Annotated in this window: 49 protein-coding genes (1 of these 49 only partly in view); 24 read left to right on the plus strand and 25 right to left on the minus strand. The window is 35.9% G+C overall.

The genetic code is table 11. The features are described from left to right. The first annotated feature begins 267 nt into the window (after positions 1-267). From ilvG to ilvA, 5 genes are all read left to right on the plus strand, one after another. Positions 268-1944 carry an acetolactate synthase 2 catalytic subunit gene (ilvG, locus tag GA0061081_RS04145; RefSeq protein ID WP_091347349.1) on the plus strand — a complete coding sequence of 559 codons (1677 nt, stop codon included), beginning with the start codon at positions 268-270 and terminating at the stop codon, positions 1942-1944. 3 nt (positions 1945-1947) lie between these two features. Then, positions 1948-2178, plus strand: coding sequence for an acetolactate synthase 2 small subunit (gene ilvM, locus GA0061081_RS04150; protein WP_091347351.1), 231 nt, complete (start codon positions 1948-1950; stop codon positions 2176-2178). A gap of 95 nt (positions 2179-2273) precedes the next feature. Next, a complete protein-coding gene (locus GA0061081_RS04155) occupies positions 2274-3203 on the plus strand; it encodes a branched-chain amino acid transaminase (RefSeq protein WP_091347353.1) in 930 nt (309 codons plus the stop codon). 119 nt (positions 3204-3322) lie between these two features. Continuing rightward, entirely contained in the window at positions 3323-5173 is a 1851-nt protein-coding gene (gene ilvD / locus GA0061081_RS04160; protein ID WP_091347354.1) for a dihydroxy-acid dehydratase, read from the plus strand. Position 5174: 1 nt separating this feature from the next. After that, positions 5175-6719 (plus strand): threonine ammonia-lyase, biosynthetic, encoded by a 1545-nt coding sequence (ilvA, locus tag GA0061081_RS04165; RefSeq protein ID WP_245176378.1) that lies wholly within the window; start codon positions 5175-5177, stop codon positions 6717-6719. An 870-nt stretch (positions 6720-7589) separates the two neighbouring features. On the opposite strand, the gene GA0061081_RS04170 is transcribed toward ilvA, so the two are convergent. Beyond that, positions 7590-7994 (minus strand): helix-turn-helix domain-containing protein, encoded by a 405-nt coding sequence (locus GA0061081_RS04170; protein ID WP_091347358.1) that lies wholly within the window; start codon positions 7992-7994, stop codon positions 7590-7592. A 144-nt stretch (positions 7995-8138) separates the two neighbouring features. After that, the gene (radC, locus tag GA0061081_RS04175; RefSeq protein ID WP_091347360.1) at positions 8139-8612 is read right to left on the minus strand and encodes a RadC family protein; all 474 of its coding nucleotides are present in this window, start codon (positions 8610-8612) and stop codon (positions 8139-8141) included. 89 nt (positions 8613-8701) lie between these two features. Here radC and GA0061081_RS04180 point away from each other — a divergent pair, with 89 nt between their 5' ends. The 5 genes from GA0061081_RS04180 to GA0061081_RS04200 all read left to right on the plus strand — a co-directional run bounded on the left by GA0061081_RS04180 (position 8702) and on the right by GA0061081_RS04200 (position 11999). Continuing rightward, positions 8702-9670: a helix-turn-helix transcriptional regulator gene (locus GA0061081_RS04180; protein ID WP_167349297.1), complete on the plus strand. Its 969-nt coding sequence runs from the start codon at positions 8702-8704 to the stop codon at positions 9668-9670. A gap of 211 nt (positions 9671-9881) precedes the next feature. After that, positions 9882-10190, plus strand: a complete 309-nt coding sequence (locus tag GA0061081_RS04185; RefSeq protein WP_091347363.1) for a hypothetical protein — start codon at positions 9882-9884, stop codon at positions 10188-10190. A 22-nt stretch (positions 10191-10212) separates the two neighbouring features. After that, entirely contained in the window at positions 10213-10539 is a 327-nt protein-coding gene (locus GA0061081_RS04190) for a hypothetical protein (protein WP_091347365.1), read from the plus strand. Positions 10540-10602: 63 nt separating this feature from the next. Further along, positions 10603-11292, plus strand: coding sequence for a hypothetical protein (locus GA0061081_RS04195; protein WP_091347367.1), 690 nt, complete (start codon positions 10603-10605; stop codon positions 11290-11292). Between the two features lie 98 nt (positions 11293-11390). Beyond that, the gene (locus GA0061081_RS04200; RefSeq protein ID WP_091347369.1) at positions 11391-11999 is read left to right on the plus strand and encodes a hypothetical protein; all 609 of its coding nucleotides are present in this window, start codon (positions 11391-11393) and stop codon (positions 11997-11999) included. A 260-nt stretch (positions 12000-12259) separates the two neighbouring features. On the opposite strand, the gene GA0061081_RS04205 is transcribed toward GA0061081_RS04200, so the two are convergent. Continuing rightward, positions 12260-12721 carry a hypothetical protein gene (locus GA0061081_RS04205; protein ID WP_141683331.1) on the minus strand — a complete coding sequence of 154 codons (462 nt, stop codon included), beginning with the start codon at positions 12719-12721 and terminating at the stop codon, positions 12260-12262. Positions 12722-13320: 599 nt separating this feature from the next. Between GA0061081_RS04205 and mutS the strand changes: the two genes are divergently transcribed. Beyond that, positions 13321-15879: a DNA mismatch repair protein MutS gene (gene mutS / locus GA0061081_RS04210; protein ID WP_091347373.1), complete on the plus strand. Its 2559-nt coding sequence runs from the start codon at positions 13321-13323 to the stop codon at positions 15877-15879. A 107-nt stretch (positions 15880-15986) separates the two neighbouring features. Here the strand turns inward: mutS and dld are convergent, their stop codons facing one another. The 3 genes from dld to GA0061081_RS04225 all read right to left on the minus strand — a co-directional run bounded on the left by dld (position 15987) and on the right by GA0061081_RS04225 (position 21599). Further along, complete coding sequence (gene dld, locus GA0061081_RS04215; RefSeq protein ID WP_091347375.1) at positions 15987-17684, minus strand: D-lactate dehydrogenase; 1698 nt, start codon at positions 17682-17684, stop codon at positions 15987-15989. Positions 17685-17866: 182 nt separating this feature from the next. Then, positions 17867-18841 (minus strand): 23S rRNA (adenine(1618)-N(6))-methyltransferase RlmF, encoded by a 975-nt coding sequence (gene rlmF / locus GA0061081_RS04220; protein WP_091347377.1) that lies wholly within the window; start codon positions 18839-18841, stop codon positions 17867-17869. A 1129-nt stretch (positions 18842-19970) separates the two neighbouring features. Then, on the minus strand, positions 19971-21599 hold the full coding sequence (locus tag GA0061081_RS04225; RefSeq protein WP_141683332.1) for a hypothetical protein: 1629 nt from the start codon (positions 21597-21599) through the stop codon (positions 19971-19973). A gap of 348 nt (positions 21600-21947) precedes the next feature. Between GA0061081_RS04225 and GA0061081_RS04230 the strand changes: the two genes are divergently transcribed. The 3 genes from GA0061081_RS04230 (at position 21948) to mscM (ending at position 26938) form a co-directional block, all read left to right on the plus strand. Next, positions 21948-23360, plus strand: coding sequence for a sodium:proton antiporter (locus tag GA0061081_RS04230; protein WP_091347381.1), 1413 nt, complete (start codon positions 21948-21950; stop codon positions 23358-23360). 106 nt (positions 23361-23466) lie between these two features. Beyond that, a complete protein-coding gene (asd, locus tag GA0061081_RS04235) occupies positions 23467-24315 on the plus strand; it encodes an archaetidylserine decarboxylase (RefSeq protein ID WP_091347383.1) in 849 nt (282 codons plus the stop codon). Positions 24316-24325: 10 nt separating this feature from the next. Further along, positions 24326-26938 carry a miniconductance mechanosensitive channel MscM gene (gene mscM / locus GA0061081_RS04240; protein ID WP_209435358.1) on the plus strand — a complete coding sequence of 871 codons (2613 nt, stop codon included), beginning with the start codon at positions 24326-24328 and terminating at the stop codon, positions 26936-26938. Here mscM and GA0061081_RS04245 read toward each other — a convergent pair. Further along, positions 26935-27465 carry a DedA family protein gene (locus GA0061081_RS04245; protein WP_091347388.1) on the minus strand — a complete coding sequence of 177 codons (531 nt, stop codon included), beginning with the start codon at positions 27463-27465 and terminating at the stop codon, positions 26935-26937. The genes mscM and GA0061081_RS04245 overlap by 4 nt on opposite strands. A gap of 181 nt (positions 27466-27646) precedes the next feature. Here GA0061081_RS04245 and fdhD point away from each other — a divergent pair, with 181 nt between their 5' ends. From fdhD to GA0061081_RS04270, 5 genes are all read left to right on the plus strand, one after another. Further along, entirely contained in the window at positions 27647-28453 is an 807-nt protein-coding gene (gene fdhD, locus GA0061081_RS04250) for a formate dehydrogenase accessory sulfurtransferase FdhD (protein ID WP_091347390.1), read from the plus strand. A 286-nt stretch (positions 28454-28739) separates the two neighbouring features. After that, positions 28740-29558, plus strand: coding sequence for a purine-nucleoside phosphorylase (locus tag GA0061081_RS04255; protein ID WP_091347393.1), 819 nt, complete (start codon positions 28740-28742; stop codon positions 29556-29558). A gap of 57 nt (positions 29559-29615) precedes the next feature. Further along, positions 29616-30854 carry a nucleoside permease gene (locus GA0061081_RS04260; RefSeq protein WP_091347396.1) on the plus strand — a complete coding sequence of 413 codons (1239 nt, stop codon included), beginning with the start codon at positions 29616-29618 and terminating at the stop codon, positions 30852-30854. Between the two features lie 181 nt (positions 30855-31035). Beyond that, positions 31036-31971 carry an EamA family transporter gene (locus GA0061081_RS04265; protein ID WP_091347398.1) on the plus strand — a complete coding sequence of 312 codons (936 nt, stop codon included), beginning with the start codon at positions 31036-31038 and terminating at the stop codon, positions 31969-31971. Positions 31972-32727: 756 nt separating this feature from the next. After that, positions 32728-33201 (plus strand): hypothetical protein, encoded by a 474-nt coding sequence (locus tag GA0061081_RS04270; protein ID WP_091347400.1) that lies wholly within the window; start codon positions 32728-32730, stop codon positions 33199-33201. Between the two features lie 304 nt (positions 33202-33505). Here GA0061081_RS04270 and GA0061081_RS04275 read toward each other — a convergent pair whose 3' ends face one another. From GA0061081_RS04275 to GA0061081_RS04320, 10 genes are all read right to left on the minus strand, one after another. Further along, a complete protein-coding gene (locus tag GA0061081_RS04275; RefSeq protein ID WP_141683333.1) occupies positions 33506-34795 on the minus strand; it encodes a hypothetical protein in 1290 nt (429 codons plus the stop codon). Positions 34796-35845: 1050 nt separating this feature from the next. Further along, entirely contained in the window at positions 35846-37126 is a 1281-nt protein-coding gene (gene amtB, locus GA0061081_RS04280; RefSeq protein ID WP_091347404.1) for an ammonium transporter AmtB, read from the minus strand. 21 nt (positions 37127-37147) lie between these two features. Then, positions 37148-37486, minus strand: a complete 339-nt coding sequence (gene glnK / locus GA0061081_RS04285) for a P-II family nitrogen regulator (RefSeq protein ID WP_091347406.1) — start codon at positions 37484-37486, stop codon at positions 37148-37150. 267 nt (positions 37487-37753) lie between these two features. Then, entirely contained in the window at positions 37754-39241 is a 1488-nt protein-coding gene (gene dgt / locus GA0061081_RS04290; protein WP_091347409.1) for a dGTPase, read from the minus strand. Between the two features lie 48 nt (positions 39242-39289). Continuing rightward, positions 39290-40360: a 5-(carboxyamino)imidazole ribonucleotide synthase gene (purK, locus tag GA0061081_RS04295; protein WP_091347412.1), complete on the minus strand. Its 1071-nt coding sequence runs from the start codon at positions 40358-40360 to the stop codon at positions 39290-39292. A gap of 1 nt (position 40361) precedes the next feature. Further along, complete coding sequence (gene purE / locus GA0061081_RS04300) at positions 40362-40862, minus strand: 5-(carboxyamino)imidazole ribonucleotide mutase (RefSeq protein ID WP_091347414.1); 501 nt, start codon at positions 40860-40862, stop codon at positions 40362-40364. Between the two features lie 177 nt (positions 40863-41039). Continuing rightward, a complete protein-coding gene (locus GA0061081_RS04305) occupies positions 41040-41390 on the minus strand; it encodes a RidA family protein (RefSeq protein WP_091347416.1) in 351 nt (116 codons plus the stop codon). A gap of 25 nt (positions 41391-41415) precedes the next feature. Further along, positions 41416-43419: an excinuclease ABC subunit UvrB gene (gene uvrB, locus GA0061081_RS04310; RefSeq protein WP_091347418.1), complete on the minus strand. Its 2004-nt coding sequence runs from the start codon at positions 43417-43419 to the stop codon at positions 41416-41418. 390 nt (positions 43420-43809) lie between these two features. Then, the gene (gene modF / locus GA0061081_RS04315) at positions 43810-45273 is read right to left on the minus strand and encodes a molybdate ABC transporter ATP-binding protein ModF (protein ID WP_091347420.1); all 1464 of its coding nucleotides are present in this window, start codon (positions 45271-45273) and stop codon (positions 43810-43812) included. 15 nt (positions 45274-45288) lie between these two features. Next, positions 45289-46077 carry a TOBE domain-containing protein gene (locus tag GA0061081_RS04320; RefSeq protein WP_091347422.1) on the minus strand — a complete coding sequence of 263 codons (789 nt, stop codon included), beginning with the start codon at positions 46075-46077 and terminating at the stop codon, positions 45289-45291. 270 nt (positions 46078-46347) lie between these two features. On the opposite strand from GA0061081_RS04320, the gene modA reads away from it, so the two are divergent. Genes modA through modC form a run of 3 tightly spaced genes read left to right on the plus strand, consistent with a single transcriptional unit; the run spans position 46348 to position 48504 of the window. Further along, positions 46348-47100: a molybdate ABC transporter substrate-binding protein gene (modA, locus tag GA0061081_RS04325; protein WP_091347423.1), complete on the plus strand. Its 753-nt coding sequence runs from the start codon at positions 46348-46350 to the stop codon at positions 47098-47100. 28 nt (positions 47101-47128) lie between these two features. After that, positions 47129-47818, plus strand: a complete 690-nt coding sequence (modB, locus tag GA0061081_RS04330) for a molybdate ABC transporter permease subunit (protein WP_091347425.1) — start codon at positions 47129-47131, stop codon at positions 47816-47818. Positions 47819-47823: 5 nt separating this feature from the next. Then, complete coding sequence (modC, locus tag GA0061081_RS04335; RefSeq protein WP_091347427.1) at positions 47824-48504, plus strand: molybdenum ABC transporter ATP-binding protein; 681 nt, start codon at positions 47824-47826, stop codon at positions 48502-48504. Here modC and GA0061081_RS04340 read toward each other — a convergent pair. The 4 genes from GA0061081_RS04340 to GA0061081_RS04355 all read right to left on the minus strand — a co-directional run bounded on the left by GA0061081_RS04340 (position 48483) and on the right by GA0061081_RS04355 (position 51385). Continuing rightward, on the minus strand, positions 48483-49232 hold the full coding sequence (locus tag GA0061081_RS04340; protein ID WP_091347429.1) for a UDP-2,3-diacylglucosamine diphosphatase: 750 nt from the start codon (positions 49230-49232) through the stop codon (positions 48483-48485). The genes modC and GA0061081_RS04340 overlap by 22 nt on opposite strands. Continuing rightward, entirely contained in the window at positions 49225-49716 is a 492-nt protein-coding gene (ppiB, locus tag GA0061081_RS04345; protein ID WP_091347431.1) for a peptidylprolyl isomerase B, read from the minus strand. The genes GA0061081_RS04340 and ppiB overlap by 8 nt, the downstream gene beginning before the upstream one ends. Positions 49717-49780: 64 nt before the next feature. Further along, the gene (gene folD, locus GA0061081_RS04350) at positions 49781-50632 is read right to left on the minus strand and encodes a bifunctional methylenetetrahydrofolate dehydrogenase/methenyltetrahydrofolate cyclohydrolase FolD (protein WP_091347433.1); all 852 of its coding nucleotides are present in this window, start codon (positions 50630-50632) and stop codon (positions 49781-49783) included. A 63-nt stretch (positions 50633-50695) separates the two neighbouring features. After that, a complete protein-coding gene (locus GA0061081_RS04355; RefSeq protein ID WP_167349298.1) occupies positions 50696-51385 on the minus strand; it encodes a DUF2884 family protein in 690 nt (229 codons plus the stop codon). A 394-nt stretch (positions 51386-51779) separates the two neighbouring features. Between GA0061081_RS04355 and GA0061081_RS04360 the strand changes: the two genes are divergently transcribed. Continuing rightward, a complete protein-coding gene (locus GA0061081_RS04360; RefSeq protein WP_091347437.1) occupies positions 51780-52043 on the plus strand; it encodes a GrxA family glutaredoxin in 264 nt (87 codons plus the stop codon). A 70-nt stretch (positions 52044-52113) separates the two neighbouring features. Here the strand turns inward: GA0061081_RS04360 and tsaB are convergent, their stop codons facing one another. The 4 genes from tsaB to GA0061081_RS04380 form a co-directional block, all read right to left on the minus strand. After that, positions 52114-52794: a tRNA (adenosine(37)-N6)-threonylcarbamoyltransferase complex dimerization subunit type 1 TsaB gene (tsaB, locus tag GA0061081_RS04365; protein WP_091347439.1), complete on the minus strand. Its 681-nt coding sequence runs from the start codon at positions 52792-52794 to the stop codon at positions 52114-52116. A 31-nt stretch (positions 52795-52825) separates the two neighbouring features. Beyond that, entirely contained in the window at positions 52826-54730 is a 1905-nt protein-coding gene (gene yoaA / locus GA0061081_RS04370; protein WP_091347440.1) for a DNA repair helicase YoaA, read from the minus strand. A gap of 294 nt (positions 54731-55024) precedes the next feature. Next, positions 55025-55999 carry a glycosyltransferase family 8 protein gene (locus tag GA0061081_RS04375; protein ID WP_091347442.1) on the minus strand — a complete coding sequence of 325 codons (975 nt, stop codon included), beginning with the start codon at positions 55997-55999 and terminating at the stop codon, positions 55025-55027. A gap of 11 nt (positions 56000-56010) precedes the next feature. Next, positions 56011-56988 (minus strand): glycosyltransferase family 8 protein, encoded by a 978-nt coding sequence (locus GA0061081_RS04380; protein WP_167349299.1) that lies wholly within the window; start codon positions 56986-56988, stop codon positions 56011-56013. Positions 56989-57134: 146 nt separating this feature from the next. Between GA0061081_RS04380 and GA0061081_RS04385 the strand changes: the two genes are divergently transcribed. Then, positions 57135-57671: the 5' portion of a glycosyltransferase family 8 protein gene (locus tag GA0061081_RS04385; RefSeq protein ID WP_091347445.1), read on the plus strand. It continues 414 nt past the right edge of the window; the window shows 537 of its 951 coding nt (coding positions 1-537); the start codon lies at positions 57135-57137; its stop codon lies beyond the right edge, outside the window.

Genomic DNA, 57671 nt, shown 5'->3' on the forward strand with positions numbered 1-57671 from the left:
AAAAAACTGTTGCACTTTTTTTTAAAACGAGTATTTTGTTAACAATAATTTTTAAAAATAACAGAAAATTTAACCATATAATAACATTATGAAGTTTTCACTCAAAATCGTCCTCATCAACATTATTGTCAGCGTGGTCATTATTCCAACGCGGGGGCGTTTTTGAATTAAAAATATGTTCATACATAACTCAAAAACCCCCGCTCCCAAAAAGCGGGGGTTTTTTTATGAACAATTAATGGGCAAAAAGGAACAAGTGAGGTATCAATGTTAGGAACACAGTGGATAGTAAAAACCTTAAAGGAAAAAGGCATTACCACCGTTTTTGGATATCCCGGCGGACAAATTATGCCTCTATACGATGCGCTTTATGATAGCGGCATCGAGCATGTACTATGCCGACATGAACAAGGTGCGGCTATGGCGGCAATTGGCTATGCCCGCTCAACCGGAAAAACCGGCGTTTGTATTGCAACATCTGGCCCTGGTGCAACTAACATCATTACAGGTCTTGCCGATGCCTTAATTGATTCAGTACCAATTGTTGCTATAACAGGCCAAGTACCCACTAAACTTATTGGCACTGACGCCTTTCAAGAAGTGGACGTATTAGGATTATCACTAGCCTGCACCAAACACAGCTACTTAATTGACGATGCCAAAGACTTACCCAACACCTTAGAGCAGGCATTTAACTTAGCCAGTGCTGGCAGGCCGGGACCAATATTGATTGATGTACCCAAAGATATACAGCTTGCGAATTTAGACTACCAACATTATTTATCGCCATCCTTATCAAAAATAACTCAAGATAACACCCAATTATATCCAATCCTGCCTGATGATATAAACCAAGCCAAACAAATGATCACCCAAGCCCAAAAACCAATACTTTACATTGGTGGTGGTGTTGGGCTTTCTGGTGCAATAGCTGAACTGAGAGACTTCATGGCATTAACACACATCCCAAGTGTATCAACACTAAAAGGGCTTGGTGTGGCTGACCTTAATAACCCCTACTATTTAGGATTAATTGGTATGCATGGTGCCAAAGCGGCTAATTTAGCGGTACAAGAATGCGATTTATTAATCGCCCTAGGGGTACGCTTTGATGACAGAGTAACAGGCAACCTTAACGAATTTGCACGACATGCAAAAGTATTACACATTGATATCGACCAAGCCGAAATCAACAAATTACGCCAAACCCATTTAGGATTGCAAGGAGACATAAAGCAAGTCTTACCGCTTCTAAACCAAACCGTATCAATAAAAGCATGGCACCAAAGAATTAATGAATTAAAAGCATTGCATCCAACCCGTTACGATCACCCGGGCGAGGCTATCTATGCGCCAGCATTATTAAAAAAACTATCGGAACGTAAATCGACCGACACCATTATCACAACTGATGTTGGACAGCACCAAATGTGGACAGCCCAGCATATGCGCTTTACTCACCCACAAAACTTCATTACATCGAGTGGGCTTGGTACTATGGGATTTGGTTTACCTGCCGCTGTTGGTGCGCAAATGGCAAGACCAAATGACTGCGTTATTTGCATATCGGGCGATGGTTCTTTTATGATGAACGTTCAAGAATTAACCACCATCAAACGCAAACAACTCCCAATAAAAATAGTATTAATTGATAACCAACGACTAGGCATGGTTCGCCAATGGCAAGAGCTATTTTTTAACGAAAGATACAGCGAAACAAATCTATCTGATAACCCTGATTTTTTAATGTTAGCCAAAGCGTTTGACATACCGGGGCAAAGCATCAGCAAAAAGTCACAAATTGACACGGCGCTTGATAACCTATTTAACTCAACGGGCCCTTACCTGTTACATGTCTGCATAGATGAATTAGAAAACGTATGGCCACTAGTACCGCCCGGCGCTGCCAATGAAAACATGTTAGATAAAAGTGGTAAGGAGTAAATAATGAATGAACAAACGCAATATCAATTGACTATAAAAGCGCATGATAATTTAGGAACGCTAGAACGAATATTACGCGTAATCCGTCATCGTGGTGGGAATATCAAATCAATGCAAATGCAAACAATCGAAAACAACACATTGATAATGACACTAAAATTAACCACCGAAAGAACGCTTTCGACATTACAAAATCAAGTCGCAAAATTAGAAGATGTCATTGCGATTGAATAATAAAAAATTAAAAACAACTTATTATTTAATAACAAGTTAAAAAATACTTAAAGCAAAATAGATGCTTATCAAATAAAAATTAAGAGGAAAACAAAATGGGTTCTACAGCAAAATCGGATTATATTTGGTTTAATGGCGAAATGGTTCCATGGGCAGATGCCAAAGTACACGTCATGTCACACGCCTTACATTATGGCACATCGGTATTTGAAGGTGTCCGTTGTTATGACACACACAAAGGGCCGGCTATTTTTCGCCACAAAGAACATGCTCAACGATTATTAAACTCAGCCAAGATTTATCGTTTTCCTGTACCTTATTCGCTTGAAGAGATCATGGAAGCGACTCGCCAAACTATCAAAAAAAATAATTTAAAAAGTGCTTATATCCGTCCATTAGTTTTTGTTGGTGATGTTGGCATGGGAGTAAATCCTCCTGCTGGTTATCAAACCGATGTCATGATTGCCGCATTCCCATGGGGTGCTTATCTAGGCGAAGAGGCCTTAGACCAAGGTATTGATGCAATGGTCTCATCATGGCACCGTGTTGCATCCAACACCATTCCTGCAGCGGCTAAAGCAGGTGGTAACTATTTATCATCATTATTAATTGGTTCTGAAGCACGAGCCAATGGTTTCCAAGAAGGTATTGCGTTAGATGTACATGGTCACCTATCTGAAGGTGCTGGCGAAAACCTATTTATCATTAAAGACGGTATCTTATACACGCCAGTTCTTTCATCTTCTGCGCTACCTGGCATCACACGTGATGCAGTATTAACGCTAGCGCGCGACATTGGCATTGAAGTACGCGAACAAACACTATCTCGTGAATCACTTTATTTAGCTGACGAAGTCTTTATGACAGGCACTGCGGCCGAAATCACGCCAGTACGTAGTGTTGACCGTATTCAAATTGGCATTGGTCGCTGTGGTCCAATCACCAAACAAATCCAACAAACATTCTTTGGCTTATTTAATGGCAAAACCGAAGATAAATATGGTTGGTTAGATCCAGTTAAATAAAAAAATCACTCCCACTAACTAGCTTAGTGGGGATTTGTTTTAAACATCAAATTAACTATACCGATTTATTTTCGAGACAAAACTAAATCGTTTACATAATAAAAACTTGGGAGCAAGAAATGCCTAAATATCGTTCAGCAACGTCAGTCGAAGGTCGAAATATGGCTGGAGCTCGTGCATTATGGCGTGCAACTGGCGTCAAAAATGAAGACTTTGGTAAACCCATCATTGCGGTGGTCAACTCATTTACCCAATTCGTACCTGGGCATGTCCATCTAAAAGACATTGGTCAACTTGTCGCCAAACAAATTGAAGCATCAGGTGGTATTGCCAAAGAATTTAACACCATCGCCGTTGATGACGGCATCGCCATGGGGCATGGTGGTATGCTGTACTCATTACCATCGCGTGAACTTATTGCTGATTCTGTTGAATATATGGTTAATGCGCATTGTGCTGACGCCATGATCTGCATCTCAAACTGCGACAAAATCACCCCCGGCATGTTAATGGCCTCGCTTCGTTTAAATATCCCAACCATATTTGTATCTGGTGGCCCAATGGAAGCAGGCAAAACCAAACTTTCCGATCAAATTATTAAATTAGATCTGGTCGATGCCATGATCCAAAGTGCTAACCCCAATGTTAGTGACGAAGATAGCAAAGCAATTGAAGAATCAGCTTGCCCAACTTGTGGATCTTGCTCAGGCATGTTTACCGCCAATTCCATGAACTGCTTAACGGAGGCATTAGGGCTTTCACTACCGGGCAATGGCTCATTAGTTGCTACCCACAAACAACGTGAACAACTCTTTTTACAAGCGGCAAAACGTATTGTTGAAATTACCAAACGCTATTACGAGCATGATGACGAATCTTACCTACCGCGCGCTATCGCAACCAAAGCCGCTTATGAAAACGCCATGTCATTAGATATCGCCATGGGGGGATCGACCAACACTGTTTTACATCTGCTAGCAACAGCCCAAGAAGGCGAAATCGACTTCACCATGTCAGATATCGACAGACTATCACGCAAAGTTCCACACCTATGCAAAGTGGCACCAAGTACAGCCCAATACCATATGGAAGATGTACACCGCGCAGGTGGGGTTGTCTCAATCATGTCTGAATTAGACAAAGCTGGCCTACTCAACCGTAACGTTCACAACGTACTAGGCTTATCGTTGCAAGAAACTTTTGCCCAATACGATATCACCCAAACCAGCAACGAAGCGGTCAAAAAAATGTATCGCAGTGGACCTGCTGGCATTCGCACAACCAAGGCGTTCTCGCAAGATTGCTATTGGGATTCACTTGACGATGACCGTGTAAATGGTTGTATTCGCGATAAAGCTCACGCCTATAGTCAAGACGGCGGGCTTGCAACGCTCTATGGCAATATTGCACAAGATGGCGCAATAGTTAAAACCGCAGGCGTTGCTGCTGAAAATTTAATTTTCCAAGGACCTGCCAAAGTATTTGAAAGCCAAGAAGATGCTGTTGATGCCATCTTAGGAGGCAAAGTGGTAGCTGGCGATGTAGTTGTCATTATTTACGAAGGTCCAAAAGGCGGCCCCGGTATGCAAGAAATGCTCTACCCAACAAGCTACCTAAAATCAATGGGGCTTGGCAAAGCCTGCGCACTGATTACCGATGGCAGATTTTCGGGTGGCTCTTCAGGCTTATCTATTGGCCATATCTCACCAGAAGCTGCAAATGGTGGTGTAATTGGTCTTGTACGTGATGGAGATATTATTGATATTGACATTCCAAATCGCAAATTATCATTAAAAGTCCCAGAAGACGAACTTGAACGCCGCCGAGTAGCCGAACTTGCCCGTGGCGACAAAGCTTTTACCCCTCATAATCGCGATCGCTATGTCTCTTATGCACTAAAAGCTTACGCAAGTTTAGCAACAAGTGCAGATAAAGGTGCCGTTCGTGATAAAAGCAAACTAGGTGGTTAACGTGAAACAACAAAATAACAAGCTTACTGGTGCTGATTACTTAAAAGCAACACTCTGTAGCGCCGTATACGACGTGGCCGAAGTCACCCCGCTTGAAAAGATGGAAAAAATCTCAACACGATTAAACAACCAAATTTTTGTCAAGCGCGAAGACCGTCAACTCGTCCACAGTTTCAAAATCCGTGGTGCACAAGCCATGATAGCCAGCTTAAGTGAAGAAGAACGCAAATGTGGCGTTATTGCCGCATCGGCTGGCAACCATGCGCAAGGAGTGGCTTTTTCGGCTACAAAATTAGGAATCAGTTCTTTAATCGTCATGCCACTAACAACTGCCGATATCAAAGTTGAAGCAGTCAAAAGCTTTGGTGGCGAAGTACTCCTTTATGGCGCCAATTTTGACGAAGCCAAAGCCAAAGCCATGGAACTTGCAAAAGAGCAAAAACGCATCTTTATTCCACCGTTTGATCACCCACTGGTAATTGCTGGGCAAGGTAGTATTGCCATGGAATTATTACAACAAAATGCCAAACTTGATCGTATTTTTGTACCCGTGGGCGGGGGTGGCCTTGCTGCGGGTGTTGCAGTATTAATTAAACAAATCATGCCATCAATTAAAGTTATTGCAGTCGAACCTAAAGACTCCGCTTGCTTAAAAGCCGCATTAGATGCAGGTCATCCTGTTGATTTAGAGCGTGTCGGACTCTTTGCCGAAGGCGTGGCTGTCAAAAGAATTGGTGATGAAACATTCAGACTTTGCCAACAATATATTGATGATATTATTACCGTCGATAGCGACGAAATTTGCGCCGCAGTAAAAGACCTGTTTGACGACGTCCGTGCAATCGCCGAACCATCTGGCGCTGTTGCACTAGCAGGGCTAAAAAAATACGTAGAACAGTACAACATCAGTGGCGAAAACCTTGCTCACATATTATCGGGAGCGAACTTAAATTTCCACAACTTACGCTATGTATCAGAACGTTGCGAACTTGGCGAAAAACGCGAAGCACTCTTAGCCGTCACAATCCCAGAAAAGAAAGGTAGCTTCTTAAAATTCTGCCAACTTCTTGGTGGGCGCTCAGTGACTGAATTTAATTACCGCTATCATGACGAAAAGTCTGCTTACATCTTTGTCGGTATCAAAATAGCACAAAGCAACGAAAAAGATGACATCATGCAAGAGCTTACTGCTGCAGGTTACCCAGTTGTCGATCTAACCGAAGACGAAATGGCAAAACTGCATGTACGCTACATGATTGGCGGCAAACCATGCAAACCACTACAAGAGCAAGTGTACAGCTTTGAATTCCCAGAATCACAAGGCGCTTTGCTTAAATTTTTACAAACATTAGGCACTAATTGGAATATTTCAATGTTCCATTATCGTAGCCATGGCACCGATTATGGTCGAGTGCTTGCCGCGTTTGAAATTAGTGAAAATAGTAATAGTGAATTTGATGAACATTTGACCGAACTGGGTTATGGTTTTCATAATGAAACACAAAATCCATCGCTTCAATTGTTTTTGACAAATCAAGGGAAGTGATATTGTGTTTTTGTAAGGCAGTTTTTGTTAAAAAAACAGCCAGAAAAAACTTTAATAAAATCAATACCTTTTCTGACCGATTTTGGCAGAAAATCAGGCCTTTTTTGTTTTGGTGAATAGAATAAATGGAGTGCGGTGGTTTCGGACGTTTTGACCTTGGGTGGACAAAATAGCTATCGTGACCACGTCCGAGTCAGGGAATTAAAGCGAATTCCCTGACAACCCACGCTTTGGCTGCAGAATGTGGCCTGCGGCACTACTCGTATCATCCTGATACTCGCCTCTACGAGGCCATCTTCGCTGTGCTCAGATGTTCAAATTTGTTCCAGACAAATTTGTCCGACGCCGGCGCTCGGTCTTAACGCACCGTTTGTGATGCGTTCCCGACGCAAACATCCCTGTTTGGCGTGCTGACCTCACTCTGTTGTCGGCACATTCTAACGCCGGAATAGGACAAATAACATAATCATCGTTTTTGGGATGGGTTATTGTGTTTTTATAAGGCGGTTTTTGTTAAAAAACAGATAGAAAAAACTTCAATAAAATCAATACCTTTACTGACCAATTTTTGGGCGGAAAATCAGGCCTTTTTTGCTTTGGTGAATAGAATAAATTAAGTGCGGTGGTTTCGGACGTTTTGACCTTTGTTGATTAAGTGTTTGGAATGATTTAAGACATAAGTTTGCTTGTGCTAATGTGCTTAAAATTATAGCACATTACGTTTCGCCTGCCGATTACGATTATGTTTTATTTATCTTTTTTATGATTGCTTACTCATACAACAAATGAAAACTTACTATAAAAGCACCAAGACTATAGCCTATTGAATAATTAGGCGCTAGTTTTTTTGTTTCATTATATTATTTAGGTTTATTTTAAGGTATCTAAAAATAGTATAAATGCTCGTTTTTGTTCGATTGATAATTGTCGCCAGTGTTGCAATAAGCGGACATCAAGATCATTATGTTGTTTGTCGGTATATTTCGTTTCATAACTTTGTTGCTGTTCACCTATTTTATTATTTAATACCGAACCATTAAGATAGGTATCAAAATCAATAAAAAACCAACTTATTGGTGTTTTTAGGTGTTCTGCAATTTTAACAAAATGATCGAAGTTGATTTTATTTTCACCTCTTTCATAACGCGCTAATTGTTGTGGAGATAAGTTAATTTTTTCGGAAAGTTGAGCAACGGTCAAATCCATTTCTTTACGACGCAGTTGTATTCGTTTACCGACTATTTTATCTGTATTTGACGCTGCAAGTTTTACCATGCTGGAAATATCTAATATAAAAAATCATGATTATCATTGTCTGAGATTAAAATAATAATTAAATACCTTTTTAGGATTAAAAAAACAAATAAATTCCATTAATGGATTTTTTGATGTTTTAATCGTCAGATAGTCAGCTAAATATCAATTAAACAGATTCATCAAGTTATATTTTGTATTTTCCTTTAGTGAAATAACGTTATCTTTAGCAACAATCAAATGATCTAATACGATAACATCAATAAACGCTAATGCATTTTTAATTTTAGCGGTTACTGAGATATCCAATAAACTAGGCTCTTTATCGCCACTTGGATGATTATGAACCAAAATGATGGCCATTGCTTGGTGATATAATACCTGCTTTATAATTTCTCGAGGGTAAACGCTTGACTCATTAATAGTGCCACGAAATAGCTCCTCTAATGCAATAATTCTATTTTGACTATCTAAATACAAAACACAAAAAGCCTCGTAATCGTATAATCCTAAATGAAATATAAAATAATCCTTAACATGATCTATTGTGGATATCTTTTTCCCTACTTGTATATATTTTTTCATGACTTTTTTTGCTTGATTAATTATAGCTAAGTCTTTTTGATTGATTATCATCATAAATATCTACTTTGTTATTATTATTGTTTATCTTAATATAAAATAACGACAGATTTTGTCATATTTAATAAATGTGTAGGGAAATAAAAATGTACGAAAAATCATGGGATTTATTTGATCTTGCTTTCGAATTGCAAAATAGTGCTGAAGGATTATCGTTAGATGAGATCCAACGGCGTTATAACGTTTCACTACGAACAGCACAACGTATGTGTGCTGGATTGCGTGATTATTTTCCAAATATGGAAGAGTATTCAACAAATGGGCGCTGCAAGCGATGGCGGATTTCATCTCAACAGATGAATGCGCTTTTTACTTTTTCCCCGCAAGAGCTTTCAGCCTTGCAGGCTAGTGTGAATTTTTTAGAACAACATAATTTACACGAGCAAGCTAAATCACTGGTTAGTTTAGAAACGAAAATTAAGAATTTATTACAATCTCAAAAACGTAAAAGAAACCTTGAAGATGAAACAGAAGCGTTATTGAAAATTGAAGGATTAGCCTTTCGTCCTGGTCCTCAGTTTCATTTAGATGCAGAAATACTCAATGCATTACGAAACGCTTTGCTTAATAAAAAACAAATAAAAATAAAGTACTACAACAAAAATAGTGGAAAATATAGCCATAACACTTTAGAGCCTTACGGAATTTTATATAGTGAACGAAATCATTACCTTTTAGCAAGACACAGCGATAACTATTATGGACAACAGATCCATCATTTTATTTTGCATAATATAGAACAGATTAATATTTTAGAACTTAGTTATAAGCTCCCCGATTCATTTAATTTAACTGATTACTGTCAAGATATGTTCGGTGTCTTTAAAGAGAAGCCTTTTGATGTGGAGTGGCGTTTTAGTCCTGAAGTGGCAAAAGAAGTTAAACATTATGTCTTCCACCCAACTCAAACTATGATCGAAAATAAAGATAAATCAATAACCATTAAATTTAAAGCTGGCGGCGCCCTTGAAATGTCTTGGTATTTATATATGTGGGGCGATATGGTGGAAGTCATTAAACCCGTTGATTTTTGGGATTGGTTTGATGAAGAGTAGCGAAAATAAACTAAACAAATACATCACGTAATAGTAAAAATTATTCTTTTCTATGTCAGATCTTGACACATATCATTATTAATATAATCAAACTAGTTATTAACAATAAATTCCATTAATAGATTTTAAATTTAATTTAAATCCAATTATGGACTTTAAAAAATAACTAGTCTACAATTAAATTTTTAACATTCATAAAAAGGAAAAAACGATGAAGAAATTACTATATATCTCAATATTAGGTTTTTTTTTAACAGGTTGTGGGGATGGTATGCCACCTAGCTGTGATAGCAAAGATGCAAAAAAACTATTGAATGAAATAATAACAAAACAAGGTGGTGGTCAATTTTCTTTTATTAACATTAGCGATCAATTAACGCTTAACGAAGATAAAGAACAAAAGAGATACTTATGCCAAGCAAACGTTTCTTTTGGTGGTAATGGATCATTTCCTGTTAAATATTCTGTATTTTTAGACAAAAAAAATAAAAACTATTTTTTTGTTAAAATTGTTAACTAACTAATTAAAAAGGAAATATAGCATGTCATTACTAGATAAAATAAAAGAACAACAAAATAAAAGCATTTCTTCACACATTAAATATATTAAAGGTGAATATGGGCTTGCAAAAACATTTTGGCTGTTTTGGTTCCTTCCTATCGTTGTAATTACAATCGTTGATAAGTTTATACGTTCAAGTTCAGGACTATTTAGTAGCAATATTATGATTATCATTTGGTCAATAACCACGTTATTTGCTGTCTATAATACAACCAATGAAAATAATAAAAATATATGGAAAATCATATCATTAATATTTATAAGTTTAACAGTCATCACTCGAATATTTACAATTTTTATTAGATGATTATTAATAAGATCCTAAGTAGGATCTTATTAATTGACTAAATATCAAGCTGAAAGGAATAATATGAAAAATAACGTACGTCATTTATTAGTTTTTTGTTGGCTAATTTTTACCACTCTTACCGTTTGTGCCGATAACACCCCCTATTCATCGGCCAAAACACCTTTATACAAAAACCTGTATTACAATATGCCTAAAAATGAAGTAATGCAGCAATATAACACTGAACAAGATCCAGACAATCAAAATCAGCTGATAAGTTACAACCAAAGCTTTCTCGGTTTTCAATGGACAATGATACTTATTTTTAACCAAAATAATCTTTTAGAATCTGTTTACCTTGAAACAGATTCTGATGCCAACGGTAATAAACTATGGACATTACTGGCTGCGATAGGCAAAAACTTTTCTATTGTTTATGGTACACATGATTCCAACAGTATTGACTTTGTATCTATCATAAAAGAAAAAGGTCAAAATGCCACTCAGAAAGCTTTTGAGGATTTTTGGCTAGATGCTATTTCTCATTCTACATCGTTAAATATTATTGCTATCGACAATGATTCTGTGCAAGGTGTTCTTGGAAAAGTCAATAATTATATGTCATTACTTCACCGAATGCCTGATACAGCAAGACAAGCCGAACTCGTTGTTGTGTCAGATGAAGATGATAATATCTGTTTAGGTGTAAATTTTACATTACCTAAAAAACAACTTATAAACGTTCAAAATCAATCAAATGAAGATTTTTAATATCCTTTTCTAATCCACACATATTTATAGAAATATTAAAAATAACTTTTATAAGCTAAAAAATAAAAATATATTTAATGATATAAGGTGTATTTAAAATGAGAAAAGTCTTCGCAACAATATTTACATTGTTAATATTAATCTTGCCAATTTCAAGTTTTGCAATCACACAACAAAACACATCTAAACCTAACTACTTATTATGGTTTATTTCAATTGTTGTCCTACTTATAATTGCTGCCTATGGTATTTATAAAAGCAACAAACGCGAAATTACAGTTTTTGCTAACTATACCGATGTTGGATTTGTGATAGCATCAGTACTAGTACCCGTCATTTTTTTAGCCACTATGCATTGGTTGAATGTACCACCAGACATAACGCTATACGTTTGTATTGCAGCATTTGCCATATTCTTAGTTGCTATCGCCAAAGCAACGTTTTTATATAATAACAATATTCAAGATTTTATATTGGCTTTCTATACAAAGATGTTTATTCCTTTTATCGCAATAACTTGTATTATTATCGCTTTAATAATTTCTATAACTTTAAAAAGAGAAAAATATGAAAGAAGAACCAGACATTCGCAAAGAGTAACTGACACAGCATTAGCGGGATTTACATCAGCTTTTTTAATCGTAAGCTTAGTATTACATAACGATAAATTTGTATCTATTTCAGATTATTTATCGGGAAAAAAATAAGAATAAAGCACTAACCTCTAATCCTTTAGGTTAACATTAACACTTCTAAGATAAACAATTTTAATAGGCCATTGTACTTAACAAAATAGTTTTGCTAAGTAGGCTAAATAAAGAATATATATATATTATTTTTATGAAAAGTTTAATCTATGGGATTTGCTTCTTTATTAATGACAATACAGTAATTAATCACATAATCTGTTTGGTTACTTAAGCTATCTGGTTTTATCTAATATTTGCAATATTATTAACTCATCTAATTAATATTCTAATTCACGAATAAATGTACTCCTTTTTACTCCATCATCAGTCATACAATAACCACTTGTCCAATCACCATATTCATTATGTTTTAAATAAACACATTTAAAATCACTAGGTGTGAAGTTCTCTACTTTTCTATCTGATTGCCAGATATTCATGTCTGTTTTTGGAAAACTATTTATTTTAGATTTATCATCTGTAATAACAGAAGTCTTTGTAGTGCTTTCTAATACTTCCCCATATTGATTATAAGAAATATCACCTTGGTATGAAATAGATACTAGTTGTTCATTATTTTCATCTAAAATGGCAGTAATATAATTATTACTATCTAACTCAATCGACGCATCTATGCCTGAGTAGTGAATTGTTTTTTTACGATAGTCGATATTCACATTTTGTGACTTATCATTAATCAATACTTTTTCAATTAAACCATCTGAATTTGATTCAATCATTGTATAAACTATTGTATTAGTATCTAATAAACTCATTATGATTTTTTGTTTTGTAATTGGTTGTTTATTAGGTATTAACATCGGATATAAAATCCAATTATACGTATTTGTAATTAATGTGTTTCGTTTAACCTTAATTTCAGCATGAGGACTGAAAGAAATAGATACTAATAAACTAAATATTAATTTTTTCATCATCATTTATTTTTCCGCGTTACAAATTTTTCTAATTCATTATCGTCGTAAAAACATTTCATAATAGTCGACTTTAACGACTTAAAATAATTTATTGTAGTTCGTTTTACTATCAATCCTCAATTTTCATTTGTATCTGTTAAACGCTATCATTTTTCATATTTTTAATATTAACTAAAAACCTCTTATTATTATTCCCATATGGGAGCGCTCGTTTCTTTGCATTATATATAATGATACAATCATAAATAATAGTAAAATATATCTAATATAATAATTTTTTTTCAAAAAAAATTTATTACAATTACAAATGCATTTAATAATAAAACTTGATACTTTTTGAAATAACCTGTAACAACAAAAACATAACCATATGAATTTTAAATGTAAAAAGAAATACCACCATGACTAATAAAGACAATTTTACCAACCACACCCCAATGATGCAGCAGTATTTAAAACTTAAAGCTGAAAATCCTGATATTTTGCTTTTTTATCGCATGGGTGATTTTTATGAGATGTTTTATGATGATGCCAAGCGTGCCTCGCAGCTTTTAGATATTTCGCTCACAAAGCGTGGCTCGTCAAATGGTGAACCGATTCCTATGGCGGGTGTACCGTACCATGCGGTTGAAAGTTATTTAGCCAAGTTAATATCGCTAGGTGAGTCGGTGGCTATTTGTGAACAAATTGGCGATCCGGCAACGAGCAAAGGACCTGTTGAGCGCAAAGTTGTGCGTATTGTCACGCCGGGCACGGTCAGTGATGAATCATTGTTAGAAGATCGCAAAGATAATTTACTTGCTTCAATCTGGCAACATAAAAATCATTATGGTTACGCCACGCTTGATATTAGTTCTGGTCGCTTTTATGTGTTTGAATGTGATAGTTTCGAAGCAATGCAAGCTGAATTACAACGCACCAATCCTGTTGAATTGCTATATCCAGAAGAATTTCAATCCATGCCATTAATTGAACATCGCCATGGTCTGCGCCGTCGTCCACAATGGGACTTTGATCTTGAAACGGCAAAACAACAGCTTAATTTGCAATTTGGCACTAACGATTTAGTTGGATTTGGTGTAGAAGCGTGCAATTATGCTCTTTGTGCGGCCGGTTGCTTATTGCAATATGTTAAAGATACCCAGCGCACCGCACTACCCCATATACGTTCAATAATCAAACAATCAGCATATGACTTTGTGGTATTAGATGCCGCAACACGCCATAACTTAGAAATAACCGAAAACTTATCGGGCGGTACATCTAATACTGTTGCTGACGTGCTAGATAAAACGCAAACCGCTATGGGCAGTCGAATGCTTAAGCGCTGGCTGCATTCTCCCATTCGCGATATTAAGATTTTGCAAAACCGCCAAGATGCCATTGCCGAATTACAACATCATATTGATGACGCATTACCGTTATTAAAACAAATGGGCGATCTTGAACGTGTTTTAGCAAGATTGGCACTACACACGGCTCGCCCACGGGATTTTGCGCGTTTGCGTGATGCTTATAACTTGTTGCCACAGTTACATCTTTTATTAGGACAATTTAATTCACCTTATTTACAGGCTTTACGTGCCAACATTAATCAATTTGATCATATTGCAACATTATTAAATAACGCAATTGTTGAAGTGCCACCGGCGATTATTCGTGATGGTGGCGTGATTGCAACAGGTTATCATAGCGAATTAGACGAACTGCGTAATCTGGCCGATGGCGCAACCAATTACCTTGAACAACTTGAAATAAGAGAGCGAGAAACACTCGGCATTGATACATTAAAAGTCGGATTTAATGCCGTTCACGGCTATTACATCCAAATTAGTCGTGGACAAAGCCACCTTGCACCGATTCATTATACAAGACGTCAAACACTGAAAAATGTAGAGCGTTATATTATTCCAGAACTGAAAGAGTACGAAGATAAAGTACTTACTTCAAAAGGTCGAGCATTAACGCTTGAAAAACACCTTTACGAACAACTGTTTGATCTATTAATGCCCGACTTAGCTGATATGCAAACCAGCGCAGAAGCGATTGCGGAACTTGACGTTTTAACTAATCTTGCCGAGCGAGCATTAACACTCAATTATCAACGTCCAACATTGTCAACACAAGCAGGTATTGAGATCCAAGACGGACGTCATGTTGTCATTGAACAAGTGCTACAAACGCCGTTTATTCGCAATTCGCTGCACCTTTCACCAACAAGACGAATGCTGATTATTACAGGTCCTAATATGGGCGGAAAGAGTACCTACATGCGCCAAGCCGCATTGATTGTATTGCTTGCTTACATTGGTAGCTTTGTCCCTGCATCAAAAGCAGTAATTGGACCTGTTGATCGCATTTTTACGCGCATTGGTGCTTCTGATGATTTGGCGTCTGGTCGTTCCACTTTTATGGTCGAAATGACCGAAACGGCCAACATTATGCACAATGCAACAAAACAGAGCCTAGTATTAATGGATGAAATTGGTCGAGGAACCTCAACTTACGATGGGCTTTCGCTTGCTTGGGCCTGTGCCGAAAATCTTGCCAATGAAATCCAATCAATGACACTATTTGCCACCCACTACTTTGAACTAACGCAACTCCCCGAGCATATGCAAGGCGTTTATAACGTCCATTTTGATGCCATTGAACATGACAACACGGTCGCTTTTATCCACGAAGTTTCTGAAGGTGCCGCTAGCAAAAGTTTCGGAATTGCCGTGGCAGGGCTTGCTGGCGTGCCTAAAACGATTTTGAAACGAGCTAAACAAAAATTAAAAGAGTTAGAAGTTATCTCAAAACAATCGGCTAACAGCAGCATCGATAAATCACAACTCTCTTTTATAAACGAACCAGAACCTTCAGAAGTTGAAGAAGCGTTAAAACAGATCGACCCTGACGCGTTAACACCAAAACAAGCCTTAGAAATTTTATATCAATTAAAAAAGTTGGTGTGATTTAAATAGCCACTAATTGTTCTATTGCGATATTATTCTAAAAAAACCGCTAGATGTGATTTCTAGCGGTTGGTTTTAATTATTAATAGCATCTAGAATTTAAAAAATTAAGCCCAATTTTTCTTCTTAGATGTTTTACCTATGCCCGGATTAAGACTGTTTGTAGGATCAAGCTCTTGATAGAATTTTTTCAAATCCTCATTGGCATGATACAAATGCCCCACATTGTGCTCGGCTGGATATTGCGCACCACGCTGATCAAGCAATGCTAAAATCTCCTCCTTAACTTTATCGCAATCTACCCCTTTTTTAGCAATATAATCTTGATGAAACACATAACAGAAAAAATGCCCATAATACATTTTGTAAATAAAGTTTTGATCGATGTTTTCTGGCAGTGTTTCAAACCAATCGGTATCATTACGCCTTAGTGCAATATCTAATGCAACAATGTTTTCTACTGTTTTGCTATGTACATTTCGGTAAGACGTTGCGGCACCAGCGGCTGCAAAACGGTGTAACATAGCCGCTTCGGCCTCTTTTTCATTACACAAAAAATAATTACCATTTTTATTTTGAAAATAGTCTTTCAAAAAAGCTTCAGCTTCAGCAATCCCGTCATCTGCCATCTTTAAAATAAGATGATGTTCATAACGATCACGATAATCACGCAACGACTTTGGTAAATGATTAGGTAAAAATTTGCAAGCAAATATAGAAAACCGATCCGAAAAGTTTTTAGGGAAGAATGGAATTTTCGCCGTAACACGATCAACCCAATTTTTAAAAACAAACATGCGCGGCATCATATCGGTACCTAACTTCTTAATAGCTAAAAAGGTCGGTTTTCCATAAACCGCAGCAATATCAAACGCCACACGATGTATATATTCACCCGACACAGGCAACGTTTTAAACTGCCCTAAAATATGGCGACGAATACCATTTAGTTCATTAATATCATTGGTACCGATATAAAATACTGCCGATTTTTGCTCAAGTGGAAAAGTATCAAGACGCACCGCAAAAACCATCAAGCGCCCTGCACTACCTGATGCTTCATAATGACGAGCGGGATCAGCATTAAATCGTGCAGGCGTATCAGCATCAATTTCACGAACATGATCACAATAATGATGATCATGCCCTAAACCAGCATCACGTTTAATATCCTTATCGGTATAGGTATGATTTTGTAGGTTCTGTAAAATCGTTTCTGGATCATCCCCCAGTTCAATCCCTAAATGATTCACTAAGCGCAACTGCCCTTGCTGGTCTAATTGCGCAAACACTGCCATTTGTGTATACGCAGGCCCACGCTGAATAAGTGCGCCACCAGAATTATTACAGACCCCTCCCATCACAGAAGCGCCAATGCAAGATGAACCAATGACCGAATGAGGTCCACGATGATATTTTTTTAACTCTTTTTCTAACCTAAATAATGTACTACCCGGCAAACAAACAACCTGCTCACCATTTTCAATCACCTTAATACCATCTAATCGACGAGTACTGACAATCACAATGGGACGATCATAATCATTACCATCTGGGGTAGATCCCCCTGTTAAGCCCGTATTGGCTGATTGTGTGATAACAATCACGTCCGCTTCAACACACGCTTTTAATACCTGCCACTGCTCGACTAACGTCCCGGGTAAGACAACGGCCAATGCATCACCCTCACCAAAACGAATACCTTGACGATAAGGTAACGTACGGTTAGGGTTCGTTAAAGTATATTTATGTCCAACAATACCTTGTAGCTGCTCAATGAGTTGAGCTGTTTGATTACTTTTCATATCGGTATTTCCTATGCATATTGAAGATTGGGTTGTGTTAATAATGGTTATTAAATAACCACCCATCTTAACCAAAAGCAATACAATAAGCTATCGGTATTTTATTAGAATAAACTAAACGTATTTAAGCTACTTTTTACAACAAAATCTGCCCAACTTGAATAACAAAAAAGTGGACTAATTTATTGTGCTTGCTCTCCCTTTTGGGCATTTTTTAACAAAATTTGTTGGCGCTCATGTTGATCAAAAAAAGTCCACGCGACAAATCTGCTAATTTTTTGCCCTTGTGCCATGGGAATAATATGGCTTTGAACGACATTGGCTTGTTTCAACTTTTTGTTGATTAACGATAAAGTCTCTTTTTTCGACACTAATGACGTAAACCACAGGCATTGGGTTTTATATTCAATACTTTCGCGAATCATATTAGCAATAAAAGCGGCCTCGCCCCCTTTGCACCATAACTCAGCATGTTGCCCACCAAAGTTAAGTATGGTTTTTGGGTTTGAATGCGTTAATTTACCTAACTTCTTCAGTTTGGTTTGTGCACTTGCCTGCGCATCTTGTTCCGAAGCATGGAAAGGTGGATTACATAGCGTTAACGCATAAAATTCGTTAGGCTTAATAATATGCTTAAAAATGGCTTGACTATCTTTTTGTAATCGACACTGCACGGTGTTTTTTAGTAACGCATTGGCTTGTATTATTAACGAGGTAACCTTGATAGCCGCTGGATTGATATCGCTTCCCACAAACGACCAACCATATTCAGCACAACCAATAATGGGGTAAATCACATTGGCACCAACGCCAATATCTAAAACGCGAATTTGCTTACCTGTCGGAATGCTATTTTGATTATCTTGTGCCAATAAATCGGCTAAATAGTGAATATAATCCGCTCGACCGGGAATGGGCGGACATAAGTAACCATCTGGAATATCCCAATAATTCATTTGGTAATCATTAAATAACAACGCTTTATTTAACATTTTAACCGCCAGCGGATCGGCAAAATCGATCGATACATTGCCATATGGATTCGGCTTTACATATTGAGACAATTCTGGAAGTCTATTGATGAGTTTTGCAAAATCATAACCGTTTCGATGTTTGTTTCGGCAATGTAATTGGGGCTTTTTTAATGAGGTTTGCACGGTTGTCCTATTTTATTCAAAATCAAATAATCGCTATTATAACGGCTTAACTGCAATATACGAAAACTGAACCTATAAGTTGATCAGAATTGTCATGGTGGGGGTAAAATAAAGTTTTTTTATTTTGGTGGATATGATTATGGATTAGGTGCAGGGGGTTCGGACGTTTTGACTTTTGATGAATAAAATAGCTACAGCGACCACGTCCGAGTCAGGGAAATAAAGTGAATTCCCTTTGCAATCCTGCGCTTGGCTGCAGAATTTGGCCTTCGGCTGCCTGATGCCGGAATAGGACAAACAACATAACCATCGTTTTTGAGAAGGGTTATTGTGTTTTTATAAGGCGGTTTTTGTTAAAAAACAACCGAAAAACTTTAATAAAATCAGTACCTTTTCTGACCGTTTTTTTTGGTAATTAAATGGCTGTTATTAAAGTGCTTTATTCGTGGTTTTGTTGATTTGTTGTATGCTGACGCTTTGCTTAGGTTGTGTAAGTGATTGATTTAGCTTAAAAACAGCAAAATAAAAACTTCAATAAAATCAATACCTTTCCTGACCGATTTTTACTATGTTATTTTTATAGATTACCGTGTGTTTTTTTTAACTTTGTTTTTAGGGCCAAGTCAGTTGGTGTTTTTTGATATAACTAAAATCAAAAACCATTCGCACTCCAGTCGGGAAGTTGCAACCTAAGATGCGTATGTCGCTGATTTAGCCGTATCCCCTTACTTTATTACTTTTATCAGCAAGCTTGCGTGACAATTTCAGGTAAAAAGCTTGGATGATGAATAAGTGCTGTGCCAGTAGTGCTCATTTTACTGGTAGGCATATTATGCCTAGCATTTAATAGATGCCATCAGTTGAATTAACACCACTGTATTAAAGTACACAACAAACACTTATCCTTACCACCAACTGCTTGGTTATTCTTATTTATTTCCCCCTGCCCCCACGCCAGCCACGCTTTTAGTGTGGGTGGTGGGGGCGCCGATTGTGGCTTCGCCGCCACAGTGCAACTCTAAGGGAAAATGCCCCAACTTACGCGGGGGCTTTATTCTTTGTTAGATTATCCTCTATCTGCACCATAACCGCCCCCGCGGCCTAAGGATTAAGGACTAAGATATAAAAGCTAAGGTGCGATGCAAACAGTGTAAATGCTGAGGCTGCTGAGATTGTAGCGGTCGACATTGCCGTAGAACGAGTTGACAGTGAAGGCATGGCTACCTGATACGTCGCTTGTCCAGTAGGTGCCGCCGAATAAGCCCGTATCATAGTAGCTGGACATGCGGCCCCACTCCGCGAAAAAACCAGCACCTATGTGACGCATGTAACGATTAACAGATGAACTAGGCGTGCCGCTATCTATACCATTTACACAAGGGAATGAAGAAGATATACCACACTTCGCGTTAGTTAAATCACTTACCCGTGCCAAACGATAACCCAAACTTCTACACCAAGATATTTGGTTAGACTGTGTATCCCGTTTATCACCCCGATTGACAAACCACTGCTTTAACACAAATCCATACCTCATCTCATTACCTGCACTATCCCTACCCACCAATTCAAAGGTCTGTGGCAAAGACAACGGAGTAAGCGGACTAGGATTATTTGAATTTATCTGAGTATCATCAGCCCTAGGACCGCTTAATGTTACCTTACCCCAACTATCGACTGTAGCTGTTATTCCACCACGAGAAACAGAAGACCACGTAAACCGACGTCCATCTACTCCTTCTGGCATCTCTAACTCAAAATACAACCCATCAGCACCCGTTGTAGGAAAATTTCGGTCGTAAGAGGATGAATCATTAGACTGAGTTAAAAAACCCTTATGAAAATCCCATATGTTAGCTGGGCCGGCGGAATCTCCTGAGCCATAAGAAGTAATCGGCCTTGCGTGACTCACAAAGTAACAAACACCAGAACTACTGTCATACGGATTGATATAATATGTCACCGTCTGACCGCTAAAATCAGTCCTATTAGGAACCCCGTACCGTGTTTGTAAATATCCCCCTGTACTTCTTAAGGTTACCCTATAAGGAGCCTTACATTTATCTAATGCATCACTACGACTTACTGTATTACCATTATTATCCGTAAATGATACCGATATATTCCCCGATGCGGTAACGCCATTTGTACCCTGACCATCCCCATCATCATCACGCCAATAATTATACCTAGTGATTAAATCACTTATACTCACTGAACTAACCGATGATGGGACTATCATATCTATATCATCCAAAGTACTTCCTGCATAAGGTAATCTTATTGGATTTGATACACTTGATGTATTAGTAGACGGCGTGATGACTTGGCCATCCTGCAACTTAATAGACAACAAACTATCCGTTGATGTGGCCCTTGTTTGGCCACCATCAAACGTTAAATACGGGGCACTACCCACGATATATTTTGATGTATAAGCCGTTAATGCCACAGAACACTCTGCATATGACAACAATAACAACGCGAAGAACAACGACAATCTAGGTAATCTAAATAATCTTAGTAAGCTTGGTAATTTAGATAACCTAAATAAACTAGGTAACTTAAGTAAGATAAAGAAATTAGAAAAGTTAAGTAAGCTAAGTAAAAAACTTAACCCCGACGATCTCGCCAAGCGCGATGAGCTCGATAACCTCGGTGATGAAAATAAGAACTGTGTCTGATTTCGACTACGGTGAAATTGAAAAAGATTTAGGGCGTAGGTTTGGCAGGCCATGTGCCATGTGCCATGTGCCATAAATGGTAACGCATTTCGATCATCCTGTCAAGTAAATTTTTGTTTTATTTACACTTTTTATAACTAACTGCTCAACTAACGAGCTTTCCCTTGCTTTGAAAGCTCCTAAATTATAGTCGCTTGATTAATAATGCGCTAGTTTTTCCGTTAAAAATTTGTAAAGTTTTGTTAAAGATTGAGTCAACCTACGTTGGCGGGCTTTTGGGGAAATAATTTTGGGGGGGATTTTATATTATTAATATTCCGTGACAATATTATTCCCAATCCTTACTAAGAATCTTAGAATTCGATAAACTTCAAACACTTTGTTATAATTTGCGTCACTTTAAAATCAAAATACCAACCTTAATGAAAACCCTCTATTCCTTTATCATTTTAACACTAGTACCTTTTGACCTTTTTGCTGTCGATTTTAGCGGTGATGATTTATCAATTTGTTGGGGGATCCCTTTTGTGGGGATTTTGCTTTCTATTGCGTTATTGCCATTATTTTTGCCGCGATTATGGCACCATCATTATGGCAAAATAACAATGTGTTGGACGATGCTTTTTTTGCTGTTTGCCTTATGCTTTTTTGGTTTGCAAACAACAATTCATCTTACCGTTCATGCAATAATAGCGGAATACATCCCTTTTATTTTATTACTGCTAGCACTGTTTACTGTTTCGGGGGGGATTTTAATTAAAAGCGATGTGCTTAGTACGCCTAAACTCAACGTTGGTTTGTTGGCAATAGGAACTTTGTTAGCGTCAATCATGGGTACAACTGGCGCTGCTATGTTAATGATTCGACCGATAATTAGAGCTAATCGTGATCGAAATTACGCTGTACATACGATTGTCTTTTTTATCTTTTTAGTGGCGAATATTGGTGGTGGACTAACACCACTAGGTGATCCACCTTTATTTATTGGTTTTTTAAAAGGTGTTAATTTTGGGTGGACGGTTAAGCATATGCTATTGCCAGTTTTGCTTAGTTCAATTTTGTTATTAGCAATTTATTATAAGATTGATTGCCACTACTTTCGCATCCAATATGACAATTCACTTGCGCTAACTTCGACTCCCAAAGCTAGCACTATTAAGGTTTATGGTGTAAAAAACTTTCTTTTATTGCTGGTAATTATCACTTGTGTACTGATGTCAGGCATTTGGCGCTCATCGGTTGACATTGAGATTTTGGGTTCGCATATAACTTTACCCAATTTAATTCGTGATATTATGTTTATTATAATTACTCTCATTTCAATATTAATTACGCCCAAACAAGTACGCGCAGGTAACGAATTTAATTGGGAACCTATTATCGAAGTAGCCAAGCTGTTTATGGGAATTTTTATCACCATTGTGCCCGTGCTAGCCATTTTGCGTGCTGGTAACGATGGCGCTTTAGCACCTTTGCTATCACTAGTTACCACAGATCAAGGCGATCCCATTAATAGCATGTATTTTTGGTTATCTGGATTGTTGTCAGGTTTTTTAGATAATGCGCCAACTTATTTGGTGTTTTTCAATCTAGCTTCGGGCGATACCAATACTTTGATGACCGCATTAGAAAAGACCTTGCTTGCTATCTCAATGGGTTCGGTTTTTATGGGTGCACTTAGCTATATCGGCAATGCTCCTAATTTTATGGTCAAAAGTATTGCTACTCAAAACAAAATCAATATGCCAAGCTTTTTTGGCTATATGAAATGGTCAATATGTATTTTAATTCCGGTATTTATTATTGATGATTTGGTATTTTTTGTGTTTTTTTAATTTATTTGGTTATAAATATTATATATTATTGATTTTATGAGTTTTACACTTTGTGTATAAATCTTGGTATAATGCAACGTTTCTACCGTAATTTTGAGAGTTATATATGTTAAATCAGTTAAAAGCAATTATTCAGTATCTTCTTCCTAAACAGCTATTAACCGTTATTTTTGGTTGGCTAGCAAAAAAACAGTTGGGAAAAGTGACTACATGGATGATTATGGGCTTTTGTAAACTGTATAAAGTGGATTTGAGTGAAGCAAAAATTAACGATGTTAAAGCGTTTAAAACCTTTAATGATTTTTTTTCTCGTGAATTAAACGAGGATGCACGGCCTGTAGATGCTGGCGATAGTGTAGTTGTGATGCCAGCTGATGGGGTGATTAGTCAGTTTGGTACTATTCAAGATACTCAGTTATTACAGGCTAAAGGGCATTTTTATTCTTTAGAATCACTACTTGCTTGTCATCCTGATATGATCAAGTTTTTTAAAAATGGTTTATATGCCACAACTTACTTATCACCTAAAAATTATCACCGTTTTCATATGCCTTGCGATGGTATTTTGCGTGAGATGATTTATGTTCCAGGTTCGCTATTTTCAGTCAATAAAGCAACAACTGAAAGCATTCCGAATATTTTTGCGCGTAATGAGCGTGTGATTTGCTTATTTGAAACAGAATTGGGGCCAATGGCACAAATTTTAGTTGGTGCAACCATTGTTGGTAGCATTGAAGTACCATGGGAAGGCATTATCACTCCTCCACGTGAAGGTATCATGAAACGCTGGACTTATGACAATGAGATAAAATTAACTAAAGGGCAAGATATGGGGTGCTTTAAATTAGGTTCGACCGTAATTACTTTATTTGCGTCAAATGCAATTGAGTTTGATAGTCACCTTAAAGTGGGTAATATTGCTCGCATGGGTCAAAAATTAGCCGATAGGATATAGCTTTATGTGGATGCGTGGTGTTTTTTGCTTTGTTGCTGTGTTGTTTTCTTCAATGACTTTCGCCGAAGAATCTACACCAATCATTAATAATGAAGATGATCTGTCTCAAATCGTTCATCAGTTGAGCGATAAGAATGATGAACTCCGGCAAAATATGGAGTTACAAAAGAATCATTTAACCAGTATTGTTAATGAGCAAAACAATATCACCACACAGATTTCACACGTGCAAAATACGCTGGCAACACTTGATGAGCAAGGTGAGTGGTTAAGTTTTTCAACCGCTCTGGGCGAGACTCTGCGCCAACAGTTATTGCGCTTACCCGAAAAGCCTAAATCACAAGCCCTTGATGCCGAAATTGCTGAAGAAAAAGCCCAACAACTTAATTATAATAATATTTTAATTTCTTTAGATGATTACCCTATTTTAACCAGTCCACTTAATACTCTTAAAGAAGCTACACAATATCGTCGTTTGCTTCGTGAGCAGACTGAGTTACTTAAGACTCTTATATCCGGTAGTGATACCACTATTTTAGAACTTACTAAATTAAAAATTGCCAATAAGCAGTTAACAAATGCCATTGATGAAGTGAATGACGCCGCACATAGGTATTTCTTTTGGGTAGCAGATGTGAATCCTATCTCATTGAGTTATCCACTCGATTTAGCTAAAGATGTTATTTATGTAATTTTTTCAATCGATACCCTTTCGCAACTTTATAATGCGAGTATTGAAGTACTTAGCGCGCCCAAACCGCTATTTTTAATCATTTTGTCGTTACTATTTGTGTTTACGCATTTTAAAATGCGCACCAAATATAATACCTTTTTAACTAAATCCGCTAACCGCGTGGGTAAAGTTACGCAAGATAGTTATTCTTTAACCCTAAAAGTAGTGATCTGTTCATTAATTATGGCGTTACCGGTGCCAATTTTGTGGGCAGTGTTTGGTTATGCGTTGCAAATTAATTGGGATTATCCTGTTGCCTATGCATTAGGTTATGGTGTAAATGCGGCGGCGCCTATTTTGTGGGTGTTTATTATTTCAGCGCATTTTGCATCATCTAATGGGCTGTTTATTAGTCATTTTGGTTGGTCTGAACGTAGCGTGCGCTCAGCAATGAAATATTATCAGCTTTCGATTTGGCTTGTGATTCCATTAGTGATGATAGTGATGAGCTTTGACGAGTATAATAATCGCCAATTTGCCGCCACAATTGGTCGTACAGCGTTTATTTTTCTCTGTTTTGCTTTAGTATTTATGACTAACGCCATTCATCGCGCTGGAGTGCCTCTTTATATTGATAAAAAAGGTTCGGGCGATAATTTATTAAGTCATATTTTATGGTTTATCTTATTAAGTGCACCATGGCTCGCCATTATTGCTGCTTGTTTGGGCTATTTATCAACGGCACAAGTGTTATTAGGTCGCCTTGAAGCATCGGTTATTATCTGGTTTGCGCTGTTAGTTATTTATTTTATGATTCGGCGTTGGATGTGGATCCAAAAGCGCCGTATTGAATTTGAACGCACCAAGCAACGCCGTTTAGAACGTATGCAGCGGGCAAAATCACAGGAAGAAGATATTAATTCGCTTAACGACAGTGTCGATGAACCAGTTATCGATTTAGATGCCATTAGTGCCCAATCCTTACATCTTGTCAGATCGATTATTATGATGATTGCACTCATTAGTATGATTTTACTATGGTCTGAGCTACATTCAGCTTTTGCTTTCATGAATAACATTAAGTTGTGGGGAACCAGCGCTATTGTTAATGGCACCGAAATAGAACAATACATTACTCTTGGTGCAGTATGTATTGCCATTTTAGTGATGACAATTACCGTGCAACTCGTCAAAAATTTACCTGCTTTGTTGGAGTTAGGCATTTTACAGCATTTAGATTTGACCCCAGGAACAGGTTATGCGATTTCGACGGTTTCAAAATATATTATTTTGATGATAGGTTGTATGATTGCGTTTTCGTTTATTGGTATTGACTGGTCAAAAATTCAATGGTTAATTGCCGCACTGGGTGTAGGGTTAGGTTTCGGTTTGCAAGAAATTTTTGCTAATTTTATTTCAGGTTTAATTATTTTATTTGAAAAACCGGTGCGAATTGGCGATACCGTGACAATTCGTGATTTGACAGGCAATATCACCAAGATTAATACTCGAGCAATTACTATTGTTGATTGGGATCGTAAAGAAATCGTGATGCCAAATAAGGCTTTTATTACTGAACAATTAGTAAACTGGTCTTTGTCGGATTCAATAACACGTATTGTGTTAACTATACCCGCAACAATTGATGCCGATAGCGAATTGGTAATTAAGCTTTTACTACAGGCTTCGGATGAATGTGAATATGTACTTAAAGATCCTGAGCCTCAAGTGTATTTAGTTGATATTCAAGAAGGGATTCAGTTGTTTGAATTACGTGTTTTTGCTGCTGAGATGGGACACAGAATGCAACTGCGTAGTACAATTCATCAATTGATACTTGATGCTTATCGTTGTCATAATTTAACACTACCATTCCCGCCATTACAAACTAATTTAGAGGCTTTAGGTCGCAAAAGTGGGCGCCGTAGTTATACCGTTGGTACCCTTTAACCAAATAGTGTTTCTAACCATGGCACGCCAAAAGCACCGGGTGCAAGCAGTGCAAACGCCCAAATAGGTGCAGAAGCAATATTGGCTACATTAAATTTGATGGCGGGCATGTGCATTGTACCTGCTATCAATGGCACTATTGCGCGTAATGGTCCAAAAAATCGCCCAATAAACACCCCTAATGTTCCATAATTATCAAAGAATCGCTCGGCTCGATAAACCAACTTAGGGTGTTTATTTAGCGGCCATGAAGCAATTACTTGTTGATGATAGTGTTTACCTAACCAATAAGATAGCAAATCCCCAAAAACAGCCCCAATAGACGCAGAAATAAATACTGGTACAAACGATATTGTACCACTGCCAACTAGAGCTCCTACCCCTAACAAAATAGCCGTTGCAGGAACAAAAAGCGATATGACAGCCAAAGATTCACCAAACGATAATAGAAATATAATCGGCAGAGTCCAAACTTGATGATGCTCTATAAATTGCATAATTGTCAATGTGATTTCATGTAACGACATAAGTTTAGTTTGTAAATTATTAATTGATTATAGTTAGCTATTTTACCATAATGCTAGATACTTAGGGCTAAGCACACACCACTTATTGATAGAATCTTACAAAGCGTTAACGTTTTTTAGGTTTATCAATGTTTGAATTTGTGCTTATAGTAAACATAATCCAATTAATAAGAGACAAATCATGGCGATCGGTATTGAATCCATTCTTGTACGCAAATTTAAAGGCAGTGAATTGCAAAATGCTCAAGTGGATGTACTAGCTATTGAAAAACCCGTTGCGTTAATTTATAACGGAATTTCGCATGTTGTGATGATGGCTACCCCAAAAGATTTGCACTATTTTGCAATTGGATTTTCGTTAACTGAAAATATTATTCAATCGGTGAATGATATTTATGGCATTGATGTTATTGATACTCCCAAAGGCATAGAAGTCCAGATTGAACTTTCGTCGCGACGCTTTAGTGAACTGAAAGAAAAACGTCGTAATTTAACAGGACGCACAGGTTGTGGTCTCTGTGGTACTGAACAGATAGATCAAGTTTGCCAAGCCATTCCCACTTTGCCACGAATAAATCAAATTAAGTTAGCGGATTTTAGTGACAGCTTAAATGCCTTATCGCAAGTTCAACAAGTGGGTCAACAAACGGGTTGCACTCATGCAGCTGTGTGGCTAGATTTGAAAGGACAGTTTATGGCGGGATTTGAAGATATCGGCCGGCATGTCGCATTAGATAAACTGCTTGGTTTTAGAGCTATGCAATTGCCAAATAATCCTCAATATCAACATGGTGTGGTATTAGTATCAAGCCGCGCTAGCTACGAAATGGTGCAAAAAACGGCCAAATGTGGGGTGGAGTTTTTGTTAGCGGTTTCGGCAGCAACCTCAATGGCCGTTGATTTGGCTAAACAGTGCCATTTAACTTTATTGGGATTTTTTAGAGGCAATAAAGGGGTAATCTATTCAGGCGATGATCGCTTAGCTTAATGGCAATTTTAGGATTAACCCATATTAATTGGCCAAATTAATTTTCAACTTAATAAATTGAATAATAAAAATAAAAAACTCGTTATTTAATTCATTTTAAGATATCGCAATTCGTATCTTTCTTTATTAAGAGAAAATCTTCATAATATACATCACATAGCAGAAATTACTTTTTTTAATTATTTTATAAGTTTATTGTCTAACTGAACTAATTAATCGGTTAAAACTGTTTATTTATTCATCCTGTTTTACTTTGTAACATTTAATTTTTTGAAAGGATACTATCATGCATCAAACTTCCGATATTCAACAAGCCGTTAACTATATTCAAAAACACACGGACAAAAAACCAACTATTGGGATTATTCTAGGTTCAGGCTTAGGGCCTTTTGCCGATACACTTGAAGATGCGGTTCATATCCCTTATGACACAATTCCACATTTTGCCAAATCAGCAGCTGTAGGCCATGCCAATGAATTAGTTATTGGCAAATGTGGTGATAAAACCGTCGTGGCAATGAAAGGACGCTTTCACTATTATGAAGGATTTTCATTAGATCAAGTTACTTTTCCTGTTCGTGTGATGAAAATGCTTGGCGTTGAAAAATTAATCATTACCAATGCATGTGGTGCAGTCAATACCAGTTTTAAACCGGGTGATTTAATGCTCATTACTGATCACATCAATCTTACTGCAAATAACCCGCTCATTGGACCAAATAATCCTGATTTAGGTGTGCGTTTTTTAGATGTGAGTGAACTTTATAACAAGCAATTGCGTTCAACCGTAATGGATGTAGCTAAAGAACTTAATATTAACTTACAACAAGGTGTTTATGCTTGGTGGACAGGTCCAACTTATGAAACACCTGCTGAAATTAGAATGATTCGCGTGTTAGGTGCCGATGCAGTGGGTATGTCAACCGTACCGGAAGCAATTATAGCGCACCATTCAGGCATTAAAACTATTGGTATTTCGTGCTTAACCAATATGGCTTGTGGCATTTTAGATCAACCATTAGGGCACGAAGAAGTCATTGAAACAGCTGAACGCGTTAAAACAACCTTTTTACAACTCATAACAAAAACGATTGAACGCTTTTAAGTGATACTTTTATATTTGATTTTCTATAAAAAGTTCACTTTATTTTAGGAATAAACAATGAACATAAAAAATAGATTAAAAATAATGATGTTTTTCCAATATTTTATTTGGGGAAGTTGGCTAACTACTTTTGGTGCTTATCTATTTAATACATTACACTTTTCAGGTATTGAAGTATCGATGATTTTTAGTACTAAAGGTTTAGCCGCATTAATTACACCATTTATTATTGGCATCATTGCCGATAAATTTTTACAAGCTAAATACCTTTATCTATTTTGCCATTCTGTTTGTGCTATTGCGCTTTTTTATGCCGCATCGGTCACTGATCCAGCCATTTTATTTTGGGTGATGTTAGGTAATGCGTTAGCATTTATGCCAACTATTTCCTTATCTAACTCAATTAGTTATCACTGTTTAGATAAGGCAAACTTAGATACTGTCGCTGTTTTTCCTAAAATACGAGTATTTGGTACAGTAGGCTTTATCATCGCTATGTGGACTGTTAGTTTATGCAAATTCGAGTTGAGCAATGCTCAGCTTTATGTTGCCTGCGCTGCTTCGGTTTTACTTGTGATTTATAGTGCAACATTACCCAATATTGCTGTATCTAAAAGTCAAAAACAGACTTGGATTTCTTATTTAGGGCTAGATGCTTTTGTGTTATTCAAAAAACCGGTCATGGCGGTATTTTTTCTTTTTGCTATGTTACTTGGTGCAATATTACAAATTACCAATACTTTCGGTAGCACTTTCTTACATGATTTTGCTAAAATTCCAGAGTTTAAAGATAGTTTGATTGTGCAATACCCTGCTATCTTATTATCTGTTTCGCAAATGGCTGAAGTCGCTTTTATCTTGACTATCCCATTTTTTCTCAAAAAATTTGGCATCAAAAAAGTCATAATGATAAGCTTAATTGCTTGGACACTTAGATTTGGTTTGTTTGCATTTGGCGATCCAACACCTTTTGGATTTGTGCTATTAATGCTTTCAATGATTGTCTATGGGTGCGCATTTGACTTCTTTAATATTTCAGGATCTATTTTTATTGAAAAAGAGGTCAACGCTGATATTCGTGCTAGTGCTCAAGGGCTGTTTATGACAATGTCCAATGGTATTGGCGCTTATTTTGGTTCGATTTTAAGTGGTGTTGTGGTTAATATGTGTACACACGAGGGGACTAAAGATTGGCAAACAATTTGGTTAATTTTTGCATCTTATGCGCTCGTAATTGGTGTTGTTTTTTATTATTCATTTAATTATGAACATACTAAAAACCAATCTGATATCTAACCATTTATCTATTCAGATTAATGAATTTTAAAATATTATTTATCATGTTATTTTAATTCATTTTTTAATTTAATTTATTAAAAATCCGCTGGGGGGATTGAAAAACAATCGCCCCTGAGGGTTTTTATTGTTTTTTGTTTTTTATTTTTTACAATATTTTTTAGTTTGATGAGATTTAAATATGCAATATAAATTTTTGGGTGGTTTTCTGGTTTTTTTAGGAGCATGTAGTTTTGGCGTGCTCTCCTCTATTGTGAAAACTGCGTATAAAGCCGGCTATTCCTTAGGTGAAGTGACGGGTATCCAATGTTTTTTGGGAATGTTAATGCTGTGGAGTATTCACTTTATCGTTAAAACAATACACAAACCCAAACATTCAACACTAACTAATACATCATCAGCAACAACGAGCGCAAAAAAAATGCAATCAACAAAAAAATGGAAAGTTTGTGCCGTTGGTCTTTTTCCTGGCTTGGTAGGCATCTGTTATTACCAATGTGTACAACTAGTGCCAGCGTCAATTGCCATTATTTTATTAATGCAATATTTGTGGATTAGCGTCATTATTGATTTTGTTATTTTTAAAAACAAACCTAGCATAATTCAGCTAGTAGCCGTTATTGTAATTATTTTGGGTAGTAGCTTAGCCGCAGGTGTATTTAATCAAGATATTAACTTAAATTTGACAGGTTGTTTTTTTGGTTTTTTAGCAGCGCTGATGTATTCGCTGTTTATCAGCACTAGCAGCAATATTGGTAATGAGCTACCTAAACTCGAAAAAAGTGCGTTGATGATTACTGGCGCATGTATTATTACGTTTTTAATTTTTCCACCTTTGTTTTTCTTCAAACTTGATATTAGCGATAAGCTATACCAATTAGGATTTTTATTAGCGTTACTTGGAACTGTACTGCCTCCTTTTTTATTTTCAGTGGGGATCCCTAGAATCGGAATTTCATTAAGTGCTATATTATCAGCAGCAGAACTACCTGTCGCAGTGACTTGTTCATATTTTTATTTGCAAGAATCGGTCCATTTTAATCAATGGATTGGGGTCGGTATTATTCTATTGGCAATTGCTTTGCCGAACTTAATGCATATCAAAAAATACGACTGATTTTAGGTTATTGGGCAGGGCAAAAATCCTGCCTGTTAATTTGCTAATATGAGCAAATTACAAAATAATAAAATAAAAATACCGAAAGGTATTGAAAATCGAGTCAATCATCACTATATCTATAACCTGATTATCAAGCTTACTAATATTGCTCGTTTAATCAAAATAAGGAATTTGATTAGCCATCTTGCGTTTAATAGCTTTAATAGTCAAATAGGTTAAAATTTATTATGGTAGATTTTTCACCGCTATGGCGTATTTGTTGGTAACATTTTAAAAATATATCTTAAACCAAAAGGTTAAATCTAGCAAAATTATTGAACTCTCCAAAATAAAATTTGTCTTATAAGGGAGTGGCTTTTGTTAAATGGTATTCATTGACTGCTTTAAATATCCAGCCATTCGTTTATTGAGATATTTTATTCTAGTATAAGTGTTTTGTCGTATTGATCACACTTCGTAATTAGCCTTTAAATAAGGCTTACAAGTAAATAAGACTATTTGTTTCAGTCTAACCGTTTTCCCGATAGTAGCAGTTTCTAATGGTGTTTTATTTGTTAAGCTTTTGTGCTTTTAAATTTAAATTCATTAATTTAAATATCTAATAGTAAAGATCATTAAATATTTGAAATTTTGTTTATTTTTATATTTAAGCATTATGTTAACCTGAAATATTTTACATAAAAAGTAACAATCGATTTTCGTTATTGAATGATCTTGTTACCTTTTTATCCTAATTAAAAAGGAAGTTACAGAATGAAGACATATAAAAAACCTTTATTTACCTTAGTACATAGTAATGATTCAATACCTGAGCATAGAACACTAGCTTATTTAGATCCAACATTAAATTATTATACTGATCATATTGATGAGATTATTGCTTTGCGTGTTAAGGAACTTAAATTACATCATTCTGAATATAGAGAGTATCACGATGGCAATAGGGTCAATAAAGGTGAGTTTTCTTTTGTTTTTCACGAAATATTTGAATCAGAACATCATAAAAAACAAATTGGCATGCTCAAAGATGACCTCGCCATTGCTAAAGAGTCAAATAAAATAAAGGAATTACTAAATACTCGGATAAAAGAAATCGCTAATGTTTATCCTGAATTACAATTTAATTTTAATGATATGCAATTTTTACCGACTAAAGTAAAAGAGTACCTTTTTGCTCCACCTTTAATCTTAACTGAAGATAATGCCATTATGCTTTGGGATGATTAAATTGAACAACAACAAAAATTTATATCTCAAAAGTAATGACAAACATCACAGTATTAATTGAATTTGGAATCTATACTTGGATGCTAGATATCAATAGAGCTTAAGGAGATATTATAGTTATCAACAATAGTTGGCCTTTCATAATGACCCTCCAAGGGGGCAATGGTAGTATTTTTGCATGAAAAGCACATTACCTACCAATGTTGCCAACTCGGTTGCCCTCTCATGCTGGGGCAACCTGTCTTTGTCTATTTAATTTAAATATATATGATCTTTCTGAGGTTTAAGGATTAAACACTAAAATTTAAGGATAGACACACATTCCGTACGCAGTTTCGTTAGTTTTTCTAGTTTTAACCTGACCTCCAACCGCGGTGACAACAAGCTGGCTACCTGCAACTACATCGCTTGTCCAGTACGCATTATCTGAGGGTAGACCAACTAAATCCATGTATTCCATCGCGTAACCCCACTCGCTAAGCAGCCCCCCACCAATTCGACGATGGTAATGGTTTCCAACCGATGATGGTTTAGCGCTTTGACAACTGCTGTGCAGGCCAGTACAATTTGCGTTGGTGACATCTTTAACCTGTATAAGCCTATAACCTAATTTCTTACACCAGTTTTCATGTGAAGAGAGTAAAAAAAATCTGTCTCCACGATTGATAAACCACTTTTGTAATACAAATCCATATTTGATCACTGATTTACCACTGCGATCGTAACCAACTAATTCGAATGTCTGAGGTAAGTTTGGTTTGCTAATTGAGTTTCGATTTCCATTCGCCGTTGGACCGGTTAGTGTAATTCGCACACTGCTGCCTGTCGCATTGGACTTCATGTTGACAGTTATACCTGCATTATTGACAGTTGGCCAAGTTAGTGGACCACTACCCTCTATATATAAATCAAAGAATAAACCATTACTACCAGTAGTAGGGAATTCACCAGATGAGGTAAAGCCTTTACTTGGATTCCACATACCTTCTGGACCAGCGAATTGATTTACGTCTAACCTTAGATCCCCCGCCTTAATATAACAGACTTTAGGCGTTAAGATTGGAGTAATAAAGTAACTGACAGAACCCGCGCCGAAAGTGCTGCTATTAGGTACACCGTACTGTGTCATTAACATACCATTGGTATTGCTTAACACCACTTTATAAGGTGCTCCGCAAATATCTAAGACATGATTGCGACTAACTCTTTGGTTATGCCTATCTGTGAAGCTAATACTTAAGCTACCTGTAGCGGTTAAACCATTTTCTCCCTGTCCATCACCATCATCATCACTCCAGAAGTTATAGGAGCCATTAATTAGTTCCTTTAATTCTATTGAGTCTGTTGATGTTGGTATAAACATGCCAACATTAGCCAAGGTCTCGCCTTCATTAGGTAAGGCTATGGGATCGGTCGCGGTTGAAGTATTTGTTGCTGGCGTGATAGTGGTGCCATCTGATAAAGTGATACTTAATAGCTCTTCCGTCGTGGTAGCCTTAGTTTTACCTCCATCAAATGTTAAATACGGTGCTGAACCTTGAATTATATTTGTTGTAGTAGCCGATAACGCTTGTGTATTTAATGGATACGACAATAACAATGGCATGGTCAAGATAAATAAGTAAGATTTTGAGCATTTATATAATTGTAATCGCGGCTTTAGTTCAAAACATAGCCACTTGTTAACATTTATTAAAAAGTATTTACGACAATTTTGTGTATGTTTATTAAATAAGTGGGTGGTATAAATAATGCCTGATAGGTATTTAGAAACATTTAAAACATAATGTTGCCAAATTTGATAAAAAAAGTTGTACTGCATAATATCCTATATTTCAAGTTTTTTCCTGATAAATCGTTTTTATATTCGTTTTTTAACCAATTAAGATTTAATTATACGAATCCACGGCAGTATAACGTTAAAAAAAAATTTATCTACCTTTTTATATAAAAATTTTTTAAATAAAATTTAAAATAAAATAACAAACATTTTTAAACAGTTTATATAGGAATTACTCGCGTTGTTTGTAGTAATTTGAGAAACTACTGTAATAAATATACATAAAAACCGAACTAAAGAGTATTTATTCAGATAACAGACGTGAATATCAAGACACAGGCAAATATCTATTTGTTAAAGCAGATAACAACCAATCGGGTAAACTAGAAATTCACTAGACCACATAGCCCACATACTAATGGGAAAACCGAAAAAGTGTGATACTCACTTTAATAGAAATGTGGCATAATCAGCAAATATTAGAAGATATCAAAAGATAGAAAACCAAAGCTTAAGCGATTTTCGGTAAAACATCTTATGATGTTTTTAGAAGGGTATTTTGATTATCAAGTGTTAATAACCCGGCATTTTTCCGCATATAAACGTTTAAAATAAAAAATAATCAGTCATCCTCACCAAAATATTAAATAGCACACACATGTATCGTTTTGTAATTTCGTTAATATTGTTCTGGTAATACCGTTGTCTTAAATAATAACATTATACTTTGGAAAAACTAAAAAAAGCTGTTTTTAGCAATAATGAATCAAAACGATAATTTACAGGATTAAAATCCTGTAAATTATTTTATTTAAATGGCTTATTATTTGTAACTGATTAATTAATTATGTTTTTACTTGATAATTAACTATTAAAAGCGCTTTCGCCATGGCTATTGATGTCAAGCCCCTCCCTTTCGTGCTCTTCTGACACCCTTAAGCCAACACAAATATCTGCAATTTTATAAGCAATATAAGCCACCACAGCAGTCCAAATTACACAGGTAATAACACTCATCAATTGGATCCCTACTTGACTTACCATTGTGGTACCTTCTGTATAGCCAACTCCCCCAAGAGATTCTGATGCAAAAATACCTGTCAATATACAACCAACAATACCACATACGCCATGCACACCAAATACGTCACACGTATCATCAACTTTTAGCATTCTTTTGAGTGTTGATACTCCCCACACCCCTGCAAATCCACAAATAAAACCAATTAACATCGCACCGCCAACACCAACAAGGCCGGCAGCAGGTGTTACGCCAACTAATCCCGCTATCACACCTGATGCAGAACCAAGGCATGATGGCTTACCTCGTAAAAACCATTCGGCTAATGTCCATGCTAAAACCGCAGCTGCAGTTGCAGCAACTGTGTTAATAAAGGCTAAACCTGCGATTTCATCAGCATGTGTTGATGAGCCTGCGTTAAAACCAAACCAACCAATATAAAGAATCGCAGCACCAAGATAGACATAAGGCAAGTTAAATGGTTTTAGTGGTTCACGATTATAACCAAGACGATTTTTAATTAAATAAGCACCAACAATTCCAGCAATCGCTGCGTTAATATGTACTACAGTACCACCGGCAAAATCGAGCGCACCTTCATCACCTAAAATTCCGCCCCCCCATACCATATGAGCCATAGGAATATATGAAAATGTAAACCATAACACCATAAAAATTAATACGGCTGAAAAGCGAATTCTTTCTGCGAAAGCACCTGGAATTAAACAGCAGGTAATACAAGCAAATGATCCTTGAAATGCGACCCAGATGAGTTCATAAATCGATCCTGACACATCCGTAATACCAATGCCTGTTAATAAAAGATTGTTAAAGTTACCATAAAACCAATTTCCTTCACCAAAGGAGAGTGAATAACCATAAGTAATCCATAACACGGCAATAAGTGAAAAAGTTACAAGGATTTGAGATAACATTGATAACACGTTTTTGGAACGTAATAAACCGCCATAAAACAAAGCAATACCAGGCACAGACATAAAAAGTACTAAAGCCGTACAGATCATCATAAATCCATTATCAGCTTTATCAACTATGCCGGCTTCATCAGCAAAAGCAGTACTTGAAAATAAAAAAGCTAAAGAGAAAATAAATTTTTTCAACATAATTATATCCTTAACAATAAATTACAGTGCCGATTCATCGGTTTCGCCTGTACGTATACGTACCACATGATCAAGTGAGGTAACAAAAATTTTGCCATCACCAATTTTGCCCGTATGTGCTGCTTTAGACACAGTACTAATGACTTCGTCAAGTTGATCGTCGCTAATAGCTAAGTCAATTTTAACTTTAGGTAGAAAATTGACATTATATTCGGCGCCACGATATAGCTCAGCATGACCTTTTTGTCGTCCAAATCCTTTGACTTCGGTAACGGTTAATCCTGTAATGCCTATATTGGATAAGGCTTCTCGAACTTCTTCTAATTTGAAAGGTTTTATTACTACAGTAACTAATTTCATCAATTGCTCCTAATAAATATGAGATACAATACGATTCTTGCAAAGATCATGCCAAAAATAGATAACTTCACATAATTTAAGCGGAATTGATAAGAGAAATGAAAGTGAGCAGTTATAAAAATTCAAACTTAGTGATTGAATTTAATTGATTAAAGAGATAAACAATAAAAGTCTGCTTTGATATATTGCCATTTAGCTATGCACTAATATGGTGCCAATGTGTATTATTAGTGCTAAGCAATTATACTCAATTAGGAGTCATGCAAATTAGAATGTCACCATTAGTTTACGATATTCATCATAAGCAAAGTGGTCAGTCATACCGCTAATATAATCTTGCAGTAAGCGACATCGGTAATAAAATTCCATGCAAGCAAAGTTTGCTTCATATGACTTGAGTTTGCTAATTGCTTGCTCATAAGCAGCGCAATGTTTTGAAGATAATTTGTGATATAAGCGCGTTTCAATAGGATAATGCTTGTGGTGTTTGTCCTCAACCAATTTTAAAAAATCATCGGTAGGCATATCAAGCAGTGGACTATAAATATCAAGCAATCCGCTAATAATTCGGTACCCTTGAAGTTCGATATTTTCGACCGATTCATGATTAAACACATATTTAAAACCAACTGTTTTAAAAATATTAAGTAATTTATATTCTGCACCATTATCTTCAAGTAAAGCATGATTAAACGAGCCACAATAAATGGCTTCAATATTTTCAATAACGCGCTCGGCTGCATGTGGTACCAGTCTACCTATGGTGTTGACTCGCAGATACATAAAAAACTGATCGATACCAATTGCATCAAATTCATTCTGTGTTAGGTTTTCATAAGGGCGTTTAACCACTGTATCAAACAAATCACCTTTTTTAATTGGACCCCATGCTTCTGCCAGACAAGTATAAAGCTGTTTTACTGTTAGGATTTTCTTTTCAACAGCATCTTCAAGATCGGCAATACAATATGAGATATCATCGGCCGCTTCCATAATGTAAGTTAATGGATAACGATGAAATGGTTTTATATCAAGCTGTTTGTAAAGTTCCTCAATAAACGGTTCTTCTGATAAATAATAGCCTGGTTTTTTCATTAAGTAAGAAAATTCAGCGGGCACCTGATTTGACCAATAAGCTGGTTTAGAATATTTAAGAATCGAGGCAATTTGTGAATAAGTTAAATTGAGACGTAATATGGAGTGAACTAAACGAATTGCTTGCGCGTTACCTTCAAAATTTGATAGATCTTGGCGAATTTTGGTTTTAATTTCTTTTATTTTGTCATCATCGTTATCATGGATTTCTAGCGCTGGATAATCTGTTGATTTACCAAGACCTAAGCGCTGTGTAAACCATTTATTGATAGCGGCCTCACCAAAGTGACCAAATGGAGGATTACCAATATCGTGCATTAAACAGGCCATTTCAACTAGACTTTCGATCGCCATTATGCAGTTATCAAGTCCATATTTTTTTAATTTTCCTACTTTGCCAAGGCGATTGATAATTTCTTTGACAATGTAACGACCAACTTGTTGCACTTCCATAGAGTGAGTAAGCCGCGTTCTAACCACTGAATTCCGTTCTAATGGAAAGACTTGCGTTTTTTGTTGTAGGCGACGAATAGCTGCTGAATTAATGATGCGACCACGATCACTTTCAAAACAACGTACTATCGAGTATTCATCAGATAGTGATTCACGCTGTTTGCTAGCATAACGTTGATAATTGATTTTTTGATTAAAGTTGATCATGGTCTATCTCTAATTTCATCGTCTTAATCAGTTTAGATTGCTAAATCGTTATAATTTTTGCTTTGCCCATTCAATACTTTTTTGATAATCATTAGGCAATAGTGGCATTAGATTTTCTAACGCTTTTAATAATTGACTAGACTGGCTATGAGTTAAGTTTAAATGCCCTACTTTACGCCCTGCTCTGACTTCTTTTTCGTACCAATGCATATGTACCAAGTCGATAGATAGCCAATTAAGATTTAATTCTGTACCAATTAAGTTAACCATAATTGATGGTGCAAAAACATTTGGCTTAGGGAGTGGTAAATCTAATATGGCACGAAGATGCAATTCAAATTGGCTTATCGAAGCACCATTTTGTGTCCAATGACCACTATTATGTACCCGTGGAGCAAGTTCATTAATTAGTAATTTACCATCAACAATGAAGCATTCCATTGCCATTACGCCAATATAATTCAATTTATGCATAATGGCAGATAGCATTTTTTCGGCTTGTGTTTGCAATAAAGGGACTTGGTTTGGTAGCACAACGCTCATTTTTAAAATACCATCTTGGTGTAAATTATTGGTAAGCGGGTAAAATACCGTTTCACCTTTTGCATTACGCGCCCCCACTAATGACATCTCTTTTTCAAATGGAATAGCCTGCTCAACAATCGCGTTTTGATAAATATCATCTGGGACGGTGATTGGATGACTAACAGCTATACGCCATTGTCCTCGTCCGTCATAACCACCTGTTCGACGTTTAACAATTAATAGATCCCCCAGATCAGTAAATAAAGTTGGCCAATCTTGAGAATGATTAAGCGTAAACCATTTAGCTGTGGGTAATCCAAGTTCATCAAACAGCTGTTTTTGAGTTAAACGGTCAGCAATAAGCGGAAAAACATCTCGATTAATAAAATGAGGATGCTTAGCTAAAATTTGCGTAAAAGGGGTATCTGACCATCGTTCAATTTCGGCTGTGATCACTGACTGTTGATATGGAATAGTAGCAGGATCTGCATCTAATCCAACAGGATAAACTTTAATACCTAACGGTTCTCCTGCTTGTTTAAGCATTCGCCCTAGTTGACCATTACCTAATACACAAACAGATTGAGTTTTCATATTATGCATCCACTCTTGGATCTGGGTGATTTAACACTTCATCAGTTTGAGTTAATCGCCATGTTGATAAGCGTTGATAAATATCTTGATCGTGTAAAGCAAGAATTTGCGCAGCAAGTAATGCTGCATTAGCCGCACCAGATTTACCTATAGCTAAAGTGCCAACAGGAATGCCCTGAGGCATTTGAACAATAGAATAAAGACTATCAACACCATTTAATGCGGCACTTTGTACCGGGACACCTAATACAGGAACAAGCGTTTTAGCGGCTAACATACCGGGTAAATGAGCTGCACCGCCAGCGCCAGCGATGATCACATCATAGCCTTTTTGTTTAGCATCTTCAGCAAAACGAAATAACTTATCGGGTGTACGGTGTGCTGAAACGATTTCAACATGGTAAGGAATAGTCAACGCATCAAGGATATCGGCGGCATGCAGCATAGTGCTCCAATCACTTTTGGAGCCCATGACAATGGCAATTTTAGGTTGAGTGTGCATAACAAACGTTTGAATAATTAAAATAAGATGTACGCAAAGTATACACTAAATTTTAGTTGATGGGGATAGTCATGGGAGATATCAATTAACAATACAGATTCCTGATATTCGTTAGAAGGAAAACATAATCAAAATAATGCCGCCGAATAGTAAAGAGTATCGGCGGTAATTGAAGCATCAGCTTTTTACTGCTGCCACGATTTTAATTTCGATCAGATATTCTTTTTTCATTAATCCAGCTTGCACAGTACAACGAACAGGCGCACTACCCTTGGCTACCCATTCGTCCCATGCTTTATTTATTGCAGCAAAGTCACTTTTATTCACTAAAAATAATGTCGCATCCAATATATGTAATTTATCGCTGTTAGCTCGAGCTAATAGTTTATCAATTTCTGCTAATGCACTTTGGGTTTGTATATAAGCGTCATTTTCAAGTTCTGTAGGAACACTTGTGTAATAAATCACATTATTATGAATCACAGCTTCAGACCAGCGATCATCGGGATCAATTCGAGTTATTGTCATCATATTTTCCTTGTTAGATGAGTCATTAAGACACTTTAATAAAATCCGCACGCAATTTTTTTATTTCATCACGCAGTACGCCGGCTTTTTCAAATTCAAGATTTTGAGCCGCTTCATACATCATTGCTTCAAGTTCTTTCACTTTTGCCTGTACATCTTTAACAGAAACATACTGATACGATTTACCTGGTTCAAACGCTTGAACTTTGGCTGTTGATTTCTTGGTACTTAAACCTGCCTCTAATACATCTTTAATTTCTTTGCGTACTGATTTAGGCGTGATGCCATGTGCTACATTAAAGTCTTCTTGTTTTTGACGACGGCGAGCAGTCTCATCAATCGTTTTTTGCATAGCCGGCGTAATTTTATCTGCATATAATATAGCTTTACCATGCTCGTTTCGAGCGGCACGCCCAACGGTTTGAATTAGCGAGCTTTCTGAACGTAAAAACCCTTCACGGTCAGCGTCTAATATTGCGATTAGCGATACTTCCGGTATATCTAACCCTTCTCGAAGTAAGTTAATCCCAACTAACACATCGACTTTACCTAAACGCAAATCTCGGATAATTTCCATTCTTTCAACCGTATTAATATCTGAATGCAAATATTTGACATTGATATTATGTTCCGACAAATAATCGGTTAAATTTTCTGCCATACGTTTAGTTAGTGTGGTTACCAAAACACGTTCTTCGTTGTTAATTCGAATTTTGATTTCGGATAATAGATCATCCACCTGAGTTGTAACAGGGCGAACTTCGATAATAGGATCTAATAGTCCGGTAGGTCTAACCACTTGTTCAATAATTTCGTTACCTGATTTCTCAATTTCGTATTTGGCTGGTGTTGCTGATACATAAATGGTTTGTGGCATAATATTTTCGAATTCTGCAAACTTTAAAGGCCTGTTATCTAGTGCTGATGGTAAACGAAAGCCGTATTCAACCAAATTAAGTTTTCGCGAACGATCGCCATTATACATTGCGCCTATCTGTGGAATAGCAACATGCGATTCATCAATAAATAATAATCCGTCTGGAGGCAAGTAATCAAATAACGTTGCTGGCGGATCGCCCGGATTACGTTGGGCTAAAAAGCGTGAGTAATTTTCGATGCCAGAGCAATAACCCAGTTCGGTCATCATTTCAATATCAAAGAGTGTTCGCTGAGTTAAACGTTGTTCTTCCAGTAGACGATTGTTATCTAACAATACTTTTTGACGTTCTTTAAGCTCTTGTTTAATTTGCGCAATGGCATTTTCCATAATATTTCTTGGCGTTACATAGTGTGTTTTTGGATAGATAGTGATCCGTGATACTTCATTGATACTATTACCTGTCAGAGGATCAAACATAACAATACGATCGACTTCGTCATCAAATAGCTCTACGCGCACAGCAAGTTCATCTGAGTCCGCAGGAAAAATATCGATGACATCCCCTCGAACGCGAAACGTACCACGGCTAAAACCTATTTCGTTACGAGTGTATTGTAATTCGGCCAAACGAGTTAAAATTGAGCGCTGATCGGTTATGGTGCCCTTTGTTAAGTGTAATATCATTGACATATAAGTTTCTGGCGCACCTAAACCATAAATTGCCGATACCGATGCTACGATCACAACATCGCGTCGTTCGAGGAGCGATTTCGTCGCTGAAAGACGCATCTGTTCTATATGCTCATTAATTGAGGCATCTTTTTCAATAAATGTATCAGTTGAAGGCACGTAGGATTCAGGTTGATAGTAATCGTAATAAGATACGAAATACTCAACCGCATTTTCAGGAAAAAAGGCCTTCATTTCGCCATACAACTGAGCTGCCAATGTTTTATTGGGCGCTAAAATGATTGTTGGGCGGTTATGCGTAGCAATGACATTGGCCATAGTAAACGTCTTACCTGAACCCGTTACGCCCAACAATGTTTGATGTGCTATCCCATCTACAATATTTTGATTAATTTTTCTTATTGCTTCAGGCTGATCACCGGCAGGCTTAAATTCGGAACATAATTTAAATTTTTTCATTACATCACAACCAATATTTTACCTATTAATAAAAATTATCCCCAAAAGGACTTGACCTTTTAAAATCTTCTATTTTTCATTCAATTGACTTTTTTATAAATAAAAAAGACAACAAATTCATGACTTGATTTACGATAACATATTGATAAAAAACAAAAAACAATTTAATGATTAACTTACAATCAAATCAAGAAAAATCCTGTTCTTGACTGAGGTTAGCGCTTTTTTTAATAAACTACTCACAGAGTTATCCACAGGTAACGGGGATAACTTCATAAGTATAGCCTCTATAGGCTTTTTTCAATTATCAAGACAATTTTTGTCCAAAAAAAACTTTTATTTTGGATGGTTTTTCCTATTTTTAAACTTCTTTTAATAGATTTAATTAATCTACTTGTTTAGCTGTTCAAATTGATATTGATAGCTATCATCAAAGTCACGAACAAAAGTTAATCGATGAGTGATGCATTTAGGCGCATCTTCTGCGTGATGAGACACAAAGAGTAACTGAGTATGTCCCTCACTAATTAAACGATCTATCCAGCGTTTGACTAATTCTCGATTAAGATGGTCTAGCCCTTGCAATGGTTCATCTAAAATAAGCAGTGTCGGATGTTTGACTAAAGCTCTAGCTATCAAAACTAATCGTTGTTGCCCCCAAGAGAGTGATTGAAAAGGTTTGCCCGCTTGCGCTTGTAAACCTAACAACTTTAACCATTCATCAGCTAATTTAGCTTGTCTATCACTGGTAGTTTGATAGATACCAATCGAATCAAAATAGCCAGACAATAACACTGTTTTAACGCTAGAACTAACGCGGTAATCCAAATGTAAACTACTACTGACATAACCAATATGGCGTTTAATATCCCAAATCGTTTCACCTGAGCCACGTTTACGACCAAATAAAGTAAGGTCATTGCTATACCCTTGCGGGTGATCACCAGTAATTAAACTTAATAATGTTGATTTCCCTGCACCATTAGGACCAACAATGTGCCAATTTTGTTTGGCCTTTACTTGCCATGTTAATCCATTAATTATTGCTTTATCATCATAATAAACATAGCCATTATTTAATGTGACTCGATCTAATTGATCTGCTAATCGTGTTGGTGATTCATCAGCTTCTGGTAATGGCATATTGGGTATATTTTCCAAATCTGCTAATTGCTTAACTGTTGCATCGTTTAATATTGTACTCTTCGTATCAATTTTCAATAGTTGGCAATCAGCTAATATACCAACATTTTCGATAAAATCAGGAATTTCATTAAATCGATTTAAAACAAGGACAATAGTGATACCCTGCTTAGCAAGGTCCGCAAGTATTTGTGCTAAATTTGCACGAGATGCCACGTCTAAACCATCAAAAGGCTCATCTAATATCAGAAAATCAGGCTGCTGCATCAAAACTCGGCAGATTAAGGCTTTGCGAGTTTCACCGGTTGATAAATATTTAAAGCGTTTGGTTAATAGGTGTTTAATTCCCAATTGTGTTGCTAATTGTTGACAAAGCACTTGATTAAAATTATTTTCTTGAATAATTTGCTCAGTGGTTAATCCAGTATCATTTTCACTTTCGCTTAGCATATCTGTATTATTACGCTTCCATTCATCATCAATCAGTTTTTGTAGTTGTTCAAACGATATATGAGCTATAGATTTAAATTGATTGATAACGTTACCTGATAATAATGTTTGCTCACCTGCCAACGCTTTAACTAGTATAGATTTACCACTACCATTACGCCCCACAAAAGCGACATGCCCCCCTTGCTTGATTGCCAACGATTCAATGATAAAAACTTGGTAATCACTAATTTTAAACTGTGCGTTTTCTATTTGTAGCATGATAACCTCATATTGCTAAACTAATGTTGCAACAATAATATGTTGTGGATTAATACATAACTTAGTTTGTTTACCTACAGTTAGAGCAGCTTGCTCAACTTCTTTAGCTAATTTGCTAGCGTAAAGCACAATGCCAGAAGATAATGAAAAAGCAATTTCACTCCATTTTTCATCTGTTGTGATCTTTTCAACTGTAACCGACAAGAGATTCTCATTCGCATTCTCTTTTGTATTTACCCATTCAATCAACGGGGCTTTAATTAACAACAAGACTGTTTTATCAGTACTCAACTTTAACCGTCCAATACTTGGCTGAGTAATGTACGCTGTTAACTCAGTTTGGTTATCACTGAGCAGTACAGTAATAAAACCAGCAACATCACTTGTGTGAATCTGCTTAACTGTGCCATATAATTGATTTCGGGCACTAGTCTGCAATGACAATCTTGCAGTGGCTTTTAAAATATCATCTAATGGGACTTTGTCATCACTCAGTATGTTAAATGCATTTTGTTGCAACTGAGTTAATAGATCATAAAGTTGAATGAATCTAACAGCATAAGGACTGAGCTTTGTGCCCCCACCATTTTTGCCACCAATTGCGGTAATTAAAAAAGGATTAGGTGCTAATTTGTTAATTTCATTGATAGCATCCCACGCTGTTTTATAACTAACGCCAATTTGCTTGGCAGCCTGACTTAATGATCCAGTTTGTTCAATTGCTTTTAACAATGCAATACGCCGTGGATCAGTAAATAACTGTTGCTGAATATTCAATGTCAATAAAATTTCAGGAGAAAACATAATTTAACACCATGAAGAACCAACTAATCAATTTGGAGGAGATAAGAGCGTTTATTGTAGACGCTTTTTTATATTCATTCAAAACAAGTTAAAAACATCATTGATTGTTTGATGACATTTATTTAATTGTACTTTATGAATAAATTTTGCTAATATCGATATGTTTTTTTTTATATAGCGATTAAGTGGTTAATGGAAATGTTCCATTACAACCGAGTATTTTAACAATATTGATAACCCAAATTAACCTACTTTTATTGTGAGGAAAAAATGAAAAAATTGATTGGAATTCTTGGGGCTATAGTACTGATGGCGATGACCTTTTCTGCATCAGCTGCTGAAAAAATAACTGTATTTGCCGCTGCCTCATTGACAAATGCAATGCAAGATGTCGCTACCGCTTATAAAGCTGAACATAAAGACGTGGATATTGTGTTTTCTTTTGCTTCATCATCAGTATTAGCAAAACAAATTGAACAAGGTGCACCTGCCGATATTTTCATGTCAGCTGATCAAAAATGGATGACTTACCTTATTGAGCATAATATAGCGAAAAATAAACAAGACCTATTAAAAAATGCATTAGTGCTTATTGCCCCAAAAAGTTCACCATTAGATAACGTTTTAATCAATAACAATACCAATTGGCAAGCGATTTTACCTAAAGACGAAAGAATTGCCATTGGTGATCCAGATCACGTTCCCGCGGGGCTTTATGCAAAAGAATCACTCACTAATTTAGGCGTATTTGACAAATTATCACCACAATTTGCCCCTGCGAGCAATGTGAGGGACGCTCTGATGTTAGTTGAGCGTAACGAAGCCGCCCTTGGCATTGTCTACAGCACCGATGCCAAAGTAAGCGATAAAGTGAAAATTGTAGGGGCTTTCCCTGCAGATACATTTAGGTCTATTGAATACCCAATCACGTTATTAAACTTAAAAGCAAGTGACTTTTATCAATATTTAAACTCACCACAAGCTAAAGCCATTTTTGAAAAATATGGATTTATAACAAAGTAACTTAACAAGTGAGTGATTTGATACAAATATGTTATTAACCGAATTTGAATGGCAAACTTTACTACTTAGTTTAAAAATAGCCACTGCAGCCATTGGCTTTAGTTTACCAATAGGTATTTTAACCGCTTGGATATTGGCTCGCTGTCAATTTTGGGGTAAACCGCTATTTGATAGCATTGTGCATCTTCCTCTTGTTTTGCCACCGGTAGTATTAGGTTATGTATTGTTAATAACCATGGGTCGACGAGGTGTGATTGGTGAGTGGTTAACTCAAAATTTAAATATCAGTTTTAGTTTTAATTGGCAAGGTGCAGCTTTAGCTTCAGCAGTGGTTGCATTTCCACTCATGGTACGTTCTATTCGCTTAGCCATTGAATCGATTGATATACGACTTGAACATGTGGCTCGCACTCTTGGTGCCCATAAATGGCGAGTATTTCTAACTATCACTTTACCTTTAGCCTTTCCGGGTATTTTAATGGGAATCGTGCTAAGCTTTGCTCGTTGTTTAGGAGAATTCGGTGCAACAATTACATTTGTATCAAATATTCAAGGTGAAACTCGGACCTTACCACTCGCAATGTACACGATGCTACAAATCCCCGATGGTGAACACAGTGCCTTACGACTGTGTATCATTTCAATTGTACTGTCGATCATTTCACTTTTTTTATCAGAATTGTTAAATCGATGGCATAAGAGGAAGCTAGCAGGATAATCACTATGTTAAAAATACAGGTTAGCAAACAATTGGCTTCATTTTCTTTCCAATTCAATCATGATATAGATTGCCAAGGCATTACTGCTATTTTAGGCGTTTCAGGATCGGGGAAATCAACGCTAATCAACCTTATTAATGGATTAATTAAACCCGACCAAGGTTATATCAAACTCAATAACACATCACTAGTTGATTGTGATAAGAACCTTTTTATCGATCCTGAAAAACGTCAGATTGGTACCGTTTTTCAAGATGCATTACTTTTCCCTCATTATAAAGTGATTAAAAATCTAACTTATGGTGCTAACAACTTCAATTCTTCAAAATTTGACGAAATCGTGAATGTACTTAATATCCACTCATTATTAAATCGCTATCCAGCGATGCTATCTGGCGGTGAAAAACAGCGGGTGGCAATCGGTCGAGCACTATTAGCCAATCCTCTATTGCTACTGATGGACGAACCGCTTTCCGCCCTTGATATGCCCAGAAAAAAAGAGTTATTAACTTATATTGATAAGTTAGCTAATGATTTAAATATACCTATTATTTATGTAACACATAATATTAATGAAGTTAAAAAGATAGCCAATAATGTAGCTATTTTAGATCAAGGCAAGCTGATTGAGTTTGGTAAAGTCGAGCATGTTTTACAAAGTGATTATTTAAAAGAATGGTTATAAAGAGCTAAAGTATTACTATTTTGTTCTTGTTTGATATATGTCACACCATCATGCCATGCCCCCAGCACAATACGAGTTGCACGGTTGCCTTCAATTTGAAAATAGTGTGTTGCAGGTTTGTGGGTATGACCATGCACCATAATATCTGCATTATGTTCTATCATCACTTCCACTACCGCTTGTTGATTTACATCCATAATAAATTCAGATTTAGTCTGATTATGCAGACTACTTTTTTGCCGCAACTTAGCTGCAATTTTAAGCCGAACAAAGCGCGGAAGTAATAAAAACAGTTTTTGTAACCATCTATTATGCATAGCTTTTCGAAATTTTTGATATTGAAGATCGTCAATACATAATAAATCGCCATGTAAAAAAACAATATTTTTTTCTTGATTGGGCAAACAGTTAATTTCTGGCAATAAAATCATATCGCACTGCTGAGCATATCTTTTACCTAACAGAAAATCACGATTACCATGCACAAAATATTTTTTGATATGACGTTTTGATAAGGCTTGTAATGCCAGTGCAGTTTGTTGTTGTATATTGGTTTTAACATCATCACCAACCCAATAGTCAAACAAATCACCTAAAATGTAAAGTTCACAATTATCAGGGAGAGTATGTAAAAAAGACAAAAAGCCTGCGGTTATACCCATATAACCATCAGGCTCATTATCGGCTAGATGAATATCAGCGATAAAATAACGAACAGGATTATTCAACCGTAACACTCGTAATAATGATATCTTCTACAGGAACATCTGAATGCATACCGCTACGCCCTGTTTTAACGACTTTGATTTTATCAACAACGTCTAGCCCTTCGACGACTTGTGCAAAAACACAATAGCCATAACCATTAACATCAGCAGAGCGGAAGTTAAGATAATCATTATCAACCACATTGATAAAAAATTGTGCTGTTGCAGAGTGTGGATCTGATGTGCGAGCCATCGCTAAAGTGCCACGATCATTTTTTAGTCCGTTATCCGCTTCATTTTTTATTGGTGATTTTGTTTTTTTCTGTTTCATACCGGGTTCAAACCCGCCACCTTGAATCATGAAATTATTAATAACACGATGGAAGATTGTGTTGTTGTAAAAACCGTCTTTGCAATATTCAACAAAATTTTTAACGGTTTCTGGCGCCTTATCGTCAAAAGTTTTGATTTTAATATCACCTAAATTAGTGTGAAATATAATCATAACAGATTCCTTTTTTTATTTAATATACATATTTCGAGCAAAAGTAAGCTTTAATCAATTTGACTTACTTACTAAATTTTTCACATGCTTCAAGGGTGTTACTCATTAACATAGCAACAGTCATTGGACCAACACCACCAGGTACAGGCGTTATCCAACCAGCCCGTTTAACGGCAGCCTCAAAATCCACATCGCCAGCTAATTTACCATCTGGCAGACGATTGATACCAACATCAATAACAATTGCGCCTGGTTTTATCCACTCACCCTTAACATAATTAGGAATGCCAACTCCTGCAACAACAATATCCGCATTACTCACATGTTTAGCTAAATCAACAGTACGGCTATGAGTAATGGTTGTTGTACAACCTAATAACAATAATTCTAATGCCATTGGACGACCTACAATGCTTGAAGCCCCTACCACTGTTGCATTTAAGCCTGATAGATTTATACCCGTGGATTGCAGCATTTTGACCACTCCATAAGGAGTACATGGTCGTAAAATCGGATCGCGTTGTAATAAGTGACCAATATTGTAAGGGTGAAAACCATCAACATCTTTACTTGGATTGATACGTTCAAGAACCTTGGTTTTGTCAATATTATCAGGTAAAGGAAGTTGCACTAAAATACCATGCACATCTGATCGTTGATTAAGTTCATCAATTAATGCCAATAACTCATCAGTGGTCGACGTTGGGAAGTCATACGCAAATGAAATAAAACCAACATCATCACAAGCTTTTTGCTTATTTTTGACATAGATTTTTGATGCAGGATCTGAACCCACTTGAATTACTGCAAGCCCAGGAACAGATAAACCTTTTTCAATACGTGTGTTAACTTTATTAGCAATATCAGTTCGTATTTGTTGTGCTAATACTTTTCCATCAATGATATGTGCAGTCATAGGCTTCCGTTTAGCTATCATAGTAAGGGCATCATTTTCGCAAAAGTTTTTATTAATGTCTATTTACTTATGAATAGATTGATTAAGTTGAGTTAATATTTCTTTGTATTGCGCATCAATATCGGTAATCACAGAACAAATATGAGCATCAAAAGCTTTTAGTTTAGGTTTTTGAGCTTTCCACTCATTTTTTGAGATTTGTTTGATCGCCCCTAAATTTTTAAAAAAATCGAAATGCAAAATACTTCCTCCCACAACATTATAAAAAATGCGCTGACCGATATCTTCACCATCTTTTTTTAGATTATTGAAATTTTGGTAAGAAAATCGTGTATTGCCATTTTCTGTAAAAATCGAAGCATGTAGCAACTTAACTAAACGTTTATATAATTTGTTTAATTCACTTTTTAGCTCGGTATCGTCGCTCAATTGATTTTTTATTGCCTGTTCAAAGGTCATTTTCACATCTAATAAAAGATTTAACGATTGTTGTTCTAATTGCGGTAACTGTTGGCGTAAATCTTGTTGAAATTTTGCCAGTTTTTTTTGTAATGGCGGATTAAGTGTTACTGATTGCTTATTTAAAATCACATTACCATTTGGTGTAATAGTTAAATCATTTTTTTTATTAAAAATATGCACACTTTCTTTGCTAATCGTAATATCATAACTGGGTTTAACTCCACACTCTTTTTTCACAGCAAATACGGTGATAGGTAATAATAAAACAATCAATAACAATTTTTTCAACATATTCATATCCAGCAAGTTAATTCATGCAGATTATAACGTCTATCAGGAAATAAATATAATAAACTTGAATATATGCTGTAGTTGAGAAACACACAAATCAAAGTCAACATATGTTATCTAGTTGATATTTTACAAAAAAAACAGCAATTGAAAGGTATAAATCCCTCAAAAAAATAGAACTAAAAAACTTCAATAAAATCAATACCTTTTCTGAACGATTTTTATAGGGACAAAACCGTCTTTTCCGCAATTTTAAACATAAAACCCTGATTGACTTTTCAAGCCTATTATCAATAGATATAATCTATTTAATTAACTATATTTAACCACTTTTTTTAAATTAAAAGTAACGTATAGTAATAATATATGTAAAACAACTTATTCGAGGTGACAAATGTATACTGTAATTTTTGGACGTCAAGGTTGTCCTTATTGTGTTCGAGCTAAAGAATTAGCTGAAAAACTTTCTCAAGAGCGTGATGATTTTTCTTATCGCTATGTCGATATTAATGTAGAAGGCATTACCAAAGAAGATCTTTCTAAAAGTGTAGGTAAACCTGTTGAAACTGTGCCGCAAATTTTTATTGATGAAAAACCAATCGGTGGCTGCACTGATTTTGAGGCCTATGCGAAAGAGCATTTAGGGCTTTATAAATAAAGCGCCCCCTCCTAATTTTAAGCAAAAAAAAAGCCACATATAAGTGGCTTTTTTTTTTATATTATTGCCGTTATCGTCCTGGCAACTTTTTCCAAGTCACTTCGTTACGTAAATAAGTTGGCTCGACATCTTCAACATTCAAAAGCTCATTCTTTTGCCATTGATTCTTAGCAAGAACAACAAGATCTTGTGCATGAGGTAACAAGATATCGCTTTGTTTTATATCGTTAATCATATCAGGATAAGTTTGCCACCCCGTACCAGCACAATAATCATTTTGACTAATATGCTTCACTTTTTCGATTACTTTTTCAGGCTTAATAACACACTCAGCAATAACTGCTTGCCATTGCTCGTTAACGTAATGGTATTGACCTAAATAGACTTCGTTCATTCTAGCATCAATTGCGGCAATAACGTTTGTTGCTTGCGTTGTTCGATAAACACCTTGAGCCAAAGTCATCAGTGTTGATACACCTATCATGGGTTTATCAATCCCTAACGCTAAACCTTGAGCCACGCCAATACCAATTCTAACGCCAGTAAAACTACCTGGGCCTTGGCCAAAAGCGATTGCATCAACTTGCGTAAGTGAACAGTCTGATTGTTTAAGAAGTCTATCAACCATCGGTAATATTTGTTTAGTATGATCACGAGCAGATAAAATAAAATCGTGAGTGATTTCGTTACGGTAAAGTAAAGCAACCGAACAAGCTTCTGTTGAGGTATCAATGGCTAAAATAGTACTCATGTTTTTTCCAAAATATTTTATCTATTATCATTTAGCTTTTAGTTATTAAAAAGTTTATAACTTTATTTATATCCCGTGTTCTTGGTGAGGGTGGTAAGCTATTAATAAATGTTGCACCATAAGGTCGCATTACTAAACGATTATCACAGATAATAATCGCTCCACGATCATTGTGATGGCGAATTAGTCGCCCTACACCTTGTTTTAAGGTGATCACCGCTTCGGGTAATTGTACATCATTAAATGCGTCCCCACCCTGCATTTGACAATCCTCCATACGGGCTTTAATTAACGGATCATCAGGCGAAGTAAACGGTAATTTATCTATAATAACACATGATAAGGTATCGCCTCTAACATCGATCCCTTCCCAAAAGCTGCTCGTAGCAATAAGTAGCGCATTGCCTGTATGAATAAACTGTTCAAGCAATTTAACTTTACTGGTTTCACCTTGTACTAATACTGGTAATTTGGTTAATTCTCGAAACTGTTTAGCTAGTGCATTCATCATTGCATATGAAGTACACAAAAAGAAACAACGGCCATTATTAGCTTCAATAACAGGCAACAAAATATTGGCTAATTTTTCGGCATTGCCTTGCTCATTTGGCGATGGAATATAACGAGGAACACACAAAATCGTCTGGTTAATATAATCAAATGGGCTTTCTAATATTAGTGAATCGGCATTTGTCAGCCCTAAGCGTTTAGTAAAATAATCTAATTGATTATCAACCGATAACGTTGCTGATGTAAAAATCCAACTGCCTTTTCGCTGGGTTAATAGTTCAGTAAATTTATCGGCAACAGACAATGGCGTTAGCGCAAAAACAAAATAGTTATGGCTACTTTCATACCAATAACTAAAACCAGTTACATTTGTCTCCTGAAAGCGTTTTAATAGCGTATTATATTGATTAATTCGTTCAAAACAGTTATCTAACGTTGTCGAACGTCCAACCGTCAATAACAAAACTTCGTGACAAAAATCTAATGCATCGACAAGATAAGAAATCTCTTTTTTAACTGCTTCTTGGTTAAATAAAAAACGTAAGTTACCTTTTGGTGGTTGTTGGTTAATAGCAATTCGTAAGTCTTGCGTACATTTTTGTAGTTTATCCGCACATTGCTGTAGCTGAGACATATCTTTAACTTCGGTACGATAAACTAGGTTAATTTCTTTAGCAAGATCAAAAAGTTGCCGACTAGTTAGCTGCTCACCAAAATAGTGACAAGCAAGATCTGGTAGTTGATGAGCCTCGTCGAAAATCATGACATCTGCTTTAGGAATCAGTTCTCCAAAGCCCGTATCTTTTACTACAACATCAGCTAAAAATAAGTGGTGATTAACCACAACAACATCCGCATTTAAGGCTCGTTTACGCGCTTTGATAACATAACAATCACTATAGTGCTCACAGTCACTGCCTAAACAATTATCATTTGTGCTTGTTAATATTGGCCAAATTAGGTTTTCTTCGGTGACAGTAGTGCATTTACTGATGTCTCCATCTTTAGTTTTAATTGACCAATTTTTTACACGAACTAAATCAACACGTAAATCTTTATCAAGATCTCCTGCTGCTGCATATTGATGATACAGGCGTTCTAAACAAAGATAATTAGCTCGACCTTTAAGCAAGGCTATTTTCCCTGTGTAATTTAATGCTTTTTTGATTATTGGTAAGTCTTTACTGAATAACTGTTCTTGTAAATTTTTAGAGCCAGTTGAAAGTATTACTTTTTTATCGCTACGTAATGCAGGAACTAAATAAGCAAAGGTCTTGCCAGTCCCTGTTCCCGCCTCAACCACAAGAGAACGCTGTTTTTTTATTGATTCAGAGACTTTACTTGCCATGTTTCTTTGTGGCTCTCTTGCCACAAATCCATCAATAGCTTGAGCAAGCAAACCATTCTCAGCAAAATCATCAATCACTTAAAATACACCTAATAAAAAAGATAAGGTCAATACAACAATAAAATGAAGAAAATACATTCTAGGGAAAATACAACATTATGAAAACATCACAGCTTATTTCCAATAATGAGATGAATTTATTGTCACAGAATGAAACAATTAATAATATAAAAACTGCTGTACTATACCAGTAACCGAGCGAAAAAGATATATGGCATCCTTAAGTCACCAAAGCCATCTTTAATTGTGAACGTTACTCATCAAAATAAATAACGCCCTAGATTTCAAAAAATAAAGAACCAATAACAAATTTTATTTTGTCAATTTGGTTTTCAAATAAATAAAATAATGCTTAAGTCCTGATAAATATTTTTTTTGCTTAAACATTAATCGAGAATAAGCTCGTATTGAGGAGGTTTTTTTACAACTATATAAAGGCAGCTCGTCATTTTTCCATGGTGATTGTTGTAAATAAAAATCAAATAATGTTGAACGATAAGGCTGGTGCCAAGGTTTGTTTTTAGTAATATAATGAATCAATACAGTATCATCTGGGACATTTGAATCTTCATTGCCATTTATTGATAACGCCAATAAATTATTATATTTCTTTGCTAATAGAATCCTTTTTTCACCTATTGCGATATTTAATACATCTTGATCTGGATATTGATATTTTTCACCACTATTCAATAATGTTAGTGTTTTAGAAGTGATATCCTCCTGACACCAAAGTGGTATGTTAATTAACATTACACCAGAATTAAAATAAGTGCCAAACTTTACGTTATATTTAGTACATTGAGACTCTTGCATATAAGAAACATCAGCAACAGCTGCGATAACCGCTGAATCTAAATTAATATCAGACATAAATGCTAAGTTTTGGAGACAAAGTGTATCACTATCAATATAAAGCAACCTTTCAGCAACATCTCTTAAAATTATTGGAGCAATTAATCGAACACAAGCCGAAATAGGAAACTGTTCAGTATTTTTTTGGTCTATTTTGAACTGCTCATTAATGACATATTCGGTTATAGCGATATTATCAAATTTAATGGCGACAAATTTTTTTCTATTTACTTCTGAAATATTATGCGTAAAAAGATGAAAATGAATTTGCCGATTTTTGTTATTTGCAATAACAGAAATAATGTCCACTCCTGCCGATAGTGCATAATTATTGTCAAAACATAATAAAATATGTAATACAGGGGTATTATTTAAAAAATCACATAATAATAATTCATTTCGTTTATTAATAAATTTATCAACATTAATCACACAGCTAATCCTTAATGCTTTTTGAAAGTTTTATGCTTTAAATACAGTAAAAAATACTTACAAGCAGAAAAATATTTATGTTGGCTTACAAGAAGCTTAGCGTATCGTCTTGTCGTTGATGGTGCATTCTCATTAGCGAGTAATAATTTATCCTTAGCCCAAGGAGAAGAGGCAATATAACTTTGATAGAGTGGCGTTAAATATAGTCGATACCAAGGTTTATTTCCGGTGACATAATGAATAATCACATTATCCTTATCAATAAAACTGTCCTCTTCACCACCTACTGTAAGTGATGTTAACCTATTGAAATATTGAGGTAAAAATACAGTTTTACCCTGCATTAAAATATTTAACACATCTTGATCAGCAAATTTGTATACTTTGCCACTATTAATCATTGAAAATGCTTTTTCAGTAAGGTTATTTTGCACCCACATATCCGTATTAATATAAATCATTCCTGCATTAAAATATTCGCCATATGGAATATCGCAAGCTGCACATTGTTTTTCTTGCGTTTTATCCACATCAGGAACGACAGCAGAATATTTATCAGTTAAATCAGTGTTGATTAATTCATTAAGATTACGGGTGCATAAGACATCACAATCCAGATATAAAACCCTCGAAGTAATTTTATTTAAAATTTGTGGAACAACAAACCGCAAACACGTTGACGCTGAAACATGTAAAACTAAAGTATCAGGGTTAATGGAAAAATCATCACTAATTTCATAACAAATTATAGTCACATTTTCTTTACTTAATTGATTAAATCTTATGATTTTTTCATTCGATACGTTATTAGCAAATAAGTGAAACACCAAATTTTTATCTGGATTATTCAAAACAACAGAAGACATAGCAATACCAGCAGGCATTGCATAATTATCATCGAAGCAAAATGCGATATGTGTGGTCTGTGAAGATTCTATGGTATTATTGAATAATGTTGTAATTTTACTAATAAAAAGGTTTTCTTTCATCTTATGCTGTCTTAAAACCAAGATTAAAAATTTACAATATTGTAACATACGTTAAATTAAACAATGAAGTAATAATAAATTTTATATTGACATATAATGTCAGTAATGACTAAATAACAACGTTAAGTTTTTAAAGAGTATTGGAAATGGATAAGAGTATTAATATTGCATATTGTACAGACTCGAATTATCTTGAACATGTAGGTGTTTCAATTACCTCTATCATGCTTAATAATATGCATAATAATATTCATTTTCATGTTTTTTTATATGATGTAACTACAGAAGAAAAAGAAAAATTACAACATATTAGTTCATCAATCACGCTCTATTCAATTCCTGTCGATGAATTAAACAAGTATTCAGATACACACAATAACAAAATAAAACATATTAATCGCTCAATGTACCTTCGATTGTCAGTTCCTAGACTATTGCATGGCATTGTTGATAAATTTATTTATTTAGATGCAGATGTACTGTGCTTTACTGACATATCGCCGATTTTAAACACAAATATAGATTCAGTTATTTGTGCTGTAACACCTGACTCGTTAGATAAACAAAATATGTTAAAAAATAAAGAAAGACTCAAGTTAACGTCTGAAAATTATTTTAACTCTGGTTTTTTATATATTAATGTTAATAACTGGATGCAATTTGATACAGAAACTAAAACAAAT

Origin of the sequence: Gilliamella bombicola (assembly GCF_900094945.1) — a bacterium.
Taxonomy (GTDB): domain Bacteria; phylum Pseudomonadota; class Gammaproteobacteria; order Enterobacterales; family Orbaceae; genus Gilliamella; species Gilliamella bombicola.

Bases quoted from the DNA above. Each gene is read 5' to 3' on its own strand.
- GA0061081_RS04190 (WP_091347365.1), top strand. From the start codon at position 10,213: ATGTCATTACTAGATAAAATAAAAGAACAACAAAATAAAAGCATTTCT.
- ilvG (WP_091347349.1), top strand. From the start codon at position 268: ATGTTAGGAACACAGTGGATAGTAAAAACCTTAAAGGAAAAAGGCATT.
- GA0061081_RS04185 (WP_091347363.1), top strand. From the start codon at position 9,882: ATGAAGAAATTACTATATATCTCAATATTAGGTTTTTTTTTAACAGGT.
- GA0061081_RS04255 (WP_091347393.1), top strand. From the start codon at position 28,740: ATGCATCAAACTTCCGATATTCAACAAGCCGTTAACTATATTCAAAAA.
- dgt (WP_091347409.1), bottom strand. From the start codon at position 39,241: ATGATCAACTTTAATCAAAAAATCAATTATCAACGTTATGCTAGCAAA.
- modF (WP_091347420.1), bottom strand. From the start codon at position 45,273: ATGCTACAAATAGAAAACGCACAGTTTAAAATTAGTGATTACCAAGTT.
- GA0061081_RS04230 (WP_091347381.1), top strand. From the start codon at position 21,948: ATGAAAACCCTCTATTCCTTTATCATTTTAACACTAGTACCTTTTGAC.
- dld (WP_091347375.1), bottom strand. From the start codon at position 17,684: ATGAAAAGTAATCAAACAGCTCAACTCATTGAGCAGCTACAAGGTATT.
- mscM (WP_209435358.1), top strand. From the start codon at position 24,326: ATGCGTGGTGTTTTTTGCTTTGTTGCTGTGTTGTTTTCTTCAATGACT.
- GA0061081_RS04380 (WP_167349299.1), bottom strand. From the start codon at position 56,988: ATGAAAGAAAACCTTTTTATTAGTAAAATTACAACATTATTCAATAAT.
- GA0061081_RS04320 (WP_091347422.1), bottom strand. From the start codon at position 46,077: ATGTTTTCTCCTGAAATTTTATTGACATTGAATATTCAGCAACAGTTA.
- GA0061081_RS04200 (WP_091347369.1), top strand. From the start codon at position 11,391: ATGAGAAAAGTCTTCGCAACAATATTTACATTGTTAATATTAATCTTG.
- folD (WP_091347433.1), bottom strand. From the start codon at position 50,632: ATGACTGCACATATCATTGATGGAAAAGTATTAGCACAACAAATACGA.
- purE (WP_091347414.1), bottom strand. From the start codon at position 40,862: ATGCACACTCAACCTAAAATTGCCATTGTCATGGGCTCCAAAAGTGAT.
- ilvM (WP_091347351.1), top strand. From the start codon at position 1,948: ATGAATGAACAAACGCAATATCAATTGACTATAAAAGCGCATGATAAT.
- GA0061081_RS04195 (WP_091347367.1), top strand. From the start codon at position 10,603: ATGAAAAATAACGTACGTCATTTATTAGTTTTTTGTTGGCTAATTTTT.
- radC (WP_091347360.1), bottom strand. From the start codon at position 8,612: ATGATGATAATCAATCAAAAAGACTTAGCTATAATTAATCAAGCAAAA.
- uvrB (WP_091347418.1), bottom strand. From the start codon at position 43,419: ATGAAAAAATTTAAATTATGTTCCGAATTTAAGCCTGCCGGTGATCAG.
- GA0061081_RS04205 (WP_141683331.1), bottom strand. From the start codon at position 12,721: ATGATTGAATCAAATTCAGATGGTTTAATTGAAAAAGTATTGATTAAT.
- glnK (WP_091347406.1), bottom strand. From the start codon at position 37,486: ATGAAATTAGTTACTGTAGTAATAAAACCTTTCAAATTAGAAGAAGTT.
- asd (WP_091347383.1), top strand. From the start codon at position 23,467: ATGTTAAATCAGTTAAAAGCAATTATTCAGTATCTTCTTCCTAAACAG.
- GA0061081_RS04260 (WP_091347396.1), top strand. From the start codon at position 29,616: ATGAACATAAAAAATAGATTAAAAATAATGATGTTTTTCCAATATTTT.
- modB (WP_091347425.1), top strand. From the start codon at position 47,129: ATGTTATTAACCGAATTTGAATGGCAAACTTTACTACTTAGTTTAAAA.
- tsaB (WP_091347439.1), bottom strand. From the start codon at position 52,794: ATGAGTACTATTTTAGCCATTGATACCTCAACAGAAGCTTGTTCGGTT.
- GA0061081_RS04170 (WP_091347358.1), bottom strand. From the start codon at position 7,994: ATGGTAAAACTTGCAGCGTCAAATACAGATAAAATAGTCGGTAAACGA.
- GA0061081_RS04180 (WP_167349297.1), top strand. From the start codon at position 8,702: ATGTACGAAAAATCATGGGATTTATTTGATCTTGCTTTCGAATTGCAA.
- modC (WP_091347427.1), top strand. From the start codon at position 47,824: ATGTTAAAAATACAGGTTAGCAAACAATTGGCTTCATTTTCTTTCCAA.
- GA0061081_RS04225 (WP_141683332.1), bottom strand. From the start codon at position 21,599: ATGGCACATGGCACATGGCACATGGCCTGCCAAACCTACGCCCTAAAT.
- amtB (WP_091347404.1), bottom strand. From the start codon at position 37,126: ATGTTGAAAAAATTTATTTTCTCTTTAGCTTTTTTATTTTCAAGTACT.
- modA (WP_091347423.1), top strand. From the start codon at position 46,348: ATGAAAAAATTGATTGGAATTCTTGGGGCTATAGTACTGATGGCGATG.
- GA0061081_RS04305 (WP_091347416.1), bottom strand. From the start codon at position 41,390: ATGACAATAACTCGAATTGATCCCGATGATCGCTGGTCTGAAGCTGTG.
- GA0061081_RS04265 (WP_091347398.1), top strand. From the start codon at position 31,036: ATGCAATATAAATTTTTGGGTGGTTTTCTGGTTTTTTTAGGAGCATGT.
- GA0061081_RS04155 (WP_091347353.1), top strand. From the start codon at position 2,274: ATGGGTTCTACAGCAAAATCGGATTATATTTGGTTTAATGGCGAAATG.
- purK (WP_091347412.1), bottom strand. From the start codon at position 40,360: ATGAAAACTCAATCTGTTTGTGTATTAGGTAATGGTCAACTAGGGCGA.
- GA0061081_RS04270 (WP_091347400.1), top strand. From the start codon at position 32,728: ATGAAGACATATAAAAAACCTTTATTTACCTTAGTACATAGTAATGAT.
- ppiB (WP_091347431.1), bottom strand. From the start codon at position 49,716: ATGATTATATTTCACACTAATTTAGGTGATATTAAAATCAAAACTTTT.
- GA0061081_RS04245 (WP_091347388.1), bottom strand. From the start codon at position 27,465: ATGTCGTTACATGAAATCACATTGACAATTATGCAATTTATAGAGCAT.
- GA0061081_RS04360 (WP_091347437.1), top strand. From the start codon at position 51,780: ATGTATACTGTAATTTTTGGACGTCAAGGTTGTCCTTATTGTGTTCGA.
- ilvD (WP_091347354.1), top strand. From the start codon at position 3,323: ATGCCTAAATATCGTTCAGCAACGTCAGTCGAAGGTCGAAATATGGCT.
- mutS (WP_091347373.1), top strand. From the start codon at position 13,321: ATGACTAATAAAGACAATTTTACCAACCACACCCCAATGATGCAGCAG.
- GA0061081_RS04355 (WP_167349298.1), bottom strand. From the start codon at position 51,385: ATGTTGAAAAAATTGTTATTGATTGTTTTATTATTACCTATCACCGTA.
- fdhD (WP_091347390.1), top strand. From the start codon at position 27,647: ATGGCGATCGGTATTGAATCCATTCTTGTACGCAAATTTAAAGGCAGT.